General features: G+C 58.5%; 63 protein-coding genes and 1 pseudogene (1 of these 64 only partly in view). 30 read left to right on the plus strand and 34 right to left on the minus strand.

Annotation, left to right across the window (positions count from 1 at the left end):
• Positions 1 to 180: pseudogene (locus tag HW561_RS16720) on the plus strand (electron transfer flavoprotein subunit beta/FixA family protein); the annotation flags it as partial.
• Entirely contained in the window at positions 180 to 1,109 is a 930-nt protein-coding gene (locus HW561_RS16725) for an electron transfer flavoprotein subunit alpha/FixB family protein (RefSeq protein ID WP_176866515.1), read from the plus strand. The pseudogene HW561_RS16720 and the gene HW561_RS16725, both read left to right, overlap by 1 nt.
• A gap of 48 nt (positions 1,110 to 1,157) precedes the next feature.
• Here HW561_RS16725 and HW561_RS16730 read toward each other — a convergent pair whose 3' ends face one another.
• Positions 1,158 to 1,970: a DUF6473 family protein gene (locus HW561_RS16730; protein ID WP_235962955.1), complete on the minus strand. Its 813-nt coding sequence runs from the start codon at positions 1,968 to 1,970 to the stop codon at positions 1,158 to 1,160.
• Between the two features lie 163 nt (positions 1,971 to 2,133).
• Here HW561_RS16730 and HW561_RS16735 point away from each other — a divergent pair, with 163 nt between their 5' ends.
• Positions 2,134 to 3,009, plus strand: a complete 876-nt coding sequence (locus HW561_RS16735; protein WP_176866516.1) for a 3-hydroxybutyryl-CoA dehydrogenase — start codon at positions 2,134 to 2,136, stop codon at positions 3,007 to 3,009.
• Positions 3,010 to 3,089: 80 nt separating this feature from the next.
• On the opposite strand, the gene HW561_RS16740 is transcribed toward HW561_RS16735, so the two are convergent.
• The 7 genes from HW561_RS16740 to HW561_RS16770 are packed head-to-tail and all read right to left on the minus strand — an operon-like array spanning position 3,090 to position 8,512.
• The gene (locus HW561_RS16740) at positions 3,090 to 3,989 is read right to left on the minus strand and encodes a lysophospholipid acyltransferase family protein (RefSeq protein ID WP_176866517.1); all 900 of its coding nucleotides are present in this window, start codon (positions 3,987 to 3,989) and stop codon (positions 3,090 to 3,092) included.
• Between the two features lie 39 nt (positions 3,990 to 4,028).
• Complete coding sequence (locus HW561_RS16745; RefSeq protein WP_176866518.1) at positions 4,029 to 4,298, minus strand: HPr family phosphocarrier protein; 270 nt, start codon at positions 4,296 to 4,298, stop codon at positions 4,029 to 4,031.
• Positions 4,299 to 4,314: 16 nt separating this feature from the next.
• The gene (locus tag HW561_RS16750) at positions 4,315 to 4,707 is read right to left on the minus strand and encodes a PTS sugar transporter subunit IIA (protein ID WP_176866519.1); all 393 of its coding nucleotides are present in this window, start codon (positions 4,705 to 4,707) and stop codon (positions 4,315 to 4,317) included.
• On the minus strand, positions 4,704 to 5,585 hold the full coding sequence (rapZ, locus tag HW561_RS16755; RefSeq protein ID WP_176866520.1) for an RNase adapter RapZ: 882 nt from the start codon (positions 5,583 to 5,585) through the stop codon (positions 4,704 to 4,706). Before rapZ ends, HW561_RS16750 begins: the two co-directional genes overlap by 4 nt.
• A complete protein-coding gene (locus HW561_RS16760; protein WP_235962956.1) occupies positions 5,582 to 6,052 on the minus strand; it encodes an HPr kinase/phosphorylase in 471 nt (156 codons plus the stop codon). Before HW561_RS16760 ends, rapZ begins: the two co-directional genes overlap by 4 nt.
• A 4-nt stretch (positions 6,053 to 6,056) precedes the next feature.
• The gene (locus tag HW561_RS16765) at positions 6,057 to 7,775 is read right to left on the minus strand and encodes a sensor histidine kinase (protein WP_176866521.1); all 1,719 of its coding nucleotides are present in this window, start codon (positions 7,773 to 7,775) and stop codon (positions 6,057 to 6,059) included.
• Positions 7,776 to 7,807: 32 nt separating this feature from the next.
• A complete protein-coding gene (locus tag HW561_RS16770; protein ID WP_176866522.1) occupies positions 7,808 to 8,512 on the minus strand; it encodes a response regulator transcription factor in 705 nt (234 codons plus the stop codon).
• Positions 8,513 to 8,858: 346 nt separating this feature from the next.
• Between HW561_RS16770 and HW561_RS16775 the strand changes: the two genes are divergently transcribed.
• The 3 genes from HW561_RS16775 (at position 8,859) to HW561_RS16785 (ending at position 11,688) form a co-directional block, all read left to right on the plus strand.
• Positions 8,859 to 10,457, plus strand: a complete 1,599-nt coding sequence (locus HW561_RS16775; protein WP_176866523.1) for a phosphoenolpyruvate carboxykinase — start codon at positions 8,859 to 8,861, stop codon at positions 10,455 to 10,457.
• Positions 10,458 to 10,821: 364 nt separating this feature from the next.
• Positions 10,822 to 11,112: a hypothetical protein gene (locus HW561_RS16780; RefSeq protein ID WP_176866524.1), complete on the plus strand. Its 291-nt coding sequence runs from the start codon at positions 10,822 to 10,824 to the stop codon at positions 11,110 to 11,112.
• A 111-nt stretch (positions 11,113 to 11,223) separates the two neighbouring features.
• Positions 11,224 to 11,688, plus strand: coding sequence for a hypothetical protein (locus HW561_RS16785; RefSeq protein ID WP_235962957.1), 465 nt, complete (start codon positions 11,224 to 11,226; stop codon positions 11,686 to 11,688).
• Here HW561_RS16785 and HW561_RS16790 read toward each other — a convergent pair.
• Complete coding sequence (locus HW561_RS16790; RefSeq protein WP_176866525.1) at positions 11,685 to 12,458, minus strand: sulfite exporter TauE/SafE family protein; 774 nt, start codon at positions 12,456 to 12,458, stop codon at positions 11,685 to 11,687. The genes HW561_RS16785 and HW561_RS16790 overlap by 4 nt on opposite strands.
• Before the next feature lie 144 nt (positions 12,459 to 12,602).
• Between HW561_RS16790 and HW561_RS16795 the strand changes: the two genes are divergently transcribed.
• From HW561_RS16795 to HW561_RS16805, 3 genes are all read left to right on the plus strand, one after another.
• Positions 12,603 to 14,294 (plus strand): acyl-CoA dehydrogenase family protein, encoded by a 1,692-nt coding sequence (locus HW561_RS16795; protein WP_176866526.1) that lies wholly within the window; start codon positions 12,603 to 12,605, stop codon positions 14,292 to 14,294.
• A gap of 459 nt (positions 14,295 to 14,753) precedes the next feature.
• The gene (locus HW561_RS16800) at positions 14,754 to 15,302 is read left to right on the plus strand and encodes a hypothetical protein (protein ID WP_176866527.1); all 549 of its coding nucleotides are present in this window, start codon (positions 14,754 to 14,756) and stop codon (positions 15,300 to 15,302) included.
• A gap of 51 nt (positions 15,303 to 15,353) precedes the next feature.
• On the plus strand, positions 15,354 to 15,746 hold the full coding sequence (locus tag HW561_RS16805; RefSeq protein ID WP_176866528.1) for an META domain-containing protein: 393 nt from the start codon (positions 15,354 to 15,356) through the stop codon (positions 15,744 to 15,746).
• Here HW561_RS16805 and recO read toward each other — a convergent pair.
• Positions 15,730 to 16,455: a DNA repair protein RecO gene (gene recO / locus HW561_RS16810; protein WP_176866529.1), complete on the minus strand. Its 726-nt coding sequence runs from the start codon at positions 16,453 to 16,455 to the stop codon at positions 15,730 to 15,732. The two genes, HW561_RS16805 and recO, sit on opposite strands and share 17 nt — an antisense overlap.
• 299 nt (positions 16,456 to 16,754) lie before the next feature.
• On the opposite strand from recO, the gene HW561_RS16815 reads away from it, so the two are divergent.
• The 6 genes from HW561_RS16815 (at position 16,755) to HW561_RS16840 (ending at position 23,128) form a co-directional block, all read left to right on the plus strand.
• Entirely contained in the window at positions 16,755 to 18,413 is a 1,659-nt protein-coding gene (locus tag HW561_RS16815) for a hypothetical protein (RefSeq protein ID WP_176866530.1), read from the plus strand.
• 27 nt (positions 18,414 to 18,440) lie between these two features.
• Positions 18,441 to 20,036 (plus strand): EF-hand domain-containing protein, encoded by a 1,596-nt coding sequence (locus tag HW561_RS16820; RefSeq protein WP_176866531.1) that lies wholly within the window; start codon positions 18,441 to 18,443, stop codon positions 20,034 to 20,036.
• A 137-nt stretch (positions 20,037 to 20,173) separates the two neighbouring features.
• Positions 20,174 to 21,325 (plus strand): tetratricopeptide repeat protein, encoded by a 1,152-nt coding sequence (locus tag HW561_RS16825; RefSeq protein ID WP_176866532.1) that lies wholly within the window; start codon positions 20,174 to 20,176, stop codon positions 21,323 to 21,325.
• Between the two features lie 72 nt (positions 21,326 to 21,397).
• The gene (locus tag HW561_RS16830) at positions 21,398 to 21,589 is read left to right on the plus strand and encodes a hypothetical protein (protein WP_176866533.1); all 192 of its coding nucleotides are present in this window, start codon (positions 21,398 to 21,400) and stop codon (positions 21,587 to 21,589) included.
• Positions 21,590 to 21,601: 12 nt separating this feature from the next.
• The gene (locus HW561_RS16835) at positions 21,602 to 21,880 is read left to right on the plus strand and encodes a hypothetical protein (RefSeq protein WP_176866534.1); all 279 of its coding nucleotides are present in this window, start codon (positions 21,602 to 21,604) and stop codon (positions 21,878 to 21,880) included.
• Between the two features lie 363 nt (positions 21,881 to 22,243).
• Entirely contained in the window at positions 22,244 to 23,128 is an 885-nt protein-coding gene (locus HW561_RS16840) for a class I SAM-dependent methyltransferase (protein ID WP_176866535.1), read from the plus strand.
• 115 nt (positions 23,129 to 23,243) lie between these two features.
• Here the strand turns inward: HW561_RS16840 and HW561_RS16845 are convergent, their stop codons facing one another.
• Complete coding sequence (locus tag HW561_RS16845; protein WP_176866536.1) at positions 23,244 to 23,573, minus strand: DUF1491 family protein; 330 nt, start codon at positions 23,571 to 23,573, stop codon at positions 23,244 to 23,246.
• Positions 23,570 to 24,478 carry a GTPase Era gene (gene era, locus HW561_RS16850; protein ID WP_176866537.1) on the minus strand — a complete coding sequence of 303 codons (909 nt, stop codon included), beginning with the start codon at positions 24,476 to 24,478 and terminating at the stop codon, positions 23,570 to 23,572. The genes HW561_RS16845 and era overlap by 4 nt, the downstream gene beginning before the upstream one ends.
• A gap of 158 nt (positions 24,479 to 24,636) precedes the next feature.
• Here era and HW561_RS16855 point away from each other — a divergent pair, with 158 nt between their 5' ends.
• On the plus strand, positions 24,637 to 26,022 hold the full coding sequence (locus HW561_RS16855) for a multicopper oxidase family protein (RefSeq protein WP_176866538.1): 1,386 nt from the start codon (positions 24,637 to 24,639) through the stop codon (positions 26,020 to 26,022).
• A gap of 44 nt (positions 26,023 to 26,066) precedes the next feature.
• On the opposite strand, the gene HW561_RS16860 is transcribed toward HW561_RS16855, so the two are convergent.
• The 11 genes from HW561_RS16860 to folK form a co-directional block, all read right to left on the minus strand.
• Entirely contained in the window at positions 26,067 to 26,543 is a 477-nt protein-coding gene (locus tag HW561_RS16860; RefSeq protein WP_176866539.1) for a hypothetical protein, read from the minus strand.
• Between the two features lie 153 nt (positions 26,544 to 26,696).
• On the minus strand, positions 26,697 to 27,374 hold the full coding sequence (gene rnc / locus HW561_RS16865; RefSeq protein ID WP_176866540.1) for a ribonuclease III: 678 nt from the start codon (positions 27,372 to 27,374) through the stop codon (positions 26,697 to 26,699).
• Positions 27,371 to 28,210: a signal peptidase I gene (gene lepB / locus HW561_RS16870; protein WP_176866541.1), complete on the minus strand. Its 840-nt coding sequence runs from the start codon at positions 28,208 to 28,210 to the stop codon at positions 27,371 to 27,373. Before lepB ends, rnc begins: the two co-directional genes overlap by 4 nt.
• 59 nt (positions 28,211 to 28,269) lie before the next feature.
• Positions 28,270 to 28,689, minus strand: coding sequence for a holo-ACP synthase (gene acpS, locus HW561_RS16875; protein WP_176866542.1), 420 nt, complete (start codon positions 28,687 to 28,689; stop codon positions 28,270 to 28,272).
• Positions 28,686 to 29,222, minus strand: coding sequence for a hypothetical protein (locus tag HW561_RS16880; RefSeq protein WP_176866543.1), 537 nt, complete (start codon positions 29,220 to 29,222; stop codon positions 28,686 to 28,688). The genes acpS and HW561_RS16880 overlap by 4 nt, the downstream gene beginning before the upstream one ends.
• 13 nt (positions 29,223 to 29,235) lie before the next feature.
• On the minus strand, positions 29,236 to 29,859 hold the full coding sequence (locus tag HW561_RS16885) for a LysE family translocator (protein WP_176866544.1): 624 nt from the start codon (positions 29,857 to 29,859) through the stop codon (positions 29,236 to 29,238).
• On the minus strand, positions 29,856 to 30,602 hold the full coding sequence (locus tag HW561_RS16890; RefSeq protein WP_176866545.1) for a pyridoxine 5'-phosphate synthase: 747 nt from the start codon (positions 30,600 to 30,602) through the stop codon (positions 29,856 to 29,858). Before HW561_RS16890 ends, HW561_RS16885 begins: the two co-directional genes overlap by 4 nt.
• Positions 30,595 to 31,293, minus strand: coding sequence for a DUF2062 domain-containing protein (locus tag HW561_RS16895; protein ID WP_176866546.1), 699 nt, complete (start codon positions 31,291 to 31,293; stop codon positions 30,595 to 30,597). Before HW561_RS16895 ends, HW561_RS16890 begins: the two co-directional genes overlap by 8 nt.
• Positions 31,294 to 31,309: 16 nt before the next feature.
• A complete protein-coding gene (locus tag HW561_RS16900; RefSeq protein ID WP_176866547.1) occupies positions 31,310 to 33,442 on the minus strand; it encodes a RelA/SpoT family protein in 2,133 nt (710 codons plus the stop codon).
• A 27-nt stretch (positions 33,443 to 33,469) separates the two neighbouring features.
• Complete coding sequence (gene rpoZ, locus HW561_RS16905) at positions 33,470 to 33,823, minus strand: DNA-directed RNA polymerase subunit omega (protein WP_037311144.1); 354 nt, start codon at positions 33,821 to 33,823, stop codon at positions 33,470 to 33,472.
• A 94-nt stretch (positions 33,824 to 33,917) separates the two neighbouring features.
• Positions 33,918 to 34,487, minus strand: coding sequence for a 2-amino-4-hydroxy-6-hydroxymethyldihydropteridine diphosphokinase (gene folK, locus HW561_RS16910; RefSeq protein ID WP_176866548.1), 570 nt, complete (start codon positions 34,485 to 34,487; stop codon positions 33,918 to 33,920).
• Between the two features lie 137 nt (positions 34,488 to 34,624).
• Here folK and HW561_RS16915 point away from each other — a divergent pair, with 137 nt between their 5' ends.
• From HW561_RS16915 to HW561_RS16945, 7 genes are all read left to right on the plus strand, one after another.
• Positions 34,625 to 35,200, plus strand: coding sequence for a LabA-like NYN domain-containing protein (locus HW561_RS16915; RefSeq protein WP_176866549.1), 576 nt, complete (start codon positions 34,625 to 34,627; stop codon positions 35,198 to 35,200).
• A 190-nt stretch (positions 35,201 to 35,390) separates the two neighbouring features.
• A complete protein-coding gene (ispH, locus tag HW561_RS16920) occupies positions 35,391 to 36,341 on the plus strand; it encodes a 4-hydroxy-3-methylbut-2-enyl diphosphate reductase (RefSeq protein WP_176866550.1) in 951 nt (316 codons plus the stop codon).
• Entirely contained in the window at positions 36,338 to 36,790 is a 453-nt protein-coding gene (locus HW561_RS23995; RefSeq protein WP_176866551.1) for a DUF3429 domain-containing protein, read from the plus strand. The genes ispH and HW561_RS23995 overlap by 4 nt, the downstream gene beginning before the upstream one ends.
• Positions 36,787 to 37,380, plus strand: coding sequence for a class I SAM-dependent DNA methyltransferase (locus tag HW561_RS16930; RefSeq protein ID WP_176866552.1), 594 nt, complete (start codon positions 36,787 to 36,789; stop codon positions 37,378 to 37,380). The genes HW561_RS23995 and HW561_RS16930 overlap by 4 nt, the downstream gene beginning before the upstream one ends.
• Positions 37,373 to 37,840, plus strand: coding sequence for a ribonuclease HI (gene rnhA / locus HW561_RS16935; protein WP_176866553.1), 468 nt, complete (start codon positions 37,373 to 37,375; stop codon positions 37,838 to 37,840). The genes HW561_RS16930 and rnhA overlap by 8 nt, the downstream gene beginning before the upstream one ends.
• On the plus strand, positions 37,837 to 38,460 hold the full coding sequence (locus tag HW561_RS16940) for a trimeric intracellular cation channel family protein (protein WP_176866554.1): 624 nt from the start codon (positions 37,837 to 37,839) through the stop codon (positions 38,458 to 38,460). The genes rnhA and HW561_RS16940 overlap by 4 nt, the downstream gene beginning before the upstream one ends.
• A gap of 52 nt (positions 38,461 to 38,512) precedes the next feature.
• On the plus strand, positions 38,513 to 39,115 hold the full coding sequence (locus tag HW561_RS16945) for a COG3904 family protein (protein ID WP_176866555.1): 603 nt from the start codon (positions 38,513 to 38,515) through the stop codon (positions 39,113 to 39,115).
• 92 nt (positions 39,116 to 39,207) lie between these two features.
• Here the strand turns inward: HW561_RS16945 and HW561_RS16950 are convergent, their stop codons facing one another.
• The 5 genes from HW561_RS16950 to def (HW561_RS16970) are packed head-to-tail and all read right to left on the minus strand — an operon-like array spanning position 39,208 to position 41,636.
• The gene (locus HW561_RS16950; RefSeq protein ID WP_176866556.1) at positions 39,208 to 39,444 is read right to left on the minus strand and encodes a GlsB/YeaQ/YmgE family stress response membrane protein; all 237 of its coding nucleotides are present in this window, start codon (positions 39,442 to 39,444) and stop codon (positions 39,208 to 39,210) included.
• A gap of 1 nt (position 39,445) precedes the next feature.
• Positions 39,446 to 39,682: a hypothetical protein gene (locus HW561_RS16955; RefSeq protein WP_176866557.1), complete on the minus strand. Its 237-nt coding sequence runs from the start codon at positions 39,680 to 39,682 to the stop codon at positions 39,446 to 39,448.
• 12 nt (positions 39,683 to 39,694) lie between these two features.
• Entirely contained in the window at positions 39,695 to 40,603 is a 909-nt protein-coding gene (fmt, locus tag HW561_RS16960) for a methionyl-tRNA formyltransferase (RefSeq protein WP_176866558.1), read from the minus strand.
• Positions 40,604 to 40,626: 23 nt separating this feature from the next.
• Positions 40,627 to 41,121, minus strand: coding sequence for a peptide deformylase (gene def / locus HW561_RS16965; protein ID WP_176866559.1), 495 nt, complete (start codon positions 41,119 to 41,121; stop codon positions 40,627 to 40,629).
• Positions 41,118 to 41,636, minus strand: coding sequence for a peptide deformylase (def, locus tag HW561_RS16970; protein WP_176866560.1), 519 nt, complete (start codon positions 41,634 to 41,636; stop codon positions 41,118 to 41,120). Before def (HW561_RS16970) ends, def (HW561_RS16965) begins: the two co-directional genes overlap by 4 nt.
• A 94-nt stretch (positions 41,637 to 41,730) precedes the next feature.
• On the opposite strand from def (HW561_RS16970), the gene HW561_RS16975 reads away from it, so the two are divergent.
• Together HW561_RS16975 and HW561_RS16980 are read left to right on the plus strand one after the other, a co-directional pair.
• A complete protein-coding gene (locus tag HW561_RS16975) occupies positions 41,731 to 42,903 on the plus strand; it encodes a MalY/PatB family protein (protein ID WP_176866561.1) in 1,173 nt (390 codons plus the stop codon).
• Positions 42,904 to 42,906: 3 nt separating this feature from the next.
• On the plus strand, positions 42,907 to 43,434 hold the full coding sequence (locus tag HW561_RS16980; RefSeq protein ID WP_176866562.1) for a L,D-transpeptidase family protein: 528 nt from the start codon (positions 42,907 to 42,909) through the stop codon (positions 43,432 to 43,434).
• On the opposite strand, the gene HW561_RS16985 is transcribed toward HW561_RS16980, so the two are convergent.
• Positions 43,431 to 43,784, minus strand: coding sequence for a hypothetical protein (locus HW561_RS16985; protein ID WP_176866563.1), 354 nt, complete (start codon positions 43,782 to 43,784; stop codon positions 43,431 to 43,433). The two genes, HW561_RS16980 and HW561_RS16985, sit on opposite strands and share 4 nt — an antisense overlap.
• Before the next feature lie 211 nt (positions 43,785 to 43,995).
• Here HW561_RS16985 and HW561_RS16990 point away from each other — a divergent pair, with 211 nt between their 5' ends.
• A complete protein-coding gene (locus HW561_RS16990) occupies positions 43,996 to 44,985 on the plus strand; it encodes a glutathione S-transferase family protein (protein WP_176866564.1) in 990 nt (329 codons plus the stop codon).
• Here the strand turns inward: HW561_RS16990 and HW561_RS16995 are convergent.
• The gene (locus tag HW561_RS16995; protein WP_176866565.1) at positions 44,967 to 45,329 is read right to left on the minus strand and encodes a response regulator transcription factor; all 363 of its coding nucleotides are present in this window, start codon (positions 45,327 to 45,329) and stop codon (positions 44,967 to 44,969) included. The two genes, HW561_RS16990 and HW561_RS16995, sit on opposite strands and share 19 nt — an antisense overlap.
• A gap of 183 nt (positions 45,330 to 45,512) precedes the next feature.
• Here HW561_RS16995 and HW561_RS17000 point away from each other — a divergent pair, with 183 nt between their 5' ends.
• The 4 genes from HW561_RS17000 (at position 45,513) to HW561_RS17015 (ending at position 49,526) form a co-directional block, all read left to right on the plus strand.
• On the plus strand, positions 45,513 to 46,472 hold the full coding sequence (locus tag HW561_RS17000) for a threonine-phosphate decarboxylase (protein WP_408015395.1): 960 nt from the start codon (positions 45,513 to 45,515) through the stop codon (positions 46,470 to 46,472).
• Positions 46,469 to 47,389: an adenosylcobinamide-phosphate synthase CbiB gene (gene cbiB, locus HW561_RS17005; protein ID WP_176866567.1), complete on the plus strand. Its 921-nt coding sequence runs from the start codon at positions 46,469 to 46,471 to the stop codon at positions 47,387 to 47,389. Before HW561_RS17000 ends, cbiB begins: the two co-directional genes overlap by 4 nt.
• Positions 47,390 to 47,404: 15 nt before the next feature.
• Entirely contained in the window at positions 47,405 to 48,568 is a 1,164-nt protein-coding gene (locus HW561_RS17010; protein WP_176866568.1) for a lytic murein transglycosylase, read from the plus strand.
• Positions 48,569 to 48,683: 115 nt separating this feature from the next.
• Positions 48,684 to 49,526 carry an isocitrate lyase/PEP mutase family protein gene (locus HW561_RS17015; RefSeq protein ID WP_176866569.1) on the plus strand — a complete coding sequence of 281 codons (843 nt, stop codon included), beginning with the start codon at positions 48,684 to 48,686 and terminating at the stop codon, positions 49,524 to 49,526.
• Between the two features lie 58 nt (positions 49,527 to 49,584).
• Here HW561_RS17015 and HW561_RS17020 read toward each other — a convergent pair whose 3' ends face one another.
• The 4 genes from HW561_RS17020 to HW561_RS17035 all read right to left on the minus strand — a co-directional run.
• Complete coding sequence (locus tag HW561_RS17020) at positions 49,585 to 49,938, minus strand: hypothetical protein (RefSeq protein WP_176866570.1); 354 nt, start codon at positions 49,936 to 49,938, stop codon at positions 49,585 to 49,587.
• A gap of 54 nt (positions 49,939 to 49,992) precedes the next feature.
• Positions 49,993 to 53,448: a chromosome segregation SMC family protein gene (locus HW561_RS17025; protein ID WP_176866571.1), complete on the minus strand. Its 3,456-nt coding sequence runs from the start codon at positions 53,446 to 53,448 to the stop codon at positions 49,993 to 49,995.
• Positions 53,449 to 53,588: 140 nt separating this feature from the next.
• Positions 53,589 to 53,993: a hypothetical protein gene (locus HW561_RS17030; protein ID WP_176866572.1), complete on the minus strand. Its 405-nt coding sequence runs from the start codon at positions 53,991 to 53,993 to the stop codon at positions 53,589 to 53,591.
• Between the two features lie 44 nt (positions 53,994 to 54,037).
• Positions 54,038 to 55,035 carry the 3' portion of an aminotransferase-like domain-containing protein gene (locus HW561_RS17035; RefSeq protein ID WP_176866573.1) on the minus strand. Its footprint extends 202 nt past the window's final position, so the window shows 998 of its 1,200 coding nt (coding positions 203-1,200); its start codon lies off the right edge, out of view; it ends in the stop codon at positions 54,038 to 54,040.

A 55,035-nucleotide genomic window follows, 5' to 3' on the forward strand; every position in this document is an offset into this window, starting at 1 on the left:
AACATCATGAAGGCGAAGAAAAAGCCGCTGGATGAGAAGACAGCCGCCGATTACGGCGTCGACGTCACGCCGCGCCTTGAGGTCGTCAAAACCGAAGAGCCCGCCGCGCGTGCCGCCGGCATCATCGTGGGCTCGGTGGACGAGCTGGTCGGGAAACTCAAAGAAGCGGGGGCTGTGTAATGGCTGTTCTTCTTCTCGCCGAGGTCAACAACGGCGAACTGGCGATGGACGCCACCGCTAAGGCCGTCAACGCCGCCAAGGCTCTGGGTGACATCACCATTCTGGCTGCGGGCGGCTCTGCCGCTGCTGCCGGTGAGGCCGCCGCCAAGATCGACGGTGTGTCCAAGGTTCTGGTGGCCGAGGATGCGTCGCTGGGTCACCGCCTGGCGGAATCGACTGCTGCGCTGATCGTGGGTCTGGCTGATGGCTACGAGCATATCGTTGCCCCTGCCACCACCGACGCCAAGAACGTGATGCCGCGCGTTGCAGCCCTGCTGGACGTGATGGTGATCTCGGATGCGTCCGGCGTGGTTGACGGCTCGACGTTTGAGCGCCCGATCTATGCGGGCAACGCGATTCAGACGGTGAAATCGAACGACGCCAAAAAGGTCGTCACCCTGCGGACCGCCAGCTTCGATGCGGCGGGCGAAGGTGGGTCTGCGCCGGTCGAGACGATCTCGGTCGGCGACAACCCGGGCCTGAGCTCGTGGGTCGAGGACAAGGTGGCCGCAAGCGACCGTCCGGAACTGACCTCGGCTGGTGTCGTTGTCTCGGGCGGCCGTGGCGTTGGCTCGGAAGACGATTTCAAACTGATCGAAGCGTTGGCTGACAAACTGGGTGCCGCCGTGGGCGCCTCGCGTGCGGCGGTGGATTCGGGCTATGCCCCGAACGACTGGCAGGTGGGTCAAACCGGCAAGGTTGTTGCCCCAGATCTTTATGTCGCCATCGGCATCTCGGGCGCGATCCAGCACCTGGCGGGCATGAAGGACAGCAAGGTCATCGTTGCGATCAACAAGGACGAAGAGGCACCGATCTTCCAGGTCGCCGATTTCGGCCTCGTCGCAGACCTCTTCGACGTCGTGCCAGAGCTGACTGACAAGCTCGGCTGAGCTACATTTTGAGAAACTCTGGAAAGGCCCGCCGAGTGGCGGGCCTTTTTAGTTCAGATCGCGGATTGGCGGCAGCAAAGCATCCGCAATCACCTTGTGTGCGGACGGGCCAATCACGTACTCCGCCATCGGCTGTTGCAGAGTTCCAAAGAGCACATCCTCCAATTCATCGGACACTCCAGACGCGCAGACAGACATCTCGACCACGCTTGCGCATAGTGGCCTGAGCTGATCAATCATTGCCGCATCAATCGGTACCGGGTCACCACCCTCCAAGCTTTGATGCCGCCGCACGCGCAGCCACAATAAGACGACCGGAGGATCGATGCGTCCCAGCAATGATCGGAGACTTCGAATCCAAGCCGCGCGCAGCTCCTGCGCGATGATGTCAAATCGGGCGTCGTCTTTGACCCGCAATCGCCCCAGCAGGTGACGCACAAAGTGAACTTCCGTGAAGTCCACATCAGGGTACAGGTCAAGTAACTCCTTTGTCGGTTCAAGGAACCGATCATTTCGGCGGGGATGAACGCGGTAGAAGAGATTCGATTGCCCTGGAACGTCCGGCGCCTGCAACACGCATTGCTGAGAGCCGTTGACCAGATCCAGCAGACCCTGCCCCCGAGATATTGCCTCAACCCCACAAAACAGGCTGCCGAAATTGGCGCATGTCTTGTTCAATTTCGCCTCCAATATGGCTGGAAACGGACGTTCCACAAAGCGCCCGAATGTCTCATCCCCACCGACACATGCCACATACGGGCGATCCAGCGCGCATTCCGGACCGCGAAACCACAGCTTTGACCCTGCGTATTGGCATACAGCATCCTCGGGCCTTCCCGAGGCCGTTTGATGATAGCTCATATCACTCACCCAATTTTCACCCGATTGCCATTTTGCCGTCTCAAATGTTGAGAATTCCCTAATGCGCGCATTTGAAGCAAAATCCACAGGCTTGATCCCCTTGCCGCCCGCCCCAGTCTGCCGATAATGTCGCCCTATCCCGCAGGGCAAAGGCAGCTGAATAATGGATGTGAAATCAGTCGGAGTAATTGGCGCAGGCCAGATGGGCAACGGTATCGCCCACGTTCTGGCAGCGGCGGAATATGAGGTCCTGCTGAACGACGTCAGCCAGGATGCGCTGGACAGCGCCATCGCAACGATCACCGGCAACCTGGCGCGGCAAGTGTCGCGTGGCAAGATCACCGACGAAGCCATGCAGGCTGCCTTGGGGCGGATCTCGACCACTCTGGAGCTGCCACAGCTAGGTCAGACCGATCTGGTCATCGAGGCCGCAACTGAGCGTGAGGCTATCAAACAGGCGATTTTTGAGGATCTGCAGCCGCATCTGTTGCCGCATACGATTTTGACGTCGAATACGTCGTCCATTTCCATCACCCGGCTGGCCAGCCGTACCGATCGGCCAGAACGGTTCATGGGCTTTCATTTCATGAACCCTGTGCCAGTGATGCAACTGGTCGAGTTGATTCGCGGCATCGCCACAGATGAAGAGACCTACAAGTCCTGCAAGACAGTGGTGGACCGGCTCGGCAAGACCGCCGCCAGCGCCGAGGATTTCCCGGCCTTCATCGTGAACCGTATCCTGATGCCGATGATCAATGAGGCGGTCTATACGCTCTACGAAGGTGTCGGGAGCGTGCAGTCCATCGATCAATCCATGAAGCTGGGCGCCAACCATCCAATGGGACCGCTTGAACTGGCCGATTTCATCGGTCTGGACACGTGCCTTGCAATCATGAACGTGCTGCATGACGGGCTGGCGGATACTAAATACCGCCCCTGCCCCCTATTGACCAAATATGTCGAGGCCGGGTGGCTGGGCCGCAAGACCGAACGAGGGTTTTACGACTATCGTGGAGAGGTTCCGGTTCCAACACGCTAAGGGAAGAAGAGGGCCAGCCCTCTCTTGAGCCTGCGGCTCAATTCACTCCCGAGGTATTTTTGGCCAGATGAAGCTGCGGATCAGGATTTGTGTTTTGGACCCAGCGATATGGTGTGTTCTCTGAGCCAAGCCATAAAGCCGCGAGGGTCTCGTTCCAGCAGCTGCATATCCTCGTCCGAAACAGGTTCACCAATGACTGGCGATTGCGGTTTATTGCAAGAGCGGACGATTTCATGCAGCAAAAGCCCTTGGCGCAGGATCGAGGACAATTGGTTGGCGATCTGATACCAGCGCGAGTTATTCCCGGGAAAGAATATCGGTACCACTTGCGCGCCAGAGCGACGAATCATCTTGGCGGTAAAGACATTCCACTCGCGTTCGATGGCTGGGCCGAACCAATCGTCCGACGACATCACGACGCCTGACGGGAACAAGGCAACGACGCCACCTTCTTTCAAGTGCTCCATCGCCTTGCCGCGCATCTCCAGCATCTTGGACTGTGCCTCGGGGTCGTGTGGAAACGGCACCGGAATCATGAAGGACGTTGCGGCTTCATCCAGACCGGTCAGGACCGAGCGGGTCAGGATGCGATAATCGTTGCGCACTTGTCCGATCAACTCGGCCAAAATCATGCCATCCACCATGCCATGCGGATGGTTAGCGACGACCACAACAGGTCCGGTTTTTGGAATACGGGCAAACTGTTCCTGTGGCGTGGTCAGGTCGATTCCCATAACCTTTAGCGCACCGCCCCAGAAGCGCTGGCCCCGGTAGTATTCATTCTTTTTCTCGAACTTGTTGACCATCCGCAAAATGGTCAGCTTGCCTGTGCACCATTCAATGGCGCGAATGGCTGTCGACGTCCAGAAATCGTCGAACGAGTTCGCATAGGTCAGGGTTCTACGGTCGTAGATCTCGCCCTGATCTGCGGTCCCATCCACCACCGGGCTTGTCTTGGTCTCGTGCGTTGTTTCCGCCAATTCCTGGTCTTCCCGTTCTTCCTGTCCCGGCGGGGCGGCCTAAAACCCCTCTCCGAACTTGTCGTTCACAAGAGCTTCCAGAGCTTGTGCCAATGCCTCAGCATCCGGCCCGGACGTCTCGACGTCAATAGTAGTTCCGCGCGATGCTGCCAACATCAAAAGGCCCATGATGCTGTCGCCAGCGGCAGAAAGTCCATCTTTGGAAACCTCGGCGCGCGCATCAAAGCCTTCGACCACTTCGACCAGCTTGGCCGAGGCGCGCGCGTGCAGCCCCTTTTCATTGATTATTCTCAAACTTCGGTTGGTCATTTCAATCAATCCGGTTTTAATCCAATGTCACATTTTGCGCATTGATGTACTTGCGTCCAGCCTCCATCGCCTGCCGAACGGCATCCGCAACCGGCAGGTGGCGGCTTTTGGCCAATTTGATCAACATCGGCAGGTTGGCACCATAGAGGATTCGGCGATCCTGAGGCGCGCAGGCGCGCAGACTGAGATTCGAGGGGCTGCCACCAAACAGATCGGTTACGACCACAACACCGTCCCCCACATCCACATGTTCGGCAGCGCGGCAGATTTCAGCCTGTTTTCCTTCGCGGTCGTGGTCGGCTTCGATTGCAATCGCCACAAGGCCGGGTTGCTGCCCCACCACATGCTGCAAGGCGGCCAGATACTCCTGAGCCAACCCCCCATGTGCAACGATCACAATCCCGATCAATCCAGCCTCACATCCAACGACCGACGTTCTATCTCTCGGTGCCTAATTGCCACCTGCTGCCCCCCTTCGGCAAGAGCCTTTGCAACTGCTTCCGCCATGGCGACAGATCGGTGTTGCCCTCCGGTGCATCCGAACGCCACAGACAGGTGCGCTTTGCCCTCTGCCCGGAAGGCCGGCAGCAGCAATTTCACCAAGTCCACGACACGGTCGAAAAACGGTTCGTAATTCGTGTCGGATTGAACATAGCTTGCCACATCCGGATTTCGACCGTCCGCTGCACGCAGTTCAGGACGCCAGTAAGGGTTGGCCAGAAACCGACAGTCGAAAACCATATCCAGGCTGCGCGGCAAACCGCGTTTGTACGAGAAGGATTCGATCGACACCGCCAGATGTCGCCCGCCCCGAGGCGCGAACCAGTGCTCGACCTCTTCGCGCAACTGGTGAATATTCAGCGCGCTGGTGTCGATCAGAGTGTCGGCAATCTCACGGATCGGCGCCAGTAGCTCCTTTTCCTGCCGGACGCCGGTTTCAGGACCGGCATCTTTCGCGACCGGATGACGTCTGCGGGTTTCCGAGAACCGGCGCAGCAGAATATCGTCGCTACAGTCCAGATACAGCACGGTCAGATCAACCTGCTCCATCCGGCCCAGTTTTGCCGCGAGCTCGATGAATCCGATAGTCGAGAAATCACGATTGCGCGCATCAATGCCCAACGCCATAGGGCGGTCACTTTCCGCACCATCCAGCAGGCGCGACAGCAACCCCATGGGCAGGTTGTCGATGGCTTCAAAACCCAGATCTTCAAGCACATGAATTGCAGTCGAGCGGCCCGCCCCCGAGGGACCTGTCACCAGAACGATACGCCTTTGCGGTGTCATATGCTCGGCCATTCCGGGTGCACGCGCCCCATTTTCAAAAGTTGGATCAATGCTTCTGCCAAAGTGGGCACACCGGCGCAGCGAAGCAAGGGAACAGTTTGCCTCAGCACCCTGATGGTGATCGGATCAGGCAAGCGCGCTGGCTCGCTTTGGTCCAGATCCACGACATAACCCAGTGGCACCGGACCGGTGATTTGGGCCTGCAACAACCCAACCCCACGGGCTTCGATCAAGCCGCTGATCTGTGGGACGGCCGTCGCGATAACCCGGCTGTGTTTCATGCGCAGATCAACGCGATCATCCGCTACAAGCCGGGCGCCAAGCGCCATCATCCGCAACGCCAAGGCAGATTTTCCACTGCCCGAGACCCCGACGATCAGGACGCCCTGACCTTCGACGGCAACACAGGTGGCATGAACACAGGCGCTGTCCTGATCCATCGCGTCTGACAGGGATGTGTTGCTCATGATCTCAGACAGGTAGTCCAACAACGAAACGCGCGCCCAGCGGGTCCGAGGTGATATCGGCCTCGGTGGGGCGGATGTTTTCGGCCCAGATCACACCACCATGCGCTTCGACGATCTGCTTTGAAATAGCCAGCCCCAACCCCGAGTTGTTCCCGAAATGCTCGGCCGGGCGTTCCGAATAGAATCGTTTGAACACTTTGGTCAGGGCTTGCTCGGGGATACCGGGACCGGTGTCTTCGACCACCACCAACACACGATTGTCGCGCTGTCGGACCCAGACCCGGATCGCATCACTTTCTTCACAAAACGAGATCGCATTGGTGATCAGGTTGACAAAGACCTGCGCCAGACGCGCCTCGAGCCCGTTGATCACGATCGGTTCGGATGGCAAGTCGGTGATGTAGTCGATGCCGTTGGATCGGGCGCCCTCGCCCAGATGCTCTCCGAGATTGCTCAGCAGTTTGAGCAGGTCAAAGGGCTGTTCTTCCTCTTTCACCAGTTCGGCGTCCAGACGAGAGGCGTTGGAAATATCGCTGACCAGACGGTCCAGCCGCCGGACATCATGTTCGATCACACCCATCAATTTTTCACGCTGATCATCGCGTTTGACCATGCGCAACGTTCCAACTGCGGATTGCAGGCTGGCCAGCGGGTTCTTAATCTCGTGGGCTACGTCTGCCGCAAATTGTTCATTCGCGTCGATCCGGTTGTAAAGCGCGGTCACCATGCCTCGCAGGGCGCGGCTGAGGCGTCCAATCTCGTCCGGCCGGGCGCTGAGATCCGGGATGCGGATACGCCCCGGATTGACCCCGGTTCCCCGGTCCTTGCCCATTTCGGCAGCCGCGGCCAGATCTGCCAACGGGTTGGCAATGGTCGAGGCGAGCACGAGGCTAAGGCCAACAGACACAAGCAACGCGACCACAAACATTTGCAGGATACGCTCCTGCTCGCGCCGGGCCAGCGCATCGATCTCGCCCGCTGGACCAGAAATTGCGACGGCTCCTGCAGGAATGCCTTCGTACAGGATCGGGGCGGCGGCCACGATCACCGTATCGCCGGCATCATCCTTAACCGCCTGCACTTGGTTCTTACCCTGTAAAGCCTGTGGAATAATGGCTTGAACCCGTTGCGCCAGTGTTGGGGCTTCACTGGCCGTTGACCAGTTGAAAATCCGCGACACCCCTATCCAGACAGCGTTCAACGCGTCGCTGATCACTGTGCTACCGGTCTGAACCTCGGCATCCGTGCGCAGCAAGACCGGCATTTCCGAGGCTGGTGAGGCACCACGCGTCCAGCCGATCAAGGTGCCACTGGCGTCATAGACAAAGACTTCGCCACCTTCTGGCAGGCTCAGACCTGCCAGCGTATCCTTAACATCCAGATCCCCGGCATTTTGCGGGTTCTGGGGTACGCCCTGACGCAGCTGGGTTTCAAAAACGTTGCTGACCAGCTGCGCATCACCGATCAGGTTGCGTGCTGTCTGCTGGACCTGTTCCTTGCGAGAGTCGTCCAGATACAGCAGTCCCGTCACCAGAATCACAAGGGCGATTAGGTTGAACGTGATGATCTTACGGGCCAGAGGCGATCCACGCAGCGAAAACAGATTTCGCCGGGATCGTTTCTCTCGCAACTCGGCGGATTCTGCGTCTTGGGGGATGACCCAGTCATCCCCCAGAACGACGTCACCGTCGCGTAATTCGCTGGCTTGTTCGGTGTCGCGCACGGGACCCCATTACCTCTTGCAGACGGCCGCGCCTATTCTTCGTTGTATCTATACCCGATACCATACAGGGTTTCGATGGCCGAAAACTCCGAGTCCGCCACGCGCATCTTCTTGCGCAGGCGTTTGATGTGGCTGTCGATGGTGCGGTCATCCACATAGACCTGATCGTCATAGGCCACATCCATCAACTGATCGCGGCTTTTGACAAAGCCGGGACGCTGCGCCAGAGCTTGCAGCAAAAGGAATTCGGTGACCGTCAGAGACACATCCGCGCCCTTCCAGCTCACCGCATGGCGCAATGGGTCCATGCGAAGTTCGCCACGTTCCATCACCTTGGTATCACCGGTATTGGCGACCGTGGCATCACCGCTTGTCGCTTCCTGTCGGCGCAGCAGCGCGCGGATGCGTTCGACCAGAAGACGTTGCGAGAACGGCTTTTTGACATAGTCATCCGCGCCCATACGCAGGCCCAGCACCTCGTCGATCTCATCATCCTTGGAGGTCAGGAAGATCACCGGCATCTGGGTCTTCTGACGCAGCCGTTGCAGCAGATCCATGCCGTCCATGCGGGGCATCTTGATATCCAGCACGGCCATATCCGGCAGTTTCTTGTTGAACGCATCCAGGGCAGCCTGCCCGTCATTATATGTTTCGACCTCGAAACCTTCGGCTTCAAGCGTCATGGATACGGACGTCAGAATGTTTCTATCGTCATCCACCAGTGCAATCTTTGACATCGGGTTCACCCCTATTCCTGCTCACTCACGCAATAATTCGCTTATTTGTAAGGTATTGTTGGCGGTTTTAGGCCGCCGAATCAATCCGTAACTGCGAATCGTGCCTTTGTTGCGGCAGCTATGCGGCAAAATTGCCTTGCTGCCCGCAAAATGCTGCCCAGTTTTCTGGCAGGGAAATCTTGGTGGCGCTAAACCTGTGCTTGGTTGCGCTAACTGCGCCAAACCGTCCTGTTCATGCCCCAAACGACCGTGATAAGACGCGCCCATCCGCCGGGTTTTCCGGCAAACTGCCCCAAGAGCGCCCGCGGCCCCAACCGCCGCAGCGCCGCCACAGGAGAAGACACACATGACATCTGGACGGGTTAACCCGCAATTCCGCCTCGAGGATCAGGGCATCGAGGGTCTGGGCAATGTCTATTACAACTTCATGGAACCGGCGCTGATCGAAGAGGCGCTCAAGCGGGGCGAAGGCACGCTGGGTAATGGTGGGGCTTTTCTGGTTACCACTGGCAAATTCACCGGCCGTTCGCCCAAGGACAAACACGTTGTCAAAACCGACAGCGTCGCCGACAGCATCTGGTGGGAAAACAATACGGCGATGAGCCCCGAAGGCTTTGACGCGCTCTATATTGATATGCTCGAGCATATGAAGGGCGGCGATTACTTCGTGCAGGATCTCGTCGGTGGTGCCGACCCCGCCTATTCGATCAACGTGCGCATGGTCACTGAACTGGCCTGGCACAACCTTTTCATCCGCCATCTGCTGCGTCGTCCCGATCGTGAAGATCTGGATGATTTCACAGCGGATTTCACTGTGATCAACTGCCCCAGCTTTCAGGCCGACCCGGCCAAGCATGGCTGCCGCAGCGAAACGGTGATTGCGCTGAACTTCGATCGCAAGCTGATCCTGATCGGTGGCACCGAATATGCAGGTGAGAACAAAAAGTCCGTCTTCACGCTGCTAAATTATATGTTGCCGGAAAAGGGCGTGATGCCGATGCACTGCTCGGCCAACCATGCTGTTGGCAACCCGGTGGACACCGCCGTGTTCTTTGGCCTGTCGGGCACCGGTAAGACCACCCTATCCGCCGACCCATCGCGGATTCTGATTGGTGATGATGAACATGGCTGGTCCGATCGCGGCACCTTCAACTTTGAAGGGGGCTGCTATGCCAAGACAATCAACCTGAACGCCGAAGCCGAGCCCGAAATCTATGCGACCACCTCGAAATTCGGCACGGTGATCGAGAACATGGTGTTCGACCCCGAAACCAAAGAGCTTGATTTCGACGATGACTCGCTGACTGCAAACATGCGCTGCGCCTATCCGCTGGAGTATATTTCGAACGCGTCCAGCAGTGCCCTGGGCGGGCATCCGAAAAACATCATCATGCTGACCTGTGACGCGTTTGGTGTGCTGCCTCCGATCGCGCGGCTCACCCCGGCGCAGGCGATGTATCACTTCCTGTCAGGCTTCACCTCGAAGGTGGCCGGAACAGAACGTGGTGTGACCGAACCACAACCGACATTTTCGACCTGCTTCGGCGCACCCTTCATGCCGCGCCGGCCAGAGGCTTATGGCAACTTGCTGCGGGACAAGATCGCCCAACACGGCGCGACCTGCTGGCTGGTGAACACTGGCTGGACCGGCGGTGCTTATGGTGTGGGCAGCCGGATGCCGATCCGGGCCACGCGTGCCCTGCTGACGGCCGCACTGGAAGGCACGTTGGCGGATGCCGAGTATCGCAAGGACGCTAATTTTGGCTTTGACGTACCGGTTTCCGTACCCGGCGTGGCCGAAGTTCTGTTGGACCCGCGCCGGACCTGGGATGATCAGGCAGCCTTCGACAAACAGGCTGAAAAGCTGGTTCGGATGTTCGCCGAGAACTTTGAACAGTATATTCCGTTCATCGACGAAGACATTAAAGCCGTCGCAATCGGTTAAAAGGAACAGGGGCGCATGCGCCCCTTTTTCTTTCCGTGAGTTCCCACCCCGTCACGCTCTACCCGTAGTTGTATGACGGCAATTGCACATACAAATCCATTGTTCTGAACGACCACATACGGTAGTTGTGTTGCTTATTGAAACAAATAGGCCCGGCGCTGTCGCACCGGGCTGAAACTGAAAAGACCTTTGGGCAGCTCATGTGCACACACTCACAATGGCGTTTTGAGCAACCTAATCAGATGACTAATCTAAGAATAGGGGATGAGTGTCAATACGATACCTGCTGACTTGATTGCCAATCAGCACGTTTCAAAAGGTCGCAGCACTGCGACCCTTGGCACAGAAAACTACGGGTACGATCATGACGGAAATCTCAAAACTCACCGAGCTGCGCAAACTGATGCAAAGCATGGAGCGCACATTAGGACTGGAAAAACTATCTCCGGTTGAGCGTGACATCTATTATGCCGCCGAGGAACTGTCCAAGGCCGCGCAGGAAGTACGTACGTTCGGACTGATCGAGCACACCTTGGTCCAAAGCGTTTCACGCCCGACGTTCTTTCGCGCGCTGAAATCGCTGGTCGAACAAGGATATTTGTCGCAAAGCGGTAGCGCCAATCGGGGGCGGTATATCGTTCATGCTCCCAGATGACATCGCGACACCGCGCATCGGCGGCTGATCCCCGTGTGCAAGTGGGCCACTGAATCCTTTTTTGCCTCTTTGGCCTACGTTGTGGCGTCGTTTCTCACGTTTGAAGTGCTGATGCCACTTCAGAACATGTTCTTTCCTGAGTACCCCAGCCGGGCCAGCCTGTTGTTCCTGCCTCATGGCGTCCGGGTCTTGTCAGCCTGGTTGTTGGGCTGGCGGGCAATCTTTGCCCTTTTGCCTGGCGTCTTTTTGGTTTTTGCAGTCCTGGGTGGGGCTGATGTCTTCCTGCAAAGCCGCCTGATGGCCATTGTCATCGCGGTCACAACAGCCCCGGCTGTTTTCTATGTGCTCAAGTGGGTTGGCTGGGATTTGTTCCCGCGCCCTGACAGAAAACCTTGCTGGATCTGCGTCATGGGCGTGGGGGTTATCACATCAATTCTTGTGTCCGGCCTGACCAACCTGGCCTTTAACAGCGCGACCGCCGAATACATCGCCTATCTGATCGGAGACATCTCGGGGCTGTTTTTTCTTATGCTTGGTCTGTATTTTGCCTTTCGGTTCACGGACAGCCGCCGCTAAGGAGTTACCCCCCAAAGCCCCCGCCGCAACAAGTTCAGGCCAGCGACCAGCAACACCAACAATGTCGCCTTTCGAAAGCTTGCCTGATCGATCCGGTCCTGCAATCGCATCCCGACCCACATCCCGATCATTGCAGGCGGGATCAGAACGGCAGAAAATGGCACTGTTTTTGCATTCAGAATTCCCGACCCCAGATGCGCCACGACCAGCGCCACGGCACCCAACCCGTAGATCACGCCCTGAACGCGAATCTGTTCCTGTTTCGGCGTATTCAGGGCGGTCAGATAGGCCACAGTCGGCGGCCCCCATACACCGGACATGCCGCCGACAAACCCGGCCACGGCGCTGGCCATAGCCTCAACGCGCGCGGATGGATGAGCCAGAGTAAGCTTGGCCCCCAGCACCTGGATCAAGGCAAAGAATGTCACCGGGGCACCGATCATCAACAGAAAAGTCGATGCAGGCACCAATGTAACCAGTTGCGCCCCGGCCAGTAGGAAGATCAGACCAACGATCAGGAAAACCCGGAACCGCCGGATCGACTCGACCGCTGCACGTGTTCCCTCGCGCAGTGCCTGAACTCCGTTGGTCACCAGCGTCGGCAAGATTAATCCGGCCAGCGCCAGATCAGGTGGAAGGATCATGCTGAGCCCGGACACAAGGATCATGGGCATGCCAAATCCCACCATGCCTTTGATCCACCCTGCGACAAAGGCAATCGTCACAGCCAGTGTCAGGTCCAGTGGGGAGAGTATGGAAAACAATGTCATTGCCCCTAGATATCACTCGATCCGTTTTCTGCACTGCAAAAATATCAGAGCAATTATCGAACTTTTTACCTGCCAAATACGTATTTTTGTTGCGCTGCACGTGCAGCATGATATGACCAACCGACCGAAGAAAGGACGTGATTCATGGCCCATGACGGACAGGATGTGACCGAGATGACGACATCTGTGATTTTGCCCGACCTTTTGGATCTAACTCGGGCAGCAGTGCCTGCGGTCGAGGCTGTGTTTGAACGCGCTCGCGATTCCGTTCGGGGCATGGTGACTGCGGACGGTCGTGTGTCCGGTGCGTTGATCGAAGCCAACCAAACGGCCGCGCATGGCCTTGCCTGGATGGCGACGTACACGCAGTCCCTGCAACAGATGCAACGCTGGGCCGAGGCGTTGAAGGCCGACGGCAAATTTGGCGAGATTGAACAGCTACTGCACCAGATCGCATTTGGCGAATACCTGCATCAGGTCGCCGGTGGCATTCCGATGAACCAGGGCGAAGTCGTGCGTCTGCAGGATCTGGGCCTAGGATGGGATGCGCTGTCGGGATTCCAATGTTCCGAAGTGCAGACGCTTATGGCCAAAGGCAACTCGCAGAACGCTCGCACGCGTCTGGTCGCGCTGATGGAGGATCAGGCCGGTGCCACCATGTTCGGAGCCTCGGGGCTGGATGAAGAGCTGGAGATGATCCGCGATCAATTCCGCCGCTATGCGGTTGAAAAGGTCGAGCCGAACGCGCATGACTGGCACCTCAAAGACGAACTGATCCCGATCGAGATTATTGACGAGCTGGCCGAAATGGGCGTGTTCGGTCTGACCATCCCCGAAGAATTCGGTGGGTTCGGCCTGTCCAAGGCGTCCATGTGCGTGGTGTCCGAAGAGCTGTCGCGCGGCTATATCGGCGTTGGCTCACTGGGCACCCGGTCAGAGATTGCCGCCGAGCTGATCATTGCCGGCGGCACCGATGAGCAGAAAGCCAACTGGCTGCCCAAACTGGCCAGCGCCGAAATCCTGCCGACCGCAGTGTTTACCGAACCCAACACGGGTTCCGATCTTGGCAGCCTGCGCACCCGCGCGGTCAAGGACGACAATGGCGACTACCAGGTCACCGGCAACAAAACGTGGATCACCCATGCCGCACGGACCCATGTGATGACCCTGCTGGCGCGAACCAACCCCGACAGCGCAGATCATCGCGGTTTATCCATGTTTCTGGCGGAAAAAACACCTGGAACGGATGAAAACCCCTTCCCTACTCCTGGCATGACCGGCAGCGAGATCGAGGTGTTGGGCTATCGCGGCATGAAGGAATACGAGCTGGCTTTTGACGGCTTCCACGTCAAAGGCGAAAACCTGCTCGGCGGTGAGGAAGGTAAGGGTTTCAAACAGCTGATGGAGACCTTCGAATCCGCCCGCATCCAGACCGCGGCCCGCGCCATCGGCGTGGCGCAAAGCGCGCTGGATATTGCGATACAATACGCACAGGACCGCAAGCAGTTCGGCAAGTCGCTGATCAACTTCCCTCGCGTGTCGGGCAAACTGGCCATGATGGCCGTTGAAATCATGATCGCGCGCCAGCTGACCTATTTCTCGGCCTGGGAAAAGGACAACGGGCATCGCTGTGACCTTGAGGCTGGAATGGCCAAGCTGTTGGGCGCGCGCGTTGCCTGGGCTGCCGCCGATAACGGGTTGCAGATACATGGTGGCAACGGTTTCGCGCTGGAATACAAAATCAGCCGCGTTCTATGCGACGCCCGTATTCTGAACATCTTCGAAGGGGCTGCCGAAATTCAGGCTCAGGTCATTGCGCGGCGCCTGCTGGGCTAATTTGAGACAGCACTCCTGTTTCTCCAACTTGACCCGGCCATGTGCCGGGTTTTTCTTTGGATGTACGTTTCGTACAGTTTGCTGACCCGCAATTGTACGAAACGTACAAATGGTTTTGGGTTATCTTTCCCCGCATCACGGCCTGGCCTTTGCATGCTGCACTTGCGAAAGGCTGGAACTCAGGAACAACCGCCTGAAGGATGCGTAAACCCAGCGATCTGGCAACTCTCGGGCGAAAAAGTAGCCATAGCTTTTAATCGGGCTAGGGACACCAATATTGCATTGGCATGTCGATCTGGAAACACCTTTTGGCAAGTCTCTTTCCGATTCATGCCTGATAAGAGACAGGCAAAACTTCCCCCTCGGCTTGGCGCAGAAACTTGCGTAAAGAAGGCCGTCGACTGACACGGAATCCGGGCAACACTGTCCAATACCGTTTTGCCTGAGGGAGAGACGATAGTGAAATTCATATCTGCGCTTCTGGTCACGTGTGTGACGCTGATCCTTGCGGGGTGTGCTGTTGCTCCGACGGCTGGACCAGATGATGTCGACGCACTGGCGCAAGCCATTCAGAACCTTGGTCCCGAGGTCGACCCGGCTGAGGCGCAACGGGCCGCCACCATTGCCTATACCTATTCGCAACAGCTGGCGCGCGAATGGGACGTCACCGACCCGGCCATCATCCACAACGCCAAGATCATCAACGGCTTTCGCGAGTATGGTCTGTGCAATGACTGGGCCGAGGCCATAACCGCACGACTGCGGCGTGAAAACTTTCGCACGCTGGATCTGCACTGGGCCACGTCGCCTCCAACACCGTTCAGAATCATCCACCACTCGTCGCTGATAAGCGCCAAGGGTGACTCGATGTATGACGGCATCATCCTTGATCCGTGGCGGAATAGCGGTGTGCTGTTTTGGGCACCCGTGCGCGAGGACACCAGATACAACTGGAGACCCCGTTCTGAGGTGCGTGAGGAATTGCTGAGCGGCGAACTGATCTATTGAAAATAGAAACCGCCTGATCCTTTGGCTACTGCAATGGGACAAGACCCCGGTATGACACGCCTGATCCTGACACTACCCCTACTGGCCGTGTTCCAATGCGACCGTGACGAATCCGTTGCCGCCTATGGTGCCGCAGATCAAACTTGGATCTTACAGGAAATCAATGGCCAGCCCTACCCAGCCAGCGCCCTATTGCAGTTCCCCGAGGCAGGCAGGATCGAAGGGAACGCCCCCTGCAACAGTTATCAGGGCACTCTGGCGGCGCCCTATCCTTGGTTCGAGATTAAGGACCTGACCGCCACCCGGGCCGCCTGTGCCGGGCTGGAGGCTGAGGGGTTCTATTTCGCGGCGCTTATGGCGATGACACAATCCGAAGTGGCAGGTGATGTGTTGATATTGCGCAATGAAGATGGGTACGAGATGGTTTTCAAAGCCGCCGAGTAACCTGATCGACGAACCGCCCCCGTGCGTCCGGCAGAGGTGTATGGCCGAGCGACGGCGCAACGCGGTGTTCCAGGAAATAGCCAGTGGTTTGCAGCCCGGCTACAATTTCTGTATCCGGGGCCGTGCCTTCGCCGCGCAAGCAAGGCGGCAACGGCAACAGTCTGTCTGCCCACTCGCCTGCCCCTGCAACGCTGACCGCCCGTCCGGTTTTGGGTGACACATAGGCCAGCCCTTCGGTCGCGCCGGTGACGGCGCATTGGCCGAGATCCAGACCAAAGCCCAACTCGTCCAGCAAGGCCAGCTCCCAACGCAGGTAGGCCAGAGGCCAGATCTCGTCCTGTCCCAACAGGTCCATCATTCGTTCGGTCTGCGTGTAGATCGTTGGGTGCGGTTCGCGTTCAGGCAGGCAGAAGGACAGCAGGGACACCACCGCGTTCAGCCCCGCCAATGCCAATCGCCCGGAAAACGCCGCTGCCGCACGGGATCGCAGGGGTTCCACCTGAAAAGTGCCAAGATGGTCTTCGAGCCGCGCCCGCCAGAGCACATCAACCTGCGCGCCGGGTTGCAGGATCGGTGCGATTTTGCGGCTGGTGCCACCACGAACCACCCCGGCATGACGGCCATGAGCTTCGGTAAAGACTTCGATAATCGCTGACGTTTCCCCGTGACGCCGGACAGTCAGCAAGATGCCATGATCACGCCAGTCCAAGTGCATCCCCTTTGTGGCCGTCAGTTTCGGGTGCAGGAAATCGCAATGCGACCTGACCCGCAAGAGGGCACCGGAATTCGGAAGACGCAGGGTGCTGTCTGTGCAGGTCAATGATGCGAGGACCTCGCCTCCTGCAATCAAAGGTTGAATTCCACAGGTCAGAGGCTAAACTTTCCAAGCATCTGTTTCTAAATTACCTTTCTTGAAGATTATATGATTTTCTTGACGCCACCCTCTTGGCCATTAGCCGCGAACATATTGACCCTTATGCCAGCTATACGTGCAGGGCACAGTCCAAAATGAACCAAAAACGAGACGCTTTCCCCGGCAAATTCAAACCAAACCGACTCGGCAAGCTCGGGATCGGTCTGACGATGACGCTGGCTGCGTCCCTTGCGGCCGAATACGCCGCCGCGCAGGCTGCCGTGGCGACCAGCAGCTGCGGGTATCCGTTGCACACTAAGCCCGGGCATTTTGAAACTGTGCCGCTAGGCACGCCCGGCAAAGGTTATTTTCATGGCGGCGACGGCCTTGACACCGTTGCGCTGGACGGGCCGACGCATCTGATCGCCGGGCGTGGAAGGCTGGAATCGGTTGAGCGAATTGACGTCGAGAATGGGCAGTTCGACACCGTGGTGATTCTGGCAGAATTTCTGGCCACCGCAGATCGTGGCGAGGTTGATGTGCGCGCCGATTGGTTCGACACAACGATTCTGGACCCGCGTCTACAATGGGAAAGAACGCCCAGCGCGTCATTCTCGGACGAGTTGTTGAAAACGCAGATCAACGGAGTGGACGCGCAAGTTCGGGTACCGGTCGGCGCATTTGTCGTAACGGGTCAGGACCTGCCCGCGATCACCGCGACCGAAGGACCGGTGGGAGAATATGCGTGGGCGCCGGGCACCCTCGCCGAACCGGATGATGACGGCAGCGGCAACGACATTCAGAACATCTCCTTGCGATGGGCCAACGCTGGTACTGCGCGCCCTGACCTTTCGGCGATCCAGCTCAGCGCGCAAAAAGCAAAGCTGGACTTTCGGAATGGTGCAGCCAACCTGATCGAAATCGCAACTGGCCACCTGCTGAGTCGGGACATAGGCGAAATCCATTTGTTGACGGATGAATATGATCGTCTGTTCATCGCCGATCCGCACTGCTGGGCCCGTCAGGGTCACACCGATCCGGACATGGCGCGGCTGAGCTCGCAGCAGCAGGACGGTCGGTCCGTCGAAATTCACCTATCAAAATCACTGTTATCGCAGAGCAGTGACGGGCAGCCACGGCTGGGGCGTGCCGAACACCCCGGCGTCTGGCATCTGAGCCATGATACAAGGCAGGTGCTGGATGCAATTGACCTGCGCAATGCGGGAAAGGACTACCTTATCCTTCGCAACGACATGTGGCTGCGACGCACACCACAGCCCGTGATCTTAGGCGACCCCGGGGATGAGATCTGGCTTGATGGATCATCTGGCTGGTCCATCGCCTTCAATGATCAGGGGTTGGCTGCCAGTAATCCTGCAGGGTATCAGGCGGCCCCGCTGGTCATAGGGGTTGTTCCGGGGCTGATCCTGCGCAAGATGCCGATGCCTGAATTTCTGGCTGACCCGGCCTTGCTGGACCTGCCGCACTATCCGGGCACAGCCGACAAGGTCAGAGAAGCCGGGACAATTTACGTCACACGGGGCGGGTACGTCGGATTGTCTGCGAAACAGTTTGCCAACCGTAAGCTGATCGATCTGACCAATGGCCGACAGAACATTCTTCGCCTGCATCCCGCTGATCTGGACCAAACCGCCACAGATTTGGAAATACGGGGTGATCCGGATCTGGACATTCTGTCCGCTACAGAGATGCCCGAGCCTGAAATCGCGGCGGACGGCACCTATGTCTGGCGGCTGCCCGGACCGGACGGCACCCGCACGATCACATCAAAAGAACTGAGCGTCATCCGATAAACTTCCATTACTTGAGGGCCTTCATTCATGTCTCAGAGACCAAACAACGCGTTAGGAACCAGACTTGCGTCACTTGGCCGAACCGCAATGGCCGCCATTGCCGCTTTGCTGATGGCACCGGCCTGGTCGTCAGCGCAAGAACAGGACCCTCTGCCTGCCTTCGCAAACAAGCTGTCGCCGGATGTCTTGAAACAACTGGGGCGCTCGAAAGAACAGTATATGCAGCAGGCTGCCAGCCAGATTTTTCGGTACGCTCCTGATGGTGTCCTGACCAAAGAGGTGATCGATACCGCCGCGCAGCACCACATGGCCACGCGGCGGGCCAAGAACCTGACGCCGATCCTGTCCCATGACCTGAACGGGGATTTCCAGATTTCCCGTGCGGAGATCGAAAAACAATCCCACCTCATCAATCACAGCGTAAAAGGTCAACTGGCGCTAGCATTTGCCGAGTTCGACGCGGATGGCGATGATGTTCTGACAGTGGCCGAATTGGGAGCATTCCTCGACAGCCAGACCCAGAAGGCCTTTCGTCGGGATCAGCTAGAGCAGTATTTTGCGTTCGATTTCAACGGTGACGGTCGTGTCGACATAACCGAAATCTCAATAGTGACCAAAGCAATCAACCCCGACATTCTGTCGACCTCCGCCAAAAGAAAGACACCGTCGAGTGCCAAACTGGCCGCCAGATGCGAGGCCCCCGATGTACCGAAAGGACACGAGTTGGTCTTGTTATCGGGCTATGAAGGGCCAGCCCTTTCCAACATTTCGTTGAATGGGCAAAACCGGGCGACGACGGTTGCGACCTTTATTGTCGAACCGGGCGAGACGCCGCTTTATGTCTTTGCGACAGCGTATGATCCTATCATCTGGAAGTTCGAAGGCGCCACCGACCGGATCAAACGCGTTGTAGTACAGCCGCTCAGCACCGATTATGGCCCCGGCGCAGCGGTTCATGGGATAGACGCCAAGGCTGTCACATTCGTGGCACCGCGCAGCTGTGTAGGTAAGCACGCCACTAAAACCGGACAGCGGTTGAATGCCCTGACCAAGGAGCTTTCGGCGAAACTGTCGACACCGGTGGCCTATCCTGTGGCGACCTACTCGTTGGATCATATCCAGATCCCATCCGGGATTGCGGCCAAGGACCAGCAGGCAGGCAGGGGCCGCCCCTATCGACACCCTGTAGATTTCTCTATCGGCGACAACAGCTATCGGTTGAATGCCGAAGGGATGGTGGTGCTGGACAAGGACGGCAACCCCAAGTCAGCCCCCAACCCAGATCGCAGGACGATCCGGGAAATGATACGCTTTTATCGCGGCGGCTTGACGGCGTTCGACCCCAAGGAACTGGTGGCATCCGCCAAGGTCGAGCCTTACGTCGTGCTGCCGGATCAGGCGGGGCTGCTGCAACTGATCGCCGACGGCAAGATCGAGGTTCTGGAGAATGGGCATTACCGGGTGAAAGAAAACATCCCCCACTATCCGGGTGGTCTGGCCGGTGCGCACAGCGTGACATTCGTAATCGCGAAAGGGGTTGATTTGCCGCCCGGCAGCCCCGGTCACTCGATGGTCATTCTGGAAGAAACAAACACCTGCATCATTGGATCCAGATGTCCTTAGCCCAGACCCTTTGACATCAACACATACTGGCCCTCGACCTCAGTCATTCAGAGGCTGAGGGCCTTGCTTCTGCCGCTATTTACCAGCAATTGCGGCGTGAGTATCTCTAACGTGACGCTGAAAGACACTTCCGGTAAATGATCAAATCCTCAAAAACGCGGGGTCTGGCCATCCTGGTTGCGGCTTGCGCCGTCGCACTGGCATTCTACCAGTCTCAAAAGGCTGAACAGGCATTTTCACTGCATCCGCTGACCGTTGCATGTCTGAGCTCCGAAACCAAAGAGGCGCGCGATGTTGACTGCGCCGCTGCACTTGCGTCAACCGACCTGACCGACATCGAACGCGGAGAGGTTGCCTTTCGCTGGGCCAACAAGCTTGATCGAACTGATTGGGAGCGGGCCATTAATCTGTACAGTCAGGCGATAGAATTTTTTCCGGGAAAAACATCCGCATTTTATAACCGGGGCCTGCTTCTATCCGGCCGGGCAAAGGATCATCAAGCGGCGCTTGTTGATTTTACGGAAGTTATCGACCGTATCTCTCCGGAAGATCGCCGATACGCCGGCGCTCTTGCAAACCGGGCTCAAATCTATCGGAAACTGGATCAAAACAATCAGGCCATGGCGGATATCAAACGTGCATCTGCGCAGAATCCGACCCATAGATTGGTGTTGTATGAAAAAGCGGAACTGCTTTTGGATCTAAAAGATTTCGATGGCGCGTTGACTGCACTTGATACGGCCATAACTCTCTATCCAGATGATAGAGATATCGAATTGTTCTGGAGTGACCGCGCATGGGTCAAGCGGAAACTTGGCGATCTGGACGGGGCGCTCGTCGATATTGACCACGCTATAGACCTAGGCAAGAAAACAGCCGGGACCTTGTATTTACGTGGTTGGTTGAACATGGATAAGGGCAACTGGGATTCTGCCTTGCTCGATTTCCAGCACTCTTTGGATGAAAACCCCCTGTATTGCCGATCCTTTCGTCGCAAGGGCAAGCTTTTGGAAAAGTTAAAGGATCAGGCGTTCTCGGACCCACAGGAAATTGCTGTCAAAGCAGATGAAGTGCTGGGCGACGATCCCGAAAATCCTGACTTTCTTGATGTCAGATTTCACGCGCGTATCGCCAGCGCGAATTTCGACGGCGCACTGGAGGATATCAACCGTTTGCTGGAGGTATCCGAGTTTCCGTTGCTTGAGCTTCAGAAACGGGCGCAGCTTTACAAGTATCTGGGACAAAATGATCTGGTTTTGTCTGATCTCCAGGCAATCACCCGAACCTGACTGACAAGCTTCCAAGAGGTGCCGGATTATGGCGACTGCGTTTCAAGGTATCTGGACAGCAAAATCGGAGATATGGCCGCGCTGCATACATCTGCCATAAACGCTCAGGTCGAACTGCAACCAGAAATGAATGACTGGGACGGTGCATTGGAATCGTTGAACGCGTTCATCGCATTCGACCCCGACGACAACCGTCACTGGGCCAAGCGCGGTCAGGTGCTTGAAGAACTCGGTCGCCCGGACGACGCTCTTACCAACTATTAGGAAGCAATCCGCTTGGTTGAAACCGGTGAAGGCGACGCTATCCATGATGATCTGACGCTTATCTCGGCCCTACTTGGGCGCGCATCTATCTACAGCTCACGAGGCCAAACCGTCAAAGCGTTGGCGGGTCTGGAAAAATCACTGATTGTGGCTGACGATAGCGTCAGGTCGAACCTCAAAAAACTGATGCAGAAGGCTGGCCATCAGGAAGCCCCGAAAACAGGCTGGTACGATCTACCAACCAAGGCCGCGCTGCAAAACTGCGTCGCCGATGCCAATTGTCGGCCATAAACTGCCAGTTAAGCCGCAACAGGCTCTGAGGGTCTGCCAAACAAGATGAATACGGTGCATACGGATTGTGAGTCAACCGATAATCTGGGAGTGGCGCTTGAGTTCTAAAAAGTGCAATTTGCCTGCTGTGCATACTTGAATGACTGAAATTCGGCACCCCGGCAACTGCGCGCATGCTAGGCGCAAGACTGCTCTCTTGCTCAGAATTTCTCTGATATCCAACGTCAGACACCTGAAAATATTCTTGTGCATCACCCATCAGTTTCATGGTAAAAAATAACGAGGAAGGCATTCTTTTGTATTGAATTGTATTGTGTTTAGCTGAATTGAGAACACGCGCTTAGATCGCAGGGAAAACACACTATGAACGACACACCACAAAAATCGCTGCTTAGCCGCACGGCTAAAAGAACGCGAGACGCCGCTCGGGTGGTTCGTGGGACGCGAGAAGTAATCAAACCTGAACCACAAGATACGCATGCCGAGGATGCAAACGCACAGGAAGACACAACTATGGACCAAAACAATACGGACCAAGACAAACCGAGGCTGGACCTGGAAAAAGATATTCAATCAGGTGTTGAAGTTGTAAAACGTATCCTGTCCTGTACGGATGAGCAGATCCGGTCCCGGGCATTCCTACTGGGCTGCCTGGCCGATTACGGCATACCATTCCAGCCCTGGCACGATTGGGTCCGCTGGACAGACCGCTTCATGAACACCAGTCATTTCGGCGCGGTTCAGATACCCACCGAGTTCGTTGATTTTCTCATGACCCTGTCCAGAGAACCAATTGAAACCGCCGTCGAAATCGGTGTTCTGCATGGTGGCAGCACTTATTTCAAAGCAGCGGTATTACAACGGTTAAACCCAAATATCGAATATAACCTGATTGATATTGAAGATAATCTCATCGCGTATGACGCGTTCAAAGAACACCTGAATCTTATCAAGAATATCCCTAACACCTCTGACGATTTCGCCGGACAGGCGTTTGACTATGTGTTTATCGACGGGGACCATTCCTATCACGGCGTGATGAAAGACTATGTGAACCTTGGACGCCACGCCAAAGTAGCAATCGCATTTCATGACATCCACGGGCACGAATATGACCACCTGGATGGGGGAACTGTTTCGTCATGGGATCACATCAAGGATCAGTGCCTCTTAAGCCATGCAATCTATGAATTTGCCCATAACCAAAGAAGATGGATGGGCATTGGGTTGGCTGTGAAAAAGAACTGAGTTCTTCATAAAACCAAGATTCAATTCCGGGCTGGTGCCTTGGCACGACGAGTGACCTGCGCGACACGCATCTTCATTTGATGGTGCTGTGTTCGCGCAGCGCAAGACCTGATTGCTATTCCAGCCCCTCATCCCCCAGCAGATGTCGCCCCTGCCGATCCTCGACCTCGATCACCCAGAGGTCGGGATCAAAGCTGCGCTGGCGTTGGATGGCTTGATCCACGTCCGCTTCGGTGCCGCTGGACAGCTCGACCCATTTGCGTTCTCCGCTCATCAGGTCAAAACTGCGCTGGAAGGCTGTCGCCAGACCGTTGAGTGTGTTGAGCTTGATCAACACCGCACCCGCCGTGTCGTCACCATGGGCCACGACAAAGGCCGGGATTTCCTGAAACCGCAGCCGCGCCAGATAGGCGTGGACCCAGAAATCAGCCGTCAGTCGCGTCATGCGTTGCCGTCTTTGAAATCCAGACCCATTTCCGAATAGCGTTCGGATTCCTCCAGCCAATTTGGCCGGACTTTCACCTGCAGGAAAAGATGGATTTTACGGTCGAGGAATTCTTCCAGCTCGGCGCGCGCCGCCTGACTGACGGCTTTGATGGTCTCGCCCTTTTTGCCCAATACGATGCCCTTGTGGCCGTCGCGCATGACATAGATCATCTGATCAATCTTGGCTGATCCGTCCTTGCGCTCTTCCCAGTTCTCGGTCTCGACCGTCAGCTGGTAAGGCAATTCCTGATGCAGGCGCAGGGTCAGTTTTTCGCGCGTCATCTCAGCCGCGATCATACGCAGGGGCAGATCGGCGATCTGATCTTCGGGATAGAGCCAGGGGCTTTCGGGCAATTCCGAGGCCAGCCATTTGCGCAGGTCATCGACGCCATAGCCCTTTTCGGCGGAAATCATGAAGGTTTCGGAAAACGGATAGCGCGCGTTCAGGTCGCTGGTGAGGGCCAATAGAACCTCGGATTGCACCTTGTCGATCTTGTTGATCGCCAGCGCGATCTTACGCCCCTGCCCGATCTCTTCCAGCCCTTCAAGGATGCGTTCGACACCTTCAGTGATGCCTCGATGCGCCTCGATCATCAGGACAACGACATCGGCATCTGCAGCACCGCCCCACGCGGCGGCGACCATGGCGCGGTCCAGACGGCGGCGGGGTTTGAACAGGCCGGGCGTGTCGACAAAGACCAGTTGCGCGTCGCCCTCCATCGCCACGCCACGAATGCGCGTCCGCGTGGTTTGCACCTTATGCGTCACGATCGAGACCTTGGCCCCGACCATGCGGTTCAGAAGGGTGGATTTGCCTGCGTTGGGCTCTCCGATCAGGGCGATAAATCCGGCGCGTGTGGTCATGTGTTATGCGATCCTGTTTGCAAGTGCGCATCCCTATAGCAGAAAGGGACTGCGGGCCAGAGGGATTTGTCGCATTGCAGCCATGCAGGCATGGTGCAAGGATACGTGCGCGCCACGCCGAACCAAGCCAGGCGGCCACCCTTTCAGTGAGGCAGGACATGAAGCGTCGCGAGTTTCTTTTGGGTAGTGGAGCCGCCGCAGGCGCGCTGGGTTTGGGCGGTTACAGCTTGGCTGCGGGCAGCGGCGCGGCGCAAGAGTTGACTATTCAATCCGCCAGCTTTGCCCTGCGCAATCAGGTGACAACCGGGATGGTCAGCCTGTCGCCAGATGCGCCGCCGCCAGTTCTGTACGGGCGGCAGGGCGAGGTGATGCGCCTGCCGGTGCGCAATACTCTGCCTGATTATACTGCGATGCACTGGCATGGCATGCGGATCGCCAACGAGATGGACGGAGTGCCTTATCTGACGCAGATGCCGATGGCTGAGGGCGAACTGTTCCCTTATGAATTCACACCGCCCGATGCCGGGACATACTGGTATCACCCCCATTGCATGACGATGGAGCAGATGGCCCACGGCCTGACCGGCGTAATGGTGATTGCCGAGCCAGAAGATCCCGGTTTCGACAGCGAACAGGTGATCAACCTGCGCGATTTCCGTCTGGATGAGGACGGTGCGTTCCTGCCCGCTTACACAGCGCGTGGGGCCACACGGGCCGGCACGTTCGGCAATGTGCAAACGGCGAACTGGCTGGACACGCCAACCTATGAGCACATAGCGGGCGGATTGGTACGGCTGCGTGTGGTCAACACCGACACAACGCGCATCTACAAGCTGCATCTGCAAGCGGGCGCGGCCCGGATCATCGCGTGGGACGGACATCCGGTCGAGATCGACATCGCAATGCCCAGAGCGGATGAGCCGTTACTAGTGGGCCCCGGCCAACGGGTGGACTTCGCTGTCGTCATGCCCAACGACGAAGGCGAGGCGGTCGAATTGATGGCTAAACTTCCCGGTCAGCCGCATCGGGCGATGGCGCGGCTACGGGCTGTTGGCGCATCGGTTTCGCGAAACCTGCAAGAGTTGAAGCCGCTACCGGTGAACCCTGCGGCCCGGCCCGATCTGGCCAACGCCGAACTGCACGAGTTTGTGTTTGGCTGGACGCCTGAAGGTACCGTGCCGAATAACGGGTTCTGTGGCTCTCTGGGTTACAATTTCTGGTCCATCAACCGAAAACCATGGCCGGGAGACGCTGCGCAGGATGTTGGCCCGCTGGCGACGCTGCAGTTGGGCAAAAGCTATGTTCTACGCCTGCGCAACGAATCCCCCAATCTGCACCCGATCCATCTGCACGGGTTGGCCTTTGTCCCGATCAAGTCAAACCAGCGTCAGCTGCCACCGCTGATGACGGATACGATGCTGCTGTTGAAGGATGAGGTGGTCGAGATCGCACTGGTCGCCGACAATCCCGGCGACTGGGCGTTTCACTGCCATGTGATCGAGCATCAGAAGACCGGGCTGACCGGCTTTATCCGGGTGGTTTAGGTGCGCCGGTCAAATATCGGCCCGGCGCGACCCATATGGCTGGTTCAAGCCTGCTGGCGCGCAATCAGACGAAGGATTGCGACCATGACGATGCCGTAGAGAACGTGGCCGATCAGCGCGACCCAAGCGATGGCGGCGAAGTTCAGGAATGTTGGCAAACCGGACAGGGTTGTAATGCCGCCGAGCGCAAAGACCCACAGGCCGAACCCATAGATCGCCGAAGCCGCGAACATATGGACAGGCCCGACAACTTTCACCCAGATCGGTTTGAATACAATGAACCAGCCCAACGGATAGGCAATCAGACCGACAATATAGAAGTGCACGAAAAAGCCCAGGAAGGCGTTGCTGGGCAGTCCGAGGCTGGACAGGAGGCTTTGCGCCAACCCTTCGGGGGACAGGCTGGCCCAGCCGATACCGGGGCTGGCAACCTGCCCCCAGAAATCAAAGGCCATCGTGGCGATGAACCCGGCGATGAACAGAAAACCTATGTTCACTGTGGTCAGTTTAGCATTTTGCATTGGACTACCTTCACTCATTGTATCTGATGTGCTTTGGCCGATCGCTATCCGGCTGATGCCAAAGCAGATGGCTGTCAGATACAACCGGGATGGCGGATCTGCTATGGGCCTCAAATTAGATTGAAAATTGTGACACTTTCCGCCGAAACCGTGTCAGGTAAGCCGATCCATCAACGCCTGGGCAGCCGCCTGTTCAGCCTGCCGTTTTGATCCGGCGGTGGCCTGTGCCTCGGCCCCGTCCTGCAGGCGCGCGGCGATGGTGAAAACCGGCGCATGGTCGGGGCCGCTGCGTTTGACTTCGACATATGAGGGCGGTTTCTGGCCACGGGCCTGTGCCCATTCCTGCAGTGAGGTTTTGGCGTCACGCGCATCGGCCTCAACCTCGTGGATGCGATCCCCCCACAGGGCCAGAATCACATCACGGGCTGCCTCAAAACCCGCGTCGCGGTAGATGGCGGCAATCACCGCCTCCATCGCGTCGCCCAGCAGCGCCTGTTTGCGACGCCCACCTGACAGCATCTCGGACCGCCCCAGTTTCAGCACCGCGCCCAGATCGACTTGCCGCGCAACGTCGGCGCAGGCCTCTTTGCGCACCAGCGCGTTGAAGCGAGGGGCCAGTTGGCCTTCGGAGGCCTTTTTGTCGGCCTCCAGCAGAGCAGTAGCCATCACCAGCCCCAACACCCGGTCACCCAGAAACTCCAGCCGTTGATTGTCGGGCCGCGTGGTTGAGGACATCGACCCGTGGGTCAGTGCCCGCACCAGCAGTTCGGGGTTGTCGAACTCATACCCCAACCGCTGCTGAAACGCTTTTATATCAGCCGAGAGCTTCAATTGACCGCCTTGAAGAAGCGATCACTGCGCCACGTCCAAAAGAACAGCATCGAACGCCCAGCAGATGAGAACATGATCCGGTCGGCGCGACCGATCAGGTTGTCATAAGGCACATACCCAACGCCACCCGCCGATTGCGGCACCCGGCTGTCGGCCGAGTTGTCCCGGTTGTCGCCCATGAAGAAATAGTGACCTTCGGGCACAGTATAGATACCGGTGTTGTCCGATCCCTGATTGCCGATGTTGAGCACGTCGTAAGACACGCCATTGGGCAGGGTTTCGATCAGGCGGGATTTTTCACACACGCCGCCGACGCCAACCGGGCCGTTTTCACAGCGCGGACGCAGTCGTTGGGGGCCTTGTGGTTCAGCGGTCTCAGTGAACAGACCGTCGGGTTGTTGCGGAACCGGTGTTCCGTTCAGAATGACCTGCCCCTGACGCACCTGCACACGGTCACCCGGCAAGCCGATCAGCCGCTTGATATAGTCGCGTCCGGTGACCGGATGGCGGAAAACGATCACGTCACCACGCACGGGATCACCACCCCAGATGCGGGTATTATCCTCACCCTGCATCCAGCCGCAGATATCTTCGGCATCGACGTTCAGACCGACGCTGGGGATGATCAGGCTGGGGCAGGACGCGTAGGAATAGCCATAGGCCATTTTGTTGACGAACAGGAAATCCCCGATCAGCAAGGTTTGCTTCATTGAACCCGACGGAATCCAGAACGGCTGAAAGAACAGGGTGCGGAAAACGCCCGCGATCAGCAGGGCATAGACGATGGTTTTGATCGTCTCCCAGACGGCGTTTCCGGATTTGGCTTCCTCGGCCATTCTGCTCTCTCCAGTCTTTGCTTGGTTGGGGTGCTACATGCGGGTCGGGTGGGGGCAAGTCAAGGCTGAGAGGCGCTAACTTGAAGCGGGCGCGCCTCGATCACGACAAAGGCCTGCGCCCAGGGATGATCGTCAGTCAGGGTGACGTGGATGATTGCCTCATGCCCGTCAGGCGTCATTTCCTTCAGACGCTCGGCGGCCCAGCCGGTGACGTGCATTATAGGCTGGCCGGTGCGCAGATTGGTGACAGACATATCCTTCCAGGCGATGCCCATGCGCAAACCGGTGCCCAGCGCCTTGGAGCACGCTTCCTTCGCAGCCCAGCGCTTGGCATAGGTGCCTGCAGTATCAGCGCGGCGTTCGGCCTTGCGCTGCTCGGTGTCAGTAAAGATACGGTTGCGGAACCGGTCGCCGAAGCGGTCGAGCGTGCCTTGAATACGGTCGATATTCGCGAGGTCTGTTCCGATGCCGAGGATCATGACCGGCCGCCTGTTGCGGCTGATTGCTGCTTGCGCGCCATTCTAAGGCCAATGCCAAAGGAGATACGACTAGTAACGGATGCGGCGACAAGCGTGGTTGCAATCAAGAACAGCTCCCAGAAGGAGAAGATGTGACGTGAAAGGGGAAGGTTGCCTAACACCAATGATGCGGTCCCAAGAAAAAAGGCGCAACACAGGCCCATTCCAATCAAACCCATAGCGATAGAGCCAGACAACATATTTAAGCTGGCCGGAGGTATCGTATTCCTTTTGTAATAGTTTTGTCCCTCGACAAGTGCGGCAACTGCAAAAGCGACAAGATACAATATGGGCAAGTATGCGCTATGTTGCACCACAAGTGGTAGCAACCAACGCGCGCCCAATTCAAAAAGCACGAACCTGTTTCCTAAAAAATTGCTCGTTTCCGCTCCGGTGACCAGAAACATAAAAAATGATTCCAGCAAGACCAGCACTAATATAGCAACAACCACACTCAGGATTACGCATGAATATCTGAGTAGATTGAAATTCAAGCTTTCAACTCCATCACGACAACCGTACCGTCAGGATCTTGTAGCTCGCCACCCCGAAGAACCCGGCAAAGGCGAAATCGAACCAACGGCGGGCGCGGCGGTAGGTGCGGACCATGCGTTCGGAGGAGAACAGAAAAGCGTAGCCGATGAAGATCAGTAGTGAGCCCGCGTAGAGCAGCCCGAAATAGCCCAGCAGCATCGACAGGCTGGCGTCATTCGGGGCGACGATGGCATAGATCGATCCCCAGCTGAGGATCGCCTTTGGGTTGGTCAGGTGAATGGCAGCCCCTTTGGTAAAGATGGTGCGCAGCGAACCGGTGACCGGGTTGCCCAGCGCCACCTCATCCGAAGTCATCGCGCGTTTCAGGGCCTTCAACGCCAGCCAGCCCAGATAAGCCACGCCGACATAGCGGATCACCTCGAACACCCAGACATTGGCCAGCATGATTGCGGATAGTCCCAGCGCGGCGGCGATGCCCCACGCAGCGGACCCGGCGCAGATGCCCAATGCAAAGGCCAGACCGGCGGTGCGGCCTTCGTTCATGGCCGTTCCGGCAATGCCCATGGTTGCGGGTCCGGGAGAGCCGCCAGCCATCAGCCAGGCCAACCAGATGGCGATGAACCCGGGCGTGATCATGCCCGCGCCTCATCCATCAACCGGCGCATCTCGGCAATGGCCGGTGTGAGGCCGCGAAAGATCGCCTCGCCGATCAGGAAATGACCGATGTTCAGCTCTTTCACCTCAGGGAAAGTCGCCACAGGTTTCACCGTGTCATAAGTCAGGCCGTGGCCTGCATGGACCTCGAGACCCAGCGAATGGGCGAGGGTGGACATTTCACGTAGCGATTCCAACTCGCGCGTGGCGTCATCCAGACGGTCTTCGGCGTGGGCGTCGCAATAGGCGCCAGTGTGCAGTTCGATCACTTCGGCCCCGATGCGGTGGGCGGCTTCGATCTGGCGTTTGTCAGCAGCGATGAAGATCGACACGCGACAGCCCACGTCGCGCAGTGGCGCGATGAAATGGGCCAGCTTGTTTTCCTCGCGCGCGACTTCCAGCCCGCCTTCGGTGGTGCGTTCCTCGCGCTTTTCGGGGACGATGCAGACCGCGTGTGGCTTGTGGCGCAGGGCGATTTTCTGCATCTCGTCGGTGGCCGCCATCTCAAAGTTCAGCGGCACCGACAGAACCTCCATCAGCCCGTCTATGTCGGCGTCCGAAATATGGCGGCGGTCTTCGCGCAGATGCGCGGTGATGCCATCGGCACCGGCCTCTTCGGCGATCCGCGCGGCCCGCAGAGGATCAGGATATGCACCGCCACGGGCATTGCGGACAGTCGCCACGTGATCGATATTCACGCCCAGACGCAGTTGAGTGTCAGACATCCTTCGAATCCTTTTCCAAATCTTGCCCCGAGCTTAGTGGGTTTGGCGCGGGAACGGCAGCCTCAGCTTGGGCCAACCGTTTGATTTCTTCAAATTTTGCCTTGATTTTAGCGCGGCGGCGTTGCTGATAAGTCCGCGTCACTGGCAGGCTGAGATAGTAGCAGATCACACCCGCCACGATCCCCGGAATGATGCCGCCGATCATGTAGGGAAAAAACACCTCATTATAAAAGATACTGAGGCCGTGCCAATCTGCGACCCGGTCAGTGAACATCGCAAAAAAGTTGTTCTTCAGATCGCCCAACGCGTTGGCGAATTTTCCCATCAGGCCATGCTCGACGCCCTTATCGAACTTGGTTCCCAGCAGGAAATGTCCGGTTTGCAGACAGATCACGCCGATGGGCACATAGGTCAGCGGATTACCGAAAAACGTGCCGCTGAGCGCGGCCAGGATATTGCCGTTGAGCAACCGCGCCAACACGGCGGCGATGACGAAGTGAATACCGTAGAAGGGCGTAAAAGCGGCAAAGACCCCTGCCCCAATCCCGCGTGCGATCCGGTCAGGCGAATCCGGCAGGCGGCGCACCCGGTGTTTGACGTAGTGAAAGGCGCGGGTCCAGCCGCCGCGCGGATAGACAAAATCCGATGCGATCTGGATGAGTGAGCGTCGGTCTCGGCGCTTGAAAACCACTCCTGATCACCCCTTCTCAGCCAGCCGCAACCGCGGATTGTGTCCTGTCCCGGTACCGTTCGACCGCGGCGACGTCGCTTTCGGCCTCAAGCATCAGCATAAGCGAATGCAGCTGTTCCAGGTCGCGCAGTTCGACATTGATCAGAAGACGGTAAAAATCCGGTTTGCGGTCGACAAATTCCAGATTGGAGATATTGGCCTTTTTCTCGCCGATCAATGTGCAAATGCGCCCCAGAACCCCGGCGTCATTTCCGATGGTCAGTTCCAGCGTTGCGCCGTAGACGGCAGGGTGGGTGCCGGAATGCCAGTGCAGATCAACCCATCGCCTTGGCTCGTTTTCAAATTCGCTCAGGCGGTCGCAGTCGATGGCATGGACCACCACACCCTTGCCACGATAGGTGATGCCGACAATGCGTTCACCCGGCAGAGGCTGGCAACAGGGCGCACGATCAAAGCTTTGCCCCGGTTCCAGACCGATCACCGCGCGGCGCAATGGGATGGCGTCGCCGTCATCTTTGGTCAGTTCGGGATAAACCGCCGCGACCACTTCATGTGCCGTCAGTTCGGCACTGCCCAGACGGGCCAGCAATTCGTGACGGTCTTTAAGGCGCAGGTGTTTGGCAGCGGTATCGAGCGTCTTTTCCGTCGCCTTGCGGCCCACATGTTCGAACCCGGCGCGAGCCAGTTCCTTGCCCAGTTTGATGAACCGTTCCCGGTCCACCTCGCGCAGGGCGCGGCGAATGGCGGTGCGGGCCTTGCCGGTGACAGCGATTTCCAGCCAGCTGACCTGTGGCGTTTGACCATCGGCCGTGATGATGTCCACCGATTGGCCATTCTTGAGCCGCGTCCACAGCGGCACCCGGATGCCGTCCACCTTAGCCCCGACACAGGCATGGCCGATACGGGTGTGAATGGCATAGGCAAAGTCAATCGGCGTCGCGCCACGAGGCTGTTTGACCACATCGCCCTTGGGCGTGAAGCAGAACACCTGATCCGAGTACATTTCCAGTTTGACCGCTTCGAGGAAATCTTCGTGATCATCCTCGCTGTCGAACTGTTCGGTCAGGTTTGCGATCCATTTGGCCGGATCCACGGCAAACGGGTTTTCCGAACGCACACCGTCGCGGTAGGACCAATGCGCGGCCACGCCGGTCTCGGCCACGTCATGCATCTGGCGGGTGCGGATCTGCACCTCGACCCGTTTGCCATCGCGGCCCGACACCGTGGTGTGGATCGAGCGGTACCCGTTCGATTTGGGCTGACTGATGTAATCCTTGAACCGCCCCGGCACCGCGCGCCAGCGCTGGTGAATTGCGCCGAGAGTGCGATAGCTGTCTTCCTCGGTCATGGTGATGATGCGGAAACCGTAGATATCGGATAGGCGTGAAAACCCCTGATCCTTTTCCTGCATCTTGCGCCAGATCGAATAGGGTTTCTTGGCACGGCCAAAGACCTCGGCCTCGATCCCGGCCTTTTCAAGCTCAAACCGCATGTCGCCGGTGATGCGGTGGATCACGTCCCCGGTTTCGCGCTGCAAGGTAATGAAGCGGCGAATGATCGACTGACGACCCTCGGGGTTGAGAACGCGGAAGGCGAGGTCCTCCAGCTCTTCCCGCATCCATTGCATACCCATGCGGCCCGCAAGCGGCGCGTAGATATCCATCGTCTCGCGCGCCTTCTGCACTTGTTTTTCAGGTCGCATGGCCTTGATCGTGCGCATGTTGTGCAGACGATCCGAGAGCTTGACCAGAATGACCCGCAGGTCCTTGGACATCGCCATGAACAGCTTGCGGAAGTTTTCGGCCTGCTTGGTTTCACGGCTAGACAGCTGCAGGTTGGTCAGCTTGGTGACACCATCGACCAGCTTGGCGACCTCTTCCCCGAACAACTCGGAAACCTTGCCGTAATTGGCCTTGGTGTCTTCGATCGTGTCATGCAGGAGGGCCGTAATGATGGTCGCATCATCCAGACGCTGTTCGGTCAGGATGGCGGCAACGGCAACAGGGTGGGTAAAATAGGGCTCGCCGGAATGGCGGACCTGTCCGTCATGCATCTGCTGGCCGAACTCATAAGCCCGGGCGATGCGGTCGGCATTGGTCTTGGGATTATAGTTGCGGACCAGCGCAATCAGGTCTTCAGCAGAAATCATCCGGTCCGCACCTTCGTCTTGTGGGGCTTACCCCTGGCCCTGAGCCTCCATCAGTGCGCGCAGGAGCTTTTCTTCGGACATGTCGTCATCGGCGGGCTTATCCGATTCCGCACCCATCAGCAGCGCCATCTGGTCTTCTTCGGGCTCATCAACCTCAATCTGGGTCTGGTTGGCCTCGATCAGGCGCTCACGCAGATCATCCGCGCCCTGTGTTTCGTCCGCGATCTCGCGCAGCGACACGACAGGGTTTTTGTCGTTGTCGCGGTCCACGGTGATCGGACCACCGGCGGAAATCTCGCGCGCACGATGGGCGGCAAGCATCACCAGTTCGAACCGGTTCGGAACCTTGTCTACGCAATCTTCAACCGTCACGCGGGCCATGGGGCGCTCTCCGTAAATGAATCCGTGTCAGGAAGAGGCTTATCTAAGGCCGATTGCGCGCCTTGACAAGCGGGAAATGCTGCAATCGCGTGGATCACAACGGTGTGACCGCAGCGACGTCTTCGACTGGCAGGTCCGCGATCATCTCTGTCACGGTCCGACCCAGTACCGGATGCCGCCAATCAGGGGCCACATCCGCCATCGGCACCAACACAAAGGCCCGGTCCTGCAAGCGAGGATGCGGCAGGATCAGTTGATCTGGCGCCTCTTGCCGCTGCGCCTGTGCAGGCAGGGTCAGCCAGCGATCAAACAGAGCCGCGTCCGGCAGCACGTGATCATCGTAACAGATCAGATCCAGATCCAACGTCCGCATACCCCAGCGCTGCACCCGCTCACGCCCGAACTCATGCTCGACATCATGGAGCATATGCAACAGCTCGGTTGGTGACTTGTCAGTTTCGATCAGCGCGGCGGCGTTCACATAATCCGGCCCAGCCCCAGCCGGGAAACACGGGGTCGCAAAAAACCGGCTGACGGCGCGAATCACCATGCCCTGTCGCGCAATCGCATCAAGGGCCTGCTGAAGTGTCACCTTGGGCTCTTTTCCTCTCAGATTGAGATTTGCACCCAGTGCAAGTACGGCATTTGGCAAGGATTTGCTCATATGACTCTCTATATTCGGCGCATTGCATACTTGCGATGCACAATAAAAGCCCTAATTATAGGGACACCAGCACGCCCGATATTTCACTCACACACTTAAACACACGGCGTTCTGTATTATACCGGAAGGGACTATTTATGTTTTATAAGGACGAACGGCTAGCGCTGTTCATCGATGGCTCGAATCTTTATGCCGCGGCAAAAGCACTCGGTTTCGACATAGACTACAAACTTCTGCGGCAGGAATTCATGCGTCGCGGTAAGTTGCTACGGGCCTTTTATTACACAGCGCTCTTGGAAAATGACGAGTATTCCCCGATCCGCCCCCTGGTTGACTGGCTGCATTACAACGGCTTCACCATGGTGACAAAACCGGCCAAGGAATACACCGACAGCATGGGGCGTCGGAAGGTCAAAGGGAACATGGATATCGAGCTCACCGTCGATGCCATGGAACTGGCGCCGCGTGTCGATCATATCGTGCTGTTCTCGGGCGATGGGGATTTCCGTCCGTTGATTGCCAGCCTGCAGCGTCAGGGCGTGCGGGTATCGGTCGTTTCGACCATCCGCAGCCAGCCGCCGATGATCTCGGACGAGCTGCGCCGCCAGGCCGACAATTTCATCGAGCTGGAAGACCTGCGCGATGTAATCGGCCGCCCTCCGCGCGAAATGCCGGCTGAGCCGCGCAGCGTCGCGGTTGCCAGCGGGAATTGATCTGACGATCAATTCATGATGGGGATGAAATTCGCGCGGTCAGGACAGATCATCCTGACCGCGCTTCTTTAACTATGAACAGGTGCTCAAACACTGTTTTGCTAGCACCGATTCATGTCAGATCAATGACGAGGTCCTGTCTGGACCAAGGCCGGGAAAAGACTTACCTGTGCCCCAAGGAGACAGCGACATGCCCAAGCCGCCACTGACACTTTACCTTGCCGCACCGCGTGGGTTCTGCGCTGGCGTGGATCGCGCCATCAAGATTGTCGAGATGGCGCTGCAGAAATGGGGCGCCCCGGTCTACGTGCGCCACGAGATCGTGCACAACAAATTCGTTGTCGACGGTCTGCGTGAAAAGGGCGCCGTGTTCGTCGAGGAACTGGACGAATGCCCGGACGACCGGCCGGTGATTTTCTCGGCCCACGGCGTCCCGAAATCCGTCCCGGAAACGGCGGCCCAGCGCGAGATGATCTATGTGGACGCCACCTGCCCGCTGGTGTCCAAGGTCCATGTCGAGGCGCAGCGCCACGCCGATGCCGGATTGCAGATGATCATGATCGGCCACAAGGGTCACCCCGAGACCGTCGGCACCATGGGGCAACTGCCCGACGGCGAGGTGCTGCTGGTCGAAACTGTCAAAGACGTGGCGCAGGTTCGGGTGCGCAATCCCGAAAAGCTGGCCTTTGTCACCCAGACCACTCTGTCGATTGATGACACCAAGGACATCATCGCTGCACTTGAAGCCCGGTTCCCGGCCATCGTAGGGCCGCACAAGGAAGACATCTGTTACGCCACTACCAACCGGCAGGAAGCCGTCAAGGCGGTGGCGCCAAAATCTGATGCCCTGCTGGTCGTCGGTGCACCCAATTCGTCCAACTCGCGCCGCTTGGTCGAGGTCGCCTCGCGCGCCGGGTGCACGTATGCGCAGCTGGTCCAGCGCGCGACCGAGATCGACTGGCGTGCGCTGGAGGGGATTTCCAGCATCGCCATCTCTGCTGGTGCGTCCGCCCCGGAAGTTCTGGTCAACGAAGTGATCGATGCCTTTCGGGCGCATTATGATGTCACTGTCGAATTGGTGGAAACCGCCACTGAAAACGTCGAGTTCAAAGTCCCCCGTGTTCTGAGGCAGCCTGCATGAACGGGGTGCCAAGGGCACCGCTGTATCTGGGATTGGCAGGCCTGATCCCGTTCGTCTGGGGGGCCGTGACCTATTTGAGCGATGACCTGCACGCCTTTGGGTCGCAGACATTTGGCGCCCGGTTCGTTGGCCCTTATGTTCAGCTGTTCTATGGCTCGGTCATCCTGAGCTTTATGTCCGGCATCCTGTGGGGGTTCGCCACCAAGACCTCGGGCAGCAAGGCGGCGACCTGCTATGTCCTGTCGGTTCTGCCCGCGCTATGGGCGTTCTTCATGACCGGCGGCGGGCCTGTCACAACGGGCTTCAACCTGATCGTGGGCTTTGCCGGGTTGCTGCTGCTGGATGCTGCATTCTGGTACTGGGGTCTGGCACCGCGGTGGTGGATGAAACTGCGCATTCTGCTGACCGCCGTCGTCATCCTTTGCCTGTCTGTAGGAGTGTATCTGTGAGCGATCGTGACACCATATCGGTCTATGACGCGCAGGCCGCGCGCTATGCCGAACTGACAGACGACTCCAACAAGGCCGATCAGGGCATGACCGATTTCATCGCCGCCATCCCCAAGGGCGGCAAGGTGCTGGACCTGGGGTGTGGCCCCGGCGCATCCGCTGTGCTCATGGCGCAGGCGGGGCTGGAAGTCGACGCGATGGACGCCTCGGCCGAGATGGTCAGGCTGGCGTCGGATCAGGCCGGTGTTTCGGCGCGACAGGCCGAGTTTTCAGACTTACGCGCCACGGCGGCTTATGATGGCATTTGGGCCAATTTCAGCCTGCTCCACGCTACGCGTACGGACTTTCCGAACCATATTGCGGCGATCCACAAAGCCCTGAAGCCGGACGGTATCTTTTTCATTGCCATGAAGCTGGGTCAGGGCGAAGGGCCGGACCGGTTGGGGCGATACTACAGCTATTACAGCGAGGATGAATTGAAGACATATCTGCAAAACGCCGGGTTTACAGTGACCGGCCAGTGGCATGGCAGTGGCACGGGGTTGGATGGTTCGGTCTCGGACTGGATCAGGCTGGCAGCCCATGCCTGAATTGTTTGCCTATACGGACGGCGCCTGTTCCGGCAACCCCGGTCCGGGTGGTTGGGGCGTGCTGATGCGCGCGATGGATGGCGATGCCGTTCTGAAGGAGCGCGAGCTGAACGGCGGCGAGGCCGAGACCACCAACAACCGCATGGAACTGCTGGCGGCAATCGGCGCACTGGAAGCCTTGGAACGCCCGTCCGCGATCACCATCGTGACAGACAGCGCCTATGTGAAGAATGGTGTGACCGGGTGGATATTCGGGTGGAAGCGGAACGGCTGGAAGACCTCGAACAAGAAGCCGGTCAAGAATGTCGATCTGTGGCAGCGGTTGGACGAGGCGCAGAGCAGGCATGACGTGACCTGGGAATGGGTCAAGGGCCACGCAGGGCATCCGGAAAACGAAAAAGCCGACGAACTGGCCCGCGCGGGCATGGCCCCGTTCAAACCCAAAAAGGCGAAGACGTGAGCGGTCTTGCACTGCTGGATTACGCTTCGGTTCTGATATTTGCACTCACCGGCGCACTGGTTGCCAGCCGGGCGCAACTGGATCTGGTGGGATTTGCGTTCATTGCCTGCCTGACTGCGGTGGGCGGCGGCACGGTGCGCGACCTGTTGCTGGATCGGCACCCGATTTTTTGGGTCGGTCAGCCGGATTACATCCTGATCGCCGTCGCAGCAGCGGTCCTGGTGTTCTTCACCGCTCACCTTATGGAAAGTCGGTACAACTGGCTGGTCTGGCTGGACAGTTTTGCCCTGTCGATTGCCGTGGCCGCAGGCACTGGTGCGGCCCTTTCGCTGGGGCAATCCGGTGTGATCGTGGTGCTGATGGGGGTCAGCACCGGCTGTTTGGGCGGATTGATGCGCGATGTTGTTTGCAATGAGGTGCCTCTGGTCCTGAAACAGGGCGAGCTTTATGTTTCATGCGCCCTGGCCGGGGCGCTGACTGCGGTGCTGGCGACCAAATTAGGGCTGGAAAGCCTGTCCGTCCTTGGGCTGTGCGCAGCAGTGTGCTGGGCGCTGAGGGCTGGTTCGCTGCTGTTTGGATGGCAGTTACCCGTCTACAAGGGCCGACCGCCGCGCCAGTAGACGGATGGGCCACGCGCTGGTACCTCTGAGGTACGCAAGCGCGAGGCACCCAATGACGCACAAATTTCTTTCGATTGCGGCCTGTTTGACCCTGCTGACGTCGTGTGCAGAACAATACACTCCTGTCAATTTTGTTGCGCAGGGAGATCGGATTGTTGCAACTGGCACGATCGACGACACGACTCTGGCCGCGTTTCAGGAGGTGACCGCAGACAACCCCGAGATCCACACATTGGTCCTGCAGTACATCGAAGGGTCGGTTGACGATGATGCCAACGTTGTCTTCAGCCGCGAGGTGCATCGGGCAGGTTTTGACACCATTGTGCCATCTGGCGGCATGGTCGCATCGGGTGGCACCGATCTGTTCTTGGCGGGCGTCCAGCGCACTCTGCAACCCGGCGCCTGCGTTGGTGTCCACAGTTGGGCCGGGTCGGGAATCGTGGCAACGGACTTGCCCGAAGACGACCCCGAGCATGACCGGTATCTGGACTATTTTCAGGACATTGGCGTGGATGAGGGTTTCTATTGGTACACGCTTGAGGCCGCGCCTGCGGACAGCATACATTGGATGACGGCGGCCGAGGCCAACCAGTTTCGCATGACGACCCGTACGACGCCGCGATTGGGATCATCCACCGTTTGCGATGAACGTTAGGTTTTGCAGGTAGTCATAGCGGCAGAGCACCCTAGTCATCGCTACTGACATCCCGACGGAATCTGGCCACAGCCCTGGGCTTTGATCTAGGTCTAGCGGCGCAGGTAGGTTTGCCAGATCCACACCACCAGCAATGCACCTAGCACCGCCCCGATGAAGCCGGACAACCAGCCCATCACGGTCAGCAAAGTGCGCAACAGGAATCCCCCCAGCAATGCGCCAACAATACCGATCAACATGGTGGTGGGAATGTTTGCCTCGATCCGCATCAAACGAGTGGCCAGAAACCCGGCGGCGGCACCAATGACAATCAGGGCGACGATGGGCATCTTATTTCCTCCAATGGGTTGGCACGATGATCAGAGCGCCGATTGAGGAAATCACCGCATTCACCCCCGGCGGCCCAAAACTAATGCCGAACATGATGCGGACGAAATAGAATAGAAATGCCCCGCCAATGCAGATGATGATGGATTGCAGATAGCCGTTATGGGTAAAGCCTGTCGTCTCGGACAGGTATCCGACGATCCCGGCAATCACGACCGTGCCCATCATCACCATGAACATCAGATATGTCTCCTAAGACAGGCGGGTGCCGGTCGGGACCGGCCAGCCCCGCAGGAAGGTTTCGCTATCCTGCGCGGCCTTACCCGGCCTTTGCAAGCGCAACAACTCGACCGCGCCCTGTCCGCAGGCCACGCGCAGGCCACCTGCCAGAACCTCACCGGGGGCGCCCTGCCCCTCGGTCAGGCGCGAGGCCAGCAGCTTGATGCGCGCGCCATCCAGTTCGGTCCATGCACCGGGAAAAGGCGAAAGACCACGGATCTGGCGGTCGATTTCCATCGCCGGGCGGTTCCAGTCGACGCGCGCCTCGGATTTGTCGATCTTGCTGGCATAGGTCACGCCGTCTTCGGGCTGTGGATCCGGTTTCAGATCCGCAAGGTCAGCCAGCGCCGCAACGATCAGGCCTGCCCCCATCGCCGACAGGCGGTCGTGCAGCTGGGCTGTGGTTTCTTCGGCCCCGATGTCCGTGGCCTTGCGCAACAGGACCGGCCCGGTATCAAGGCCCGCCTCCATCTGCATGATGCAGATGCCGGTCTCGGCGTCGCCAGACATGATCGCACGGTGAATCGGCGCCGCGCCCCGCCACCGGGGCAGCTGGCTGGCGTGGATATTCAGGCATCCATGGGTCGGGGCATCAAGAACGGGCTGCGGTAGAATCAGACCGTAGGCAACCACCACGGCCACATCAGCGTCCAGCGCTGCAAAAGCCGCCTGCTCTTCAGCGGATTTGAGCGAAACCGGATGGCGAACCGACAGGCCCAACGCCTCGGCCCGGGCATGGACCGGTGTTGGTCGGTCTTTTTTGCCCCGCCCGGCCGGACGCGGGGGCTGGCAGTAGACGGCGGCAATCTCATGCCCGGCATCGACCAGAGCATCCAGTACCGGCACCGAGAAATCCGGCGTTCCCATAAAGATCAATCGCATCCGTGCCTCCGTAGGACGGGGATTTACCCCATCTTTTTCGCTTTGCGCAGCAGCATGTCGCGCTTGATCTTGCTGAGCCGGTCAAAATACATCCGGCCATTCAGATGGTCGATCTGATGCTGCACGCTGGTGGCCTCGATTCCGACAAAATCACGGCGGTCGACCATGCCCTGTTCGTTCAGGAACTTGACCGTCACAGCCCGCGGACGCTTCACCTTGGCCGACACACCCCGCAGGTTGGGGCTGGCCTCGTCATGTTCGCGTAGCTCGATCGAGCTGTGCAGGATTTCTGGGTTGGCCAGACGCACGGCCCGGCCACGTTCGGCCGATCCATCAACGACCGCCAATTGCAACATTACGCCAATCTGCGGTGCGGCGAGGCCGACGCCCGGCATCGCCTCCATCGTATCGACCATATCGTCCCAGATGGCGCGGATATCGTCGGTTATTTCGGTCACCGCTTCGGCCTTCGTTCGAAGGCGTTTATCCGGCCATGACAGGCAGGTTCGGACAGTCATGAACGGGCCTGCTCGCGTTTGAGTTTCTGCATCTTGCGGGTGATCATCTGGCGTTTCAGCGGCTTGAGATAGTCGATGAACAGCTTGCCGTTCAAATGGTCAATCTCGTGCTGCACACAGGTTGCCCAAAGCCCATCGAAAGTCTCTTGATGGGCCTTGCCGTTCTGATCCATCCAGACAACATCCACCACTTTGGGGCGGGTCACTTCGGCATATTGATCCGGGATCGACAGGCACCCTTCTTCGTAGACGTTGGTCTCGTCGGACGAGGCGATGACCTCGGGGTTGAACATGACCAGCGGGCGCGGCGCTTCGCCTTCTTCCTTGACGCAGTCCAGTACGAGCAGCCGCTCAAGCACACCGATCTGGGGCGCCGCCAGACCGATGCCGGGCGCATCATACATCGTCTCCAGCATGTCATCGGCCAGCGCGCGCAGCTCATCCGACAGGTCGGCAACCGGGGCGCAGACCTTTTTCAGGCGGGGATCGGGGTGGATCAGGATATTGCGTTTCATGAGGCTGATTTAGGGCAACACGCATCCAGCCGCAACGCCCCCCTTGCACCTGACCGATTTGCGGTTAGCTTTCGTCCTACAAAATGGAGCGGACATGACTTTCAACGACCTGATCGATCGCCGGGGAACCAACAGTTCCAAATGGGATAAGATAGAAAGCCTCTATGGCGTGTCACCCCAAGACGGGCTGGCCATGTGGACAGCGGATTCTGATTATCAAACAGCGCCTTGCGTAATCGATGCGGTCCGCAAGGCAGCCGATCACGGTGTTTTTGGGTATTCCTGGATACATCCAGACTATCTGGCATCGGTTCAATGGTGGATGGAAAACCGCCACAACTGGGACATCGACACAGATTGGGTTCTGACCTCGCAGGGGTTGGGCAACGCGATTGCACTTTGCCTGGATGTCTGGAGCGAACCCGGTGACGGCGTGGTTATCTTCACCCCCGTTTATCACGAGTTCGCCCACAAGGTTAACAAATCCGGACGCCGGGTGGTGGAATGCCCGCTGGTCCGCGACGGGGACAGCTACGGGATTGACCTGGACGACGCACAGTCGCGGTTGGATGGGTCGGAAAAGCTGTTGCTGTGGTGCTCGCCACAGAACCCATCAGGTCGGGTCTGGACGGTCGAAGAACTGCAAGCCGTCGCGGCGTTTGCCCAGCGCAATGGGTTGATCCTTGTATCGGACGAGATTCATCACGATCTGGTCTATCCCGACTCCAAATTCGTGCCCATGGATGTCGCCGCGCCAGATGCACGTCCTTGGACAGTCACCCTGACGGCGGCGTCCAAGACGTTCAATATTGCCGGACAGCGTACAGGCAACATGATCATTCCCGATCCGGCACTGCGCGCGACCATGCGGCACCGGTTGCAGACGCTGGACTATGATCCCGGCGCCATGGGCGTGGCGATGATTACCGCCGCCTACAGCCCGGAAGGTGCGGACTGGGTTGACGCGCAGGTTGCCCATTTGGATGAAAATCGGCGGCTGTTCGACCAAACCATCGCGGAGATACCCGGATTGTGGTCGATGCCGTTGCAGTCGACATATCTGGCTTGGGTCGATTTCTCGGGCATCGGGATGGACCATGCCGAATTTACACGGCGCCTGCGCGAGGACGCGCGGATTGCGACCTCACCCGGGCCCGGCTTTGGCACTGGTGGCGAGACGTTCGAACGTTTCAACCTCGCCACGCAACGGTCGCGGGTAGAAGAGGCTTGCACCCGGCTGAAAGACGCCTTTGCCGACCTGCAATAAATCATGCGCTGGCTGGGCCTGACATTTCTTGTGTTACTGGTGATCGGTGCCGGCTGGTTCGGCTGGCACCGCTTCGGCCCGCGACCTGTCGCCCCCCTGATGGCGCCCGAGGCCACGCGGATCGATCATATCCTGATCGAGAAATCAGACCGCCGTCTGACTGCGACGTTGGACGGTGCGGTGGTGATGCAGGCCGATATCGCCCTGGGTTTTGCGCCCGACGGCGACAAGCAATTGGAAGGTGACGGAAAAACGCCCGTTGGAACGTTCAAAATCGACAGGCGCAATCCGCAGAGCGCTTATCATCTCTCACTAGGGATTGATTATCCTCAGCCCAAGGACATTGCGCGTGCACAACAGCAAGGCGTCGATCCCGGAGGGGACATCTTTATTCACGGTCAACCAAACGGTATCGTCGGCCTGACCCTGCCCGGCGACTGGACGGCAGGCTGCATTGCTCTGTCCAATACCGAGATGGCGCAGCTTTGGAGTCTGACCTCCAACGGAACGACGGTAGAAATCCGCCCTTAATCCTCGTGCCCCAACAGCGCGATGGGCGCATCTGGTGCGCGGTAGAAATCCAGCGGCGCCTTGTCGTGGGCGGCGGTGCTGCGCTTGAATTCATAGCGCATTTCGCCGCCTTCTTCCTCATCCGCGATGATCAGGCACTGATATAGGTGGTTGGCCCCATCGTAGATATCGACCAACCCGCGCAGACGCGGAGTTGTCTCGGCCTCGACCGAGAATCCGTCTTTCCACAGTTTGAGAATCTTGAACGTATTGTCGCCCATCCCCACCCTCAGGCGGCTGGCTTTCTTCAGTGTGGCGATTCGCGCGGCATCCAATTCGGCGCGTATTTCCTTTGAAACATAGGTACTCATAAAAAACTCCCCCGCTAATGATCTTTATTCTGGGGCAACAGATGTAAAATTCCAATGAACCGCATCACATAATCTGGGCCACGGGCAAAATGTTGCGCAGAAATCCCATCCATGGCTGTGCGTGAATGCAGCCCAGATGCGCGGGGGCAGCGATGGGAAGAGGTACACAAACCACCTATCTTCATGATTATCGCAATGCGGAGGGATTGATATGGGCCTGCTGGTCGACGGGGAATGGCACGACACCTGGTATGATACCAAATCAACGGGCGGCGCGTTCAAGCGCAGTGCCGCGCAGTTTCGCAACTGGCTGACCGCCGATGGCGGCCCAGGCCCTTCGGGCAAAGGTGGGTTCAAGGCGGAACAGGGGCGGTACCATCTGTATGTCAGCCACGCCTGTCCCTGGGCGCATCGCACGCTGATCTTTCGCGCGCTGAAGGGGCTGAGCGAGTTGATTTCGGTCTCGGTGGTGCATCCCGACATGCTGGACAGGGGTTGGACATTCGAGACCGATACGCATGGCGCAACCGGTGACACGCTGTATGGTCTGGAGTTCGCGCATCAAATCTATACCAAGGCCGACCCGGCCTATTCGGGCCGCGTTACCGTGCCGATCCTATGGGACAAGCAGCAAGAAACCATCGTTTCCAACGAAAGCTCGGAAATCATCCGCATGTTCAACGCCGCCTTTGACGGGATCACCGGCAACACCGATGATTACTGGCCCGAGGCGCTGCGCGACGATATCGAAGAGGTCAACGCCCGCATCTATTCCGACATCAACAACGGGGTCTACAAATCCGGCTTTGCCACGACGCAAGAGGCGTATGACGCCGCTGTGCACCCTCTGTTCGACACGCTGGACTGGCTTGAGGATCAACTGGGTTCAAACCGCTATCTGATGGGGGATCGGCTGACCGAAGCCGACTGGCGCTTGTTCACCACCCTGATCCGGTTCGATCCGGTCTATCACTTGCATTTCAAATGCAATCGGCGGCGGCTGATGGATTACCCGAACCTCTGGGCCTATACACGAGAGCTGTACCAATGGCCCGGCGTCGCGCAGACGGTGAATTTAGAGCATATCGTGCGCCACTATCACTACAGCCATGACAGCATCAATCCGCACCGGATCATCCCGGTGAACCCGGTGTTGGACTACATGGAACCGCACCGGCGCGGTCAGCGACCCGCCGCATAGTGCTCGACCATCGCCGCCAGATCCTCTGGCGGCGTGCCGCTTTGCACATAGGCGCAGGCATTAGGGCTGTGGGCAAAGATCGAACCGTCCGAGAAAAACGTGGTGTTGGTGACGAAGATTACCCGCGCCTCGGGGCGGCGATAACTGGCAAAATCGGCAACCGCGAGGGCGCTGCCGGTTTCCAGAACCAGATCAAGAACGATGATATCAAAGGCCGTACCATAGAGCGCGAGGATCGCAGCCTCTTGCCCGGCGACCAATTCAACCTCGGCGCCTTGTCTTTCCAGATGCCTCTTCCAGACCCGACCAAGGTCGGGGTTACTCTCAACAATCAGAACTTTCATTTGCAACAACCTCGGCACTTGATAGAATGCGTGGTGCCGACCCCCGTGGTCTGTGATCCCGTGATTTCCTTAACAAAGTGTTAACGACGGCTTCCGCAGGCCGCGCTCACGCGGATTTGCTTGTCAAAATGGCAAAAATCCGCTTGAAGCGACTAAATTAGGCGTTTTGGGCGAAAAATGCAGATGAATGACGACGACTTGAATCCGCGCATCAAACGCGACCATGGCGGTGGGCTGGACGGGGCCATCAAGCAATATGGCGGCAAACGCAGGGATTGGATCGATCTGTCCACCGGGATCAACCCGCACCCTTTCGAGGTTTCCGGATTGCAGCCTTCGGACTGGACCGACCTGCCTGATCACGGCGCGTTCGAAAGGCTGACACAGGCCGCGCGCCGATTCTGGCATGTGCCGGACGGCGCGGCGATCCTGCCTGCCCCCGGAGCGTCGGCCATCATCGCGCGCATTCCAGCCCTTGCATCGGCAAACCGAGTGCAGATCAACGCCCCCACGTATAACGAGCACGCCGCCGCTTTTGACGCGCAGGGATGGGCGGTTCAGGATACCGGCCCGGCCGAGGCCCGCGTCATTGTGCATCCCAACAACCCGGACGGGCGGATCTGGCAGGAGATTGACGCCAATGCACCTTTGACGGTGATTGATGAGAGCTTTTGCGACGTCACGCCCGAGGCCTCGCTGATCCATCTGGCCGACCGGCCGGGTGTGATCGTGCTGAAGAGTTTTGGCAAGTTCTGGGGTCTGGCCGGGCTGCGGCTGGGCTTTGCCATCGGGCGACCGGATCTGATTGCGCGATTGAATGATATGACCGGACCATGGGCAGTGTCGGGCCCGGCCCTGCGGATTGGAACTCAAGCGTTGCTGGATACGGAATGGGCCACAGAAACCCGCGCGCGATTGACGGGCGAGGCTGCCCGAATGGATACGTTGCTGATTGACAAGGGCGCGAAATCGATCGGTGGGACCACCCTATTCCGCCTTTACGAAGTCGACAGCGCCACGGATTGGCAGGACCGTCTGGCCCGCGCCCATATCTGGAGCCGCGTCTTCCCCTATTCCCAAACCTACCTGCGCCTTGGACTACCCCCGTCGGAGGGCTGGAACCGGCTGGAGGCCGCATCGTGAGCACTGCGTTGCTGCTGGTCTGCGCCATGTGTCTGGACGCTGCGCTGGGTGAACCGGACTGGTTGTGGTCGCGTGTGCGCCATCCTGCGGTGATGATCGGCAAAGGGATCGGGTGGCTGGATAAACGGCTGAACCATGGAGGGCACAAGCGGCTAAAAGGTGTTTCCGTCCTGATCCTGCTGATGCTGGCGGCGTTTGCCGTGGGCAAATTACTTGCCCTGTTCGGGCCTGTGGTCGAAATCGTGATCTGCACCATTTTGCTGGCTCAGAAATCATTGGTTTCGCATGTCCGCGATGTGGGCAGCGGCCTCCGGGTCTCACTGACCGAGGGGCGCACAATGGTATCCCGCATTGTGTCCCGCGACACGACGGACATGACCGAGGCTCAGGTGGCGCGGTCCGCTATCGAAAGCGCCGCCGAGAATCTGAGTGACGGCGTTATCGCGCCCGCGTTCTGGTTTCTCGTCGCCGGATTGCCGGGGCTGCTGGTCTACAAGGCCGTGAATACGGCAGACAGCATGATCGGCTATCGCACTGAAAAGCATCGTGAGTTCGGCTGGGCCTCGGCCCGGTTTGACGATCTGCTGAATCTGATACCGGCCCGGTTGACCTGCGTGATGATCGTTGCACTGTCACGTCAGTGGCGCCGCTGGCCCGAGATGGTAGCGGATGCGCGCCGCCACATCTCACCCAATGCAGGCTGGCCCGAGGCGGCAATGGCCCGCGCGCTGAACATCGCGCTGGCCGGGCCACGTAGTTACGATGGCCAAGCCCGTAATCTGGCCTGGGTGAACGGCGAGGCCCGCCGCGAAATCGGAGCGCCGGAGGTTTTCCGCGCATGTGACATGCTGTGGAAGGTCTGGGGGCTTGCACTTGGGCTCTTGTCAGTGTGGGTTGTGGCCAACCTGGTTTTCTAAAGGACCTGATAGCTCATGCGCATCCTCTCCGGCATCTTTGCCGCCGCCTTGTTTACCTCACCCGCCCTGGCCCAATGCGGTGGCGGCTTCAATGCCTTCGTCAAGGAATTGAAATCCGAAGCCGTTCAACAAGGGTTCGACACGTCCACCGTAAACGGCTTTTTCAAAGGTGTTCAGCAGGATAACACAGTTCTCAAGGCCGACCGGGCGCAAGGCGTGTTCCAGAAACCCTTCATCGACTTTTCCCGCCACCTGATCTCGGCCAACCGGATCGAGCGGGGGCAGACCATGTCCCGCAAATACGACGCGGTATTTGACCGCATCGAACGCGAATACGGTGTCTCCCGTGGCGTATTGCTGGCCTTTTGGGCATTCGAGACAGATTACGGCGCGTTTCAGGGCAATTTCAACACCCGCAACGCGTTGGTGACACTGGCCCATGATTGCCGCCGACCCGAGCTGTTTCGCCCCCAGATCTTCGCAGCCATTGAACTGTACGATCAGGGCAATTTTGACCCAACCCGCACGACCGGCGCCTGGGCCGGGGAAATCGGCATGGTGCAGATGCTGCCGCGCGACATTCTGGAAAACGGGGTCGATGGTGATGGCGACGGTAAGGTATCGCTGAAAACCTCGGCACCGGATGCGCTGATGTCAGGGGCAAAGATGCTGTCGGGGCTGGGCTGGCAACCGGGGCAGCCATGGCTGCAAGAGGTGACGGTGCCCAAACAGATGGACTGGTCGCTGTCCGGCCCCGGCAAACCGCGTTCGGTGTCGGATTGGCAAGCCATGGGGGTTCAGGCGCGCAACGGGTCGTTGTCCAACCTGCCCGCCTCGCTGATCCTGCCGCAAGGGCACAACGGGCCTGCCTTTCTGGCCTATCCGAATTTCGACGTCTACTTCGAGTGGAACCAGAGCTTTGTCTACGTCCTGACCGCCGCCTATTTCGGCACAAGGCTGGAAGGCGCGCAGATCTATGACGCTGGGAACCCTGCACAGGGGCTGTCGGGGGCGCAGATGAAGCAATTGCAGAGCAAGCTTCAGGCGCACGGGCATAACGTGGGCAAAGTCGACGGCATTCTGGGCGCGGGCACACGCGCGGCGGTGCAGGCGGAACAGGCACGGTTGGGGCTGCCTGCGGATGCGTGGCCGACGACGGAGTTGTTGGGAAAGCTGTAAAGGATGCCGGGCAAAGGCCCATCTGGACCGTTTGCATATCAGCACCGGCACAAAAATGTTCCATTTATGTTCTTCCGGCTATATGTTAACTTCAGCCCGCTCCAAGGAAGTCTCCATGTCGGAACAAAATGCCAAATTCGAACGCTTGAAAAATCTTCACCTTGGGAATGAGGCTTTCGTTATACCCAACCCCTGGGACGCGGGGTCTGCCCGGTTGTTAGCCAGCCTCGGCTTCGAAGCGCTCGCTACAACCAGCGCAGGATATGCTTTCTCAAAAGGCAAACGGGATTCCTTTGCGGCGCTCGGTAGGGACGAACTCCTTGAGAATGCTGCCGAGATTGTCAATTCCGTAGACCTTCCCGTTTCGGCTGATCTTGAAGACGGTTTTGGCAGTGCTCCGGAAAGTTGCGCGCAATCCATCCGCCTGGCCTGCCAAGTTGGACTGGTGGGAGGTTCCATCGAGGATGCAACGGGAAACCCTGATAATCCGATCTATGATGTTTCTCAAGCGGTCGATCGCGTTCAGGCAGCAGCTGAGACCGCACGCAATTTACCCTTCCTGTTGACGGCCAGAGCCGAAAACTTCCTTTGGGGTCGTGCTGATCTGGGTGATACAATAAAGCGCCTTCAAGCATTTTCAGAGGCGGGTGCTGATGTGCTGTACGCTCCGGGGCTTCCAGATCTGGAGGCGATCCGGACTGTATGCAGCGAAGTCGATAAGCCGGTAAATGTGGTGATGGGGCTGACGGGACCGACCTATACAGTTTCTGAGTTATCGAAAGCGGGTGTGCGGCGCATCAGTGTCGGGGGGTCGTTTGCCCGGGCCGCACTTGGTGCCCTGAAGTCCGCGGCAGAAGAAGTAAGGTCATTGGGAACCTTTGATTACGCGACAAATGCTATGCCCGGCGCAGAAATCGAACAGCTGATGGCTCAGGACAAAATCAAAACGAGGGATTAGCCGCTTTGTTGCGAGAGGCCGTCATACCCAAAACGATTTTAGGGCAAAGTCTGCCCTTTCACTCCGGTCGCACCGGATACCGTTCACCCTTTTCGTTGATCAGGATCAGCCGCTCACCACTGCGCACGTACAAATCACAGCGGCTGAACCCGTTGCGATAAGCGATGCAGATGCTGCCATCCTCGGCGATGCTGTAAGTGCCAAAGGCGGATTCTCCGCTGGCATAGGTGAAGGAATAAGCCCCACCGGCAGAGAATTTGGACTGGCCATCGTCATAGTACGTCAACGTACGCCCCGCCAGACCATCCAGTTCCTGAAGATCAAGCGGCACGTCGCCGGGCTTGGTCACCCATTCAGCCGCCCAAAGCGGCGTTGCGGCGCAGGCTGCCAATATCAAAACAATGCGTATCATGAGGGTATTGTAACCCGAGTGTGGCCAACATTCGCGTAACGTTGCAGTGATAGGTCAGGCGACCATCTGTTCGGCCTTCTTCAGATCGACCGAGACCAGTTGGCTGACGCCCTGTTCCTGCATGGTTACGCCAAACAGCCGATCCATCCGCGCCATGGTCACCGCGTGGTGGGTGATGATCAGGAAACGGGTGTCAGTCTGGCGGCACATCTCGTCCAGCAGGTCGCAGAAGCGGGTGACGTTGGCGTCGTCCAGCGGGGCGTCGACCTCGTCCAAAACGCAGATCGGCGCGGGGTTGGCGAGGAAGACGCCAAAGATCAACGCCGTGGCCGTCAGGGTCTGTTCGCCACCAGACAACAGGCTGAGGGTCGAGAGTTTCTTGCCCGGAGGCTGGCACATGATCTCCAGCCCGGCATCAAGCGGATCGTCGCTTTCCACCATGACCAGATTGGCCTCGCCACCACCGAACAGGTGTTTGAACAGCATGGCGAAGTTCGAATTCACCTGTTCAAACGCGGTCAACAGACGCTCGCGTCCTTCGCGGTTGAGGCTGGCGATACCGCTGCGCAGGGCTTTGATTGCGTCTTCCAAATCCGCCTTTTCGCCGTTCAGCGTGTCGAATTCTTCCTGTACTTCCTTGGCGTCTTCTTCGGCGCGCAGGTTCACTGCGCCCATCGCGTCGCGCTGGCGCTTGTGGCGGTTCACTTCCGATTCCAGCGCATCCGCAGCGGGCATCTGATCGGGGTTCACGTCCAGTTGGTTCAACAATTGGTTGGGCGTCAGCTGTTGATCTTCTGCGATACGCTCGGCGGCTGCCACGACGCTTTCCTTCGCCCCATCACAGCGCGCCTCGGCGGCCGCACGGGTTTCGCGCGCCTCCGAGGCCAGACGTTCTGTCTCCCGCTCGGCCAAAACGACCTCGCGTTGTTGCGTCTCAGCTTGGGCCAGCTTGTCAGCAGCCTCGGCGCGACGGGCCTCGGCCTCTTCTATCAATTCGTTCAGCTCTTCGCGCGCCTCGGCGATTTCGCCGGGGGTCGCCATCGCCTCGGTCAGTTCCTCTTCCGAACCTTCCTTGCGTTCCGCCAATTCCGAGATTCGCTTTTCCGCCGTTTCCAAACGGTGCCGCCAGCCACTGAGGTCTTTGGTCACCTCTTGGCTACGCCGCGTCCGCGCCTCGCCCTCGCGGCGCAGCTCGTCATGGGTCGAGCGGTGGGTCAGCATGGTGATCCGCGCCGCCTCGACCGTCTGCTTGATGTCTTCGACCTGCGCGCGGGCATTGTCGAGATCGCCCAAACCTGTCAACGCGCCCTCAGCCTCGCGCAGTTGGGCGCGGGCAGACATGGCATCCTCTTTGTGGCGATCCACAGCGAGGGTCAAGGTTTCCAGTTTGCCTTGTGCCAGATTGCGATCCGCCTCGGCCCGGCTGAGCGCGCGGGCGGTTTCGGCCATACGCTGATCGGCGGCGCGGCGGGCTTCGCGGGCACGGCGGTCGGCTTCGGTCACATCGGCCAACTGCTGAGACAGTGCCTCGTGCGCCGCGCGGGCACCGTCGGCTTGCGCCTCGGTGCGGGTCAGTTCCTGTTTCAGTGCCTCGAGCTTGTTGAGCTGTTCCAACCGCAGCGCGGCAGCGCTTGGCGCATCTTCAGCCCAGGCCCGGAAGCCGTCCCAGCGCCACAGATCGCCCGAGCGAGATACCAGCCGTTGCCCCGGCTTCAACGAGGCCTGCAACCGCGCGCCCTGATCCGCGTCGACCAGTCCAATCTGGGCAATCCGGCGGCTAAGACGATCCGGACCAGACACATGCAGCGCCAACGGCTCGGCCCCTTCGGGCAGCGGCTGATCAGAGTCGTACCCAGACACCTGCACCCAACCGGACGGGCCGTCGCCTTCGACCAACGGCGTGCGCAGATCATCGGCCAGCGCCGCTCCCAGCGCCTTTTCATAACCCGGCGCGACGCGCAACAAGTCCAGCACCTGCCCGCCCTCGGCCGTGTCCCGTTCAACCAGCTTGGCCAGCGCGGTGGTCTCGGCCCGGATGGCACCAAGTTCACCTTCGGCTTCGGACCGTTGTGCGCGAGCTTCAGCCTCGCGCCCCTGGGTTTCGTTGCGCAGCTCGTCGGCGGCTTCCAACGCTTCTTCGGCGGCTTCGGCAGCTTCGCGGGCTTCTTCTTCGCCCTCTTGCGCGGCTTCAAACGCTTTGCTGCTGCGGGTCAAAGCGGAACGGGCCTCATTCACTGCAGCGCGGGCTTTTTCCTCTTCCCCCTCGGACCGAGCCAGCGTTTTGTGGCTATCCTCGACCAGACGCTGTGCCGATTGGTGACGCGCCACAAGGCGGGCCGTGTCCTCGGTTTCCTGCGACAGATGATCCTCGCGGTTCTGCAAGATCGACGCGGCCTCGCGGGCGACGTCCGCCGCCTCGGTCAGCTTGTCATCGTGACCTTCAGCAGCTTTGGACAACTCGCGGGCTTCCCATTCCAGACGTTCGATCATCTCACCCGCGTCGCGGTTCAGACCGGTTTCGCGTTCGATGTCGTTGCCCAGCTGCTGAATCCGGTTGGTCAGGGTTTCAATTGTCTGACGGGCACGGGTTTCCTGATCTTTCAGCGCATCGCGCTGCACTTGCTGGCGTTGCAGGACGGCGGCGGCAATCGCCTCTTCCTCACGTAAGGGGGGCAGGGTTTCTTCGATTTCAGCGCGCTTGGCGCTGGCGCCACGCGCTTCGGCCTCGGCGCGTGAGGCTTCGGTGATGCGTTCGCGCAGTTTCTCTTCGGCTTGCTGACGGGCCATGTCGGCCTCTTTCCAGCGACGGTAGAGCAGCATACCCTCGGCCTGACGCAATTGCTCGCCAATCTCACGATAGCGCGCGGCCTGACGGGCCTGACGGGCCAGTTGCGCCAGTTGGGTGCCGAGTTGTTCCAGTACATCGTCAACGCGGGTCAGGTTGGTTTCGGTGCCCTTCAGCTTCAGCTCGGCCTCGTGGCGGCGCTGATAAAGTCCCGATATCCCTGCAGCCTCTTCCAGAATACGACGGCGGGCGCGAGGTTTGGCATTAATCAGTTCAGCAATGCGGTTCTGACCCACCAGAGCGGGTGAATGTGCCCCGGTCGAGGCATCGGCAAACAACATCTGCACATCGCGGGCGCGCACATCCTTGCCGTTGGTCTTGTAGGCGCTGCCCACATCCCGAGTGATGCGGCGGAAGATCTCAAGCTGATCGCTGTCATTGAAACCCGAAGGCGCCAGACGTTCGGAATTGTCCAGCGTCAGGACAACTTCGGCAAAATTGCGGGCGGGGCGCGTGGCGGCGCCTGCGAAAATCACATCCTCCATCGCGCCGCCGCGCATGGATTTGGGGCGGTTTTCACCCATGACCCAGCGCAGCGCCTCGAGCAGATTGGATTTGCCGCAGCCGTTTGGACCCACCACACCAGTCAACCCATCCGCGATGATCAGATCGGTCGGATCAACGAAGCTTTTGAAGCCGGTCAGTTTGAGTTTGCTGAAACGCAAAGGCTGCTCGTCCCATGATTCCTACGTCCCAGAAGTCTGCGCAACCATGGGGGCACGAGTCAACGGAGTTGCGCAGGATATGGGACATTGCACCAAGTTATCCACAATATCTTGCTGAAATACGCATGAAAGCGCGTGTTTCAATACGGCGTGCATTCGAACACCTGATAGCCTGAATCGCCCACACCCTCGTAGATGCCAAAGTCGATACACTCGTAATTCGGGGTTGAAATCGCTGTCAGCAACAACCGTTCCCCAGCTTCGCGGTCACAGCCCAGAACACCAACTGTCACTGCCGCATCGCCCAGAACATCCAGGATCGAGCAACCCGAGACCTGCGCCATCGCCAACGCGGCGCGATCCCGGATCGGACCAAGCCGTGGCGCGTATTGGGCATTCACCCGGACGGCTTCGGCCAGATCCCCGCGCACACGTATGTCGAACACGCTGCCATTGACCGCCACGCGGGTCGCAGGCACATCGCGAAAATGAGGTGTACCAGCCGAACAGGCGGCCAGCAGCAAAGGGGCAAGATACCGGATCATACTGCAGACTTGTCGCAATATGGTTAACAGAACCTTTCCGGGCGTCAGGCTCGCAGAACCTCTCCCAACCGGCGGATACCCTCGCGGATTGTCGCCTCGTCGGAATTGGAGAAGCTGAGCCGGATGGTGTTGGCTCCGCTCCCATCTGGGAAAAAGGCCTGCCCCGGAACAAAGGCGACCTTGACCGTCTCCAGTGCGCGCGCCAGTAAGTCAGACCCTTCCAAGTCGTTGGGCAACGTCACCCAGACGAACATTCCGCCCTCGGGTTTTGTCCATTCCACGCCGTCGGGCATGTGCTGATCCAAAGCCGTAAGCATCGCATCGCGACGCGCGCTGTAAGCATGGCGTACTTTGGGAATATGGGTGTCGAAACAGGCCTGCGCCACCTGATGCACTGCCATCTGATTGATCGTGGCCGAATGCAGATCAGCGGCTTGTTTCATCAACACCAACTGGGAAATGACCGGCTTGGCTGCAACGACCCATCCAACCCGCAAACCCGGCGACAAGGTTTTCGAGAAACTGCCACAATAGATCGTCCGGCAAGCCTCAATCGAGCCTTTCCGGGCTAGTTCCAGCGCAAGGATCGGTGGGATTGCATCACCGTCATAACGCAGGGCCTGATAGGCGCCATCCTCGATTATGGCGCAGTTCAGGTCATCGGCCAGATCCAGCAAAGACTCCCGCCCCCGCAGATCCACCGTTTCACCGGTCGGGTTAGAGAAATCGGGTGACAGATAGGCGAATTTGACTGCTTCATCCCCGGCTGCGGCCTCGTATTCCGCGGCACCCCGATTGCCGTTGAGGCTGAGCCGGTCAAAGCGCGGCTCGTAGGCGTTGAAGGCCGCAAGAGCACCCAGATAGGTCGGCCAGCCCACCAAAGCCGTATCGCCAGGCGACAGGAACAGTTTGCCCAGATAGTCCAGTGCCTGTTGCGAGCCAGAGGTGATCAGGATGTTGTCGCTGTCACAGCCCACACCAATCTGCCGCATGTGTTGGGCGAGCCACTCGCGCAGCGGAGCGTAGCCTTCGCTGACGGAAT

The organism is Ruegeria haliotis (genome assembly GCF_013377785.1).
Classification (GTDB): domain Bacteria; phylum Pseudomonadota; class Alphaproteobacteria; order Rhodobacterales; family Rhodobacteraceae; genus Ruegeria; species Ruegeria haliotis.

Excerpts from the sequence above, each read along its gene's own strand:
- HW561_RS16785 (WP_235962957.1), top strand. The coding sequence starts at position 11,224 with ATGCCACTTCAGAACATGTTCTTTCCTGAGTACCCCAGCCGGGCCAGC.
- HW561_RS16855 (WP_176866538.1), top strand. The coding sequence starts at position 24,637 with ATGAAGCGTCGCGAGTTTCTTTTGGGTAGTGGAGCCGCCGCAGGCGCG.
- HW561_RS16950 (WP_176866556.1), bottom strand. The coding sequence starts at position 39,444 with ATGCCCATCGTCGCCCTGATTGTCATTGGTGCCGCCGCCGGGTTTCTG.
- rnhA (WP_176866553.1), top strand. The coding sequence starts at position 37,373 with ATGCCTGAATTGTTTGCCTATACGGACGGCGCCTGTTCCGGCAACCCC.
- HW561_RS23995 (WP_176866551.1), top strand. The coding sequence starts at position 36,338 with ATGAACGGGGTGCCAAGGGCACCGCTGTATCTGGGATTGGCAGGCCTG.
- def (WP_176866560.1), bottom strand. The coding sequence starts at position 41,636 with ATGAAACGCAATATCCTGATCCACCCCGATCCCCGCCTGAAAAAGGTC.
- HW561_RS16990 (WP_176866564.1), top strand. The coding sequence starts at position 43,996 with ATGGGCCTGCTGGTCGACGGGGAATGGCACGACACCTGGTATGATACC.
- HW561_RS16730 (WP_235962955.1), bottom strand. The coding sequence starts at position 1,970 with ATGAGCTATCATCAAACGGCCTCGGGAAGGCCCGAGGATGCTGTATGC.
- HW561_RS17030 (WP_176866572.1), bottom strand. The coding sequence starts at position 53,993 with ATGATCCGGTATCTTGCCCCTTTGCTGCTGGCCGCCTGTTCGGCTGGT.
- HW561_RS16815 (WP_176866530.1), top strand. The coding sequence starts at position 16,755 with ATGAACCAAAAACGAGACGCTTTCCCCGGCAAATTCAAACCAAACCGA.
- HW561_RS16805 (WP_176866528.1), top strand. The coding sequence starts at position 15,354 with ATGACACGCCTGATCCTGACACTACCCCTACTGGCCGTGTTCCAATGC.
- HW561_RS16780 (WP_176866524.1), top strand. The coding sequence starts at position 10,822 with ATGACGGAAATCTCAAAACTCACCGAGCTGCGCAAACTGATGCAAAGC.
- def (WP_176866559.1), bottom strand. The coding sequence starts at position 41,121 with ATGACTGTCCGAACCTGCCTGTCATGGCCGGATAAACGCCTTCGAACG.
- rapZ (WP_176866520.1), bottom strand. The coding sequence starts at position 5,585 with ATGACACCGCAAAGGCGTATCGTTCTGGTGACAGGTCCCTCGGGGGCG.
- HW561_RS16760 (WP_235962956.1), bottom strand. The coding sequence starts at position 6,052 with ATGAGCAACACATCCCTGTCAGACGCGATGGATCAGGACAGCGCCTGT.
- HW561_RS16775 (WP_176866523.1), top strand. The coding sequence starts at position 8,859 with ATGACATCTGGACGGGTTAACCCGCAATTCCGCCTCGAGGATCAGGGC.
- HW561_RS16770 (WP_176866522.1), bottom strand. The coding sequence starts at position 8,512 with ATGTCAAAGATTGCACTGGTGGATGACGATAGAAACATTCTGACGTCC.
- HW561_RS16825 (WP_176866532.1), top strand. The coding sequence starts at position 20,174 with ATGATCAAATCCTCAAAAACGCGGGGTCTGGCCATCCTGGTTGCGGCT.
- HW561_RS16980 (WP_176866562.1), top strand. The coding sequence starts at position 42,907 with ATGCGCTGGCTGGGCCTGACATTTCTTGTGTTACTGGTGATCGGTGCC.
- HW561_RS17015 (WP_176866569.1), top strand. The coding sequence starts at position 48,684 with ATGTCGGAACAAAATGCCAAATTCGAACGCTTGAAAAATCTTCACCTT.
- HW561_RS17000 (WP_408015395.1), top strand. The coding sequence starts at position 45,513 with ATGAATGACGACGACTTGAATCCGCGCATCAAACGCGACCATGGCGGT.
- fmt (WP_176866558.1), bottom strand. The coding sequence starts at position 40,603 with ATGCGATTGATCTTTATGGGAACGCCGGATTTCTCGGTGCCGGTACTG.
- HW561_RS16725 (WP_176866515.1), top strand. The coding sequence starts at position 180 with ATGGCTGTTCTTCTTCTCGCCGAGGTCAACAACGGCGAACTGGCGATG.
- era (WP_176866537.1), bottom strand. The coding sequence starts at position 24,478 with ATGACCACACGCGCCGGATTTATCGCCCTGATCGGAGAGCCCAACGCA.
- HW561_RS16915 (WP_176866549.1), top strand. The coding sequence starts at position 34,625 with ATGTTTTATAAGGACGAACGGCTAGCGCTGTTCATCGATGGCTCGAAT.
- HW561_RS16860 (WP_176866539.1), bottom strand. The coding sequence starts at position 26,543 with ATGCAAAATGCTAAACTGACCACAGTGAACATAGGTTTTCTGTTCATC.
- rpoZ (WP_037311144.1), bottom strand. The coding sequence starts at position 33,823 with ATGGCCCGCGTGACGGTTGAAGATTGCGTAGACAAGGTTCCGAACCGG.
- HW561_RS16885 (WP_176866544.1), bottom strand. The coding sequence starts at position 29,859 with ATGATCACGCCCGGGTTCATCGCCATCTGGTTGGCCTGGCTGATGGCT.
- acpS (WP_176866542.1), bottom strand. The coding sequence starts at position 28,689 with ATGATCCTCGGCATCGGAACAGACCTCGCGAATATCGACCGTATTCAA.
- folK (WP_176866548.1), bottom strand. The coding sequence starts at position 34,487 with ATGAGCAAATCCTTGCCAAATGCCGTACTTGCACTGGGTGCAAATCTC.
- HW561_RS16820 (WP_176866531.1), top strand. The coding sequence starts at position 18,441 with ATGTCTCAGAGACCAAACAACGCGTTAGGAACCAGACTTGCGTCACTT.
- HW561_RS16995 (WP_176866565.1), bottom strand. The coding sequence starts at position 45,329 with ATGAAAGTTCTGATTGTTGAGAGTAACCCCGACCTTGGTCGGGTCTGG.
- HW561_RS16795 (WP_176866526.1), top strand. The coding sequence starts at position 12,603 with ATGGCCCATGACGGACAGGATGTGACCGAGATGACGACATCTGTGATT.
- HW561_RS16845 (WP_176866536.1), bottom strand. The coding sequence starts at position 23,573 with ATGACGCGACTGACGGCTGATTTCTGGGTCCACGCCTATCTGGCGCGG.
- HW561_RS16975 (WP_176866561.1), top strand. The coding sequence starts at position 41,731 with ATGACTTTCAACGACCTGATCGATCGCCGGGGAACCAACAGTTCCAAA.
- lepB (WP_176866541.1), bottom strand. The coding sequence starts at position 28,210 with ATGGCCGAGGAAGCCAAATCCGGAAACGCCGTCTGGGAGACGATCAAA.
- HW561_RS16840 (WP_176866535.1), top strand. The coding sequence starts at position 22,244 with ATGAACGACACACCACAAAAATCGCTGCTTAGCCGCACGGCTAAAAGA.
- HW561_RS16890 (WP_176866545.1), bottom strand. The coding sequence starts at position 30,602 with ATGTCTGACACTCAACTGCGTCTGGGCGTGAATATCGATCACGTGGCG.
- HW561_RS16790 (WP_176866525.1), bottom strand. The coding sequence starts at position 12,458 with ATGACATTGTTTTCCATACTCTCCCCACTGGACCTGACACTGGCTGTG.
- HW561_RS16900 (WP_176866547.1), bottom strand. The coding sequence starts at position 33,442 with ATGATTTCTGCTGAAGACCTGATTGCGCTGGTCCGCAACTATAATCCC.
- HW561_RS16745 (WP_176866518.1), bottom strand. The coding sequence starts at position 4,298 with ATGACCAACCGAAGTTTGAGAATAATCAATGAAAAGGGGCTGCACGCG.
- HW561_RS16945 (WP_176866555.1), top strand. The coding sequence starts at position 38,513 with ATGACGCACAAATTTCTTTCGATTGCGGCCTGTTTGACCCTGCTGACG.
- ispH (WP_176866550.1), top strand. The coding sequence starts at position 35,391 with ATGCCCAAGCCGCCACTGACACTTTACCTTGCCGCACCGCGTGGGTTC.
- HW561_RS16955 (WP_176866557.1), bottom strand. The coding sequence starts at position 39,682 with ATGTTCATGGTGATGATGGGCACGGTCGTGATTGCCGGGATCGTCGGA.
- HW561_RS16735 (WP_176866516.1), top strand. The coding sequence starts at position 2,134 with ATGGATGTGAAATCAGTCGGAGTAATTGGCGCAGGCCAGATGGGCAAC.
- HW561_RS17020 (WP_176866570.1), bottom strand. The coding sequence starts at position 49,938 with ATGATACGCATTGTTTTGATATTGGCAGCCTGCGCCGCAACGCCGCTT.
- HW561_RS16985 (WP_176866563.1), bottom strand. The coding sequence starts at position 43,784 with ATGAGTACCTATGTTTCAAAGGAAATACGCGCCGAATTGGATGCCGCG.
- HW561_RS16830 (WP_176866533.1), top strand. The coding sequence starts at position 21,398 with ATGGCCGCGCTGCATACATCTGCCATAAACGCTCAGGTCGAACTGCAA.
- HW561_RS17010 (WP_176866568.1), top strand. The coding sequence starts at position 47,405 with ATGCGCATCCTCTCCGGCATCTTTGCCGCCGCCTTGTTTACCTCACCC.